This window comes from Ochrobactrum sp. AN78, from assembly GCF_029909885.1.
Lineage (GTDB): Bacteria > Pseudomonadota > Alphaproteobacteria > Rhizobiales > Rhizobiaceae > Brucella > Brucella quorumnocens.
In genome coordinates this window covers 686696-744028 of sequence record NZ_JASAMU010000001.1, presented here as the reverse complement: position 1 = coordinate 744028, position 57333 = coordinate 686696, and the positions used below count along the sequence as shown (strand labels likewise).

Below are 57333 nucleotides of genomic sequence, written 5' to 3'. Positions count from 1 at the left end.
CAAGGAAATCACGGGCAAAAGCAGGGTCGGCATAACACTCGGCCACATCGCCCGGACGGCGTGGCGAAAGCTCATATTTAATTTCACGATTTGAAACGTGTTCGAAGGCTTTTACTACATCAAGAACGCTGTAGCCCTGCCCTGTCCCCAGATTGACAGAAAAGCACTTTGGTTCATCAAGTTTCTTGAGCGCCTTGAGATGTCCGGCAGCAAGATCAACGACATGGATATAGTCACGAACCCCCGTGCCATCCGGCGTATTATAATCATTACCCCAGATGTTGAGCTTTTCGCGGCGGCCGGTTGCCACTTGTGCGATGATCGGCATCAGGTTGTTTGGAATACCCTTGGGATCTTCGCCGATCAGGCCGCTTTCATGCGCGCCGACCGGATTGAAATAACGCAGGATCGCGATCTTCCAGCTGTTATCGCTGTTATAAAGATCGCGCAGCATATCTTCGATAATAAGCTTCGTGCGCCCATATGGATTGGTCGCGGAAAGCGGCTGATCTTCGGTAATCGGCAATTTTTCTGGATCGCCATAAACCGTCGCAGACGAGCTGAAGACAAGTGTCTTGACGCCTGTGGCTTCCATAGCCTGCAACAAACGCAGCGTGCCAAGCACATTACAATCATAATAATGCAACGGCTTTTCACTCGACTCACCCACTGCTTTCAAACCGGCAAAATGGATGACAGCCGTGCATTTATGACGCGTGATGATCTGTTCCAGCAAAGTACGGTCGCGAATATCGCCCGGTTCGCGAATAGGTGCGCGACCAGTGATTTTTTCCACGCGATGGAGAGCTTCCGGATTACTGTTATCGAAATTATCGACCACCACCACATCATGGCCGGCCTCGATCAGCTGTACACATGTATGAGAACCGATATATCCGGCGCCACCAGTTACAAGAATCGTCATGCTTTAAATACCTGCTTGTTGAACATACAGCCCCAATGTGCGATCCCGAGAGCGTTTGTTGGCTGACTATGCAAAAACCGTAGCGAACTGCAACCCAAACCCTCCGATTCTTGCAGACTGCCTCAAGAATGCGACATCAATTTTAATGGAGCGAAGATGGAACCCTCCCGCAATATCAACCGTCTTCTCGAAATCATGGTTGCCCTTCGTGACCCCGAAACGGGCTGTCCCTGGGACGTAGAACAGACCTCCAGATCAATCGCGCCTTATACACTCGAGGAAGTCTATGAGGTCCTCGATGCCATCGAGCGTGACGATGTTGATGATTTTCGTGAAGAGCTCGGCGATTTGTTGCTGCAGGTGGTTTTTCATTCACGCATGGCGGAAGAACAGGGCCAGTTTGCTTTTGGTGACGTCGTTGAGGCCATCACGCACAAAATGATCCGTCGCCATCCGCATGTGTTTGGCGACGCAGAAGCCCGAAGCGCTGGCATGGCCAAAGGCTCTTGGAACCGCATCAAGGCAGAAGAAAAGGCCGAGCGCGCAGAACGCCGCGCTAAGCTCGGCTTGGAAACTATTGATAAAACACGTTATCTTGATGATATCCCGAACGCCTTCCCGGCTCTCCTACGCGCGTTAAAGCTACAGCAAAAGGCAGCCAAAGTCGGTTTCGATTGGTCGGAAGCAGCACCTATACTGGACAAGATCGCGGAAGAAACAGCCGAGCTCAAAGAAGCAATGGCGGCGCAGGACAAAGCCAATATTGCGGAAGAATATGGCGATCTGCTTTTCGCAATGGTCAATCTCGGCCGGCATTTGGAAATTGATGCCGAAACAGCGCTCATTGCAGCGAACGACAAATTCAAGCGTCGCTTTGATTTCATCGAAAAGTCGTTGAAGGAATCAGGCAGCAGCCTTGAGGCAGCACGGCTCGATGACATGGAAGCAATCTGGGTCGAGGCAAAGAAAAACGGGCTGTAACCAGCCCCGATAATTCAAATTTTGTCTTCCCACTTTGGTCGAAACATCTGATAGACGCCCTCTGTGGTCGCATAATCCATATAGCCAAGTCGGGTCACCGGCTTAGCTTTTTTAATGTCGAACAGACCATCCGTAAGCACTCGGTCGTCAATATGCACACCAACGACCTCGCCAATCACCATGTAGTTGTCGGTCGGCCTGCCCTCTTTGTCCTGCAAGCGCTTAATCTCCACGGCGACGCACTCCAGCGCAGCGTAGGCTTCTTTCACATATGGCGCCGCGATGAGTTTGCTGTGCGCAATCGTCAGCCCAGCATATTCAAATTCGCTGGTCCCGCGCGGAGCGTTGATCGATGAAGCGTTCATCTTCTCTTTGAGATGATCGCTCACCAGATTGGCCGTGAACTCGCCCGTCTCTTCAATAAACGAAACGCTGTCTTTAAAGCCGCTTGATGAAAACATTATCATCGGCGGCGTATGGCATATTGCATTGAAGAATGAATATGGAGCGAGGTTGACCGCGCCATTTTTTGACCGCGTCCCGATCCAGCCAATCGGACGCGGTGCGACAATCGCTTTGAATGGATTGTGAGGAAGATTATGACCGACTGATGGCTCATAAAACATCTGTTTTTCCATTAGTTAAGGCTGAGCTATAAAGCGAAAGATCAGGATGACCACGGCCCGCTGTAATCAGAGACAATCTTGTCCATTTCAGCTCTCGGGCGCTCGGGCATCTTGTTTTGCGCCGTACCAATATGAACGAACCCAGCAACCCGCTCTTCAGGCGAGAGACCAAGAAACGCACGAGCAGGCGCATCGTCTGAATACCAGTTGGTGATCCAGTTGGTTGCGTAGCCAAGCGCGTTCGCAGCGGTACAAAGATTCATGGCCACGGCACCGGCCGAAAGAAACTGCTCCCATACCGGGATACGTTCATGGGCAACTGGTGACGAAACAATGCCAATGACCAACGGTGCGCGAGCAAAGCGCGCACGTTCCTGATCTTTGCGGCTATCATTCAAAGGCCCCTCCCGCTCATCTGCGCGCTTGGCCAGATATTCGCCAACCTTGTGACGAGCGTCACCACGATAAAGAATAAAGCGCCACGGTGTAAGACGTCCATGATCCGGTACGCGTGCTGCCACTTTCAACAATTCGTCTAGTTCAGTCCCCTGCGGTGCTGGTTCTGAAATGGCGGAAATAGGCGTAGAGCTGCGCTGGGCCAGAAAATCAAACACCGGATGCGTCACGGAAATCCCTCATCGCTAAAATCTGCATATATGACTCCACTTAGAGCATAATCCGACAGGAATGAAACAATGATCGATAAGATTATGCTTCAACCAGAAAACTTCGGAGCGCTAATCTAATAAAATCAGATCGAACGCACTCTCAACGGAGGCGGGTTCTTCTCGCGCGACATCATAAAGGTGTAAAGCCCAAAATCTGTGACGCAGCATATCTCTCGTGTATAAATTTGCCATGATAACGGTCGATTTGGCCTTGAATTCGCCACCCGCTTGGGTTCAAAACATCATCATGTCAGATATTCTGGGTCTGTTTCAAACAAGCAGTGCAAAATCATCGCGCAGCAAGTCATTTGTGGCGGCGCTGTCGGTTGTCCTGATTGCTTCTTCTGCATTCGCTCAAGGCCCTGGCGGGCCGGGTGGCCCTGGCGGTGGCATGGGTAGCGGAATGGGTGATGGCTTTGGCGGTGGTCGGCAAGGCGGTTCTGATGGCGGATTCAAACTACCGGGTTTCCAACTAGAACCACCTGCACCGGCCCCTGCTATACCGGCTCCCTCGGGTAGCAACGGAGCAGTACAGACAAACAGCACGATTGGTCTTCCGAACTTTCCGGAACCAAAGCTCAATTTGCCAACACTCAGCCCTTATGCAAACCCGACAAGCCCCGAGAATAATCCTCTGGTCAAAACGAGTGAGCTGGACCTGAAAGCACGTCTCAATGAGGATGGCCCGGATATTTCGACCGGCCTTGTATGGCGCGTCTTTGCACCAGAGGTTGGACCGGATGGACAGTTGGCTCTCATCGCCTCGTCAAAAGGCGGCAGTACAGTGTTCAATCTGCCAGAAGGCAGTTATCTGGTGCATGCCGCTTATGGCCGTGCGGGCGCGACAAAGCGCATTACACTCACCAATGCCAGTCGTCATGAAGTGATGACGCTCGATGCGGGTGGCATGAAGCTGAGTGCTGTCCTGCCGGATGAAGGTAAGATCAAAGGCGATCTCGTTCGCTTCTCCATTTATGCCGACGAAGATAACAACGACCGTTCTCTCATTGTCCCGGATGTGAAGCCGGAAACAATCATCCGATTGAATAGCGGCACTTATCACGTGGTTTCAAACTATGGCTCCGCAAATGCTGTTATCCGCGCAGATATTCGCGTTGAAGCAGGCAAGCTGACCGAAGCAACAGTGCAGCATCGCGCGGCGGAAGTTGTCTTGAAGCTGGTGCGTGAAAAAGGCGGCGAGGCTCTTGCCGACACGTCATGGTCAATCCTGAACGCTTCTGGCGATGTTGTACGTGAAAGCGCTGGTGCTTACTCGTCGATGGTTTTGATTGAAGGCGACTATGTTGCTGTCGCCAAGAACAAAGACCGAATCTATCAGCGCGATTTCAAAGTGACATCTGGCGCAAATGGCGAAGTAGAAGTGGTCGCAAACCGTGAATCCGAAGCACCTGATGACGGTTTCTCAGGGCAAGACTGATTGAACACGCATTTTCATAAAAAAGGCCCGCTTTCGCGGGCCTTTTTATTATTTCGCATCGTTCTTCAAACGTACCAGATCAGGTGGCGTTGCTTCTTCTGACAATTGAGCAATCGCTTCGTCCAGCGTCATCGACACCTGAGCCTGCGAACCAAGACGACGCATATTGACCGTTTTTTCTTCAGCTTCTCGCATACCGCAAACGAGAATGACAGGAACCTTCTGCAGCGAATGCTCGCGGACCTTGTAGTTGATCTTCTCGTTGCGCACGTCGGTGATGACCTGCAAGCCAGCAGCCTTGAGCTTGGCCGCAACCTCAGCTGCATAACCATCAGCTTCCGAGGTAATTGTCGCAACAACAACCTGAATCGGCGCAAACCAAAGCGGCATGTGTCCAGCAAAATTCTCGATCAGAATGCCCAGGAAACGCTCCATCGAACCGCAGATTGCACGATGGATCATAACCGGTTGGGTCTTTTCAGAATTGCTGTCGATGTAGAATGCACCGAAGCGTTCCGGCAGATTGAAGTCAACCTGCGTCGTTCCGCACTGCCACTCACGACCGATGGCATCCTTCAGCGTATATTCGAACTTCGGACCGTAGAACGCACCCTCGCCCGGCAGAATACCGGTCTTGATGTCATCCGACTGTTCCTTGATCTGTTCAAGAACCGTCATCATCACGCTTTCAGCGCGATCCCACAATTCGTCCGAACCGACGCGCTTTTCAGGCCGTGTGGACAGCTTGATCGTGATCCCTTTGAAGCCGAAGTCTTTGTAGACCGACAGAATGAGATCATTGATCCGCAAGCATTCTGAAGCCATCTGTTCTTCGGTGCAGAACACATGCGCGTCGTCCTGTGTGAAGCCGCGAACACGCATAAGACCATGCAGCGCGCCCGATGGTTCGTAGCGATGCACATTGCCAAACTCTGCAAGCTTTATAGGCAGATCGCGGTAAGACTTAAGACCATGCTTAAATATCTGAACGTGACCTGGACAATTCATTGGCTTGAGCGCAAACACGCGATCATCGTCGGTATCATCACCGGCAACAGTCACCTTGAACATGTTGTCGCGATACCAGCCCCAGTGACCGGACGTTTCCCAAAGGGACTTGTCCAGTACCTGTGGCGCATTCACTTCCTGATAGCCATGGCTGTCGAGACGACGACGCATATAGCTTACCAGCGTCTGGAACATACGCCAGCCTTTGGCATGCCAGAACACAACGCCCGGACCTTCTTCCTGGAAATGGAACAGGTCCATTTCGCGGCCAAGGCGGCGGTGATCACGCTTTTCAGCTTCTTCAAGCATATGGAGATAGGCTTGAAGATCATTGTCGTTGGCAAATGCCGTACCATAGATGCGTGTCAACATCGGGTTATTGGCATCGCCGCGCCAATATGCGCCTGCAACTTTCATCAGCTTGAATGAATTGCCAATCTGGCCAGTGGACGCCATATGCGGGCCACGGCAAAGATCGAACCATTCGCCCTGATTGTAGATCTTAAGATCCTGGCCTTCAGGGATCGCATCGACGAGCTCAACCTTGTAGCTCTCGCCTTTATCGGCAAAAACCTGCTTGGCCTTCTCGCGCGACCAAACCTGCTTGGTGAACGGCTTGTTGCGCTGAATGATTTCGCGCATCTTCTTTTCGATCACTGGCAGGTCATCAGGCGTGAACGGTTCATTACGCGCGAAGTCGTAATAAAAGCCATTCTCGATGACTGGGCCGATCGTTACCTGCGTTCCCGGGAAAAGCTCCTGCACGGCTTCAGCCAAAACGTGAGCCGTGTCATGACGGATCAGTTCCAGCGAGCGCGGGTCTTCACGGGTCAGAATTTCGATGGCACCGGAAGCACCAAGCGGATCAGAAAGATCACGCACGGTACCGTCTACGGCATAAGCCACAGCCTTCTTTGCAAGTGATTTGGAGATTGATTCTGCAAGTTCGGCACCGGTTGTGGCGGCATTATATTCGCGCACCGAGCCATCGGGAAATTGCATGGAAACATTCGACATCATATTCTTCCTTATCCAGTCCCGCCAACGATTGCGGGTGGTTTACGCACGAAGCAGCACTGCACCAATATAAGTACAGAACTGCCCTTTTGCTGCTCTACATTTCGATTAAAATGCTTATGCAACTTTGAATGAAGACTGGCTATTAATCTTTTTTCGCCAGTCCGTAAAGCAAAAGCGCCGTGGCAAACTGCATCACGGCACCGTTAAAACTCCAAAAACTAAATGAACTCAGTTACGGATGGCGAGGCAGGGAACGCCCTGCTGCTTGAGCTTCGCACAGGTCTTTTCAGCGGCATCCGAATCTTTGAAGCCTGTGAAACGAACACGATAAACCTTGCGACCACGCGGAGCCGTCGAAATTTCAGCCTTCGTACCCGGAACCAAACGGCTCACAACAGGCATGTACTTGGCCTGTAACTCGTCTGCACCTTTGCGCGATGGGGTCACGCCAACCTGAACGCGCCAGGCAGATATTGCAGATTTCACCAGAAAGCCACCATCGCCCTGCTCGATTTTGGAATCGTCGATCATGTCCGCTACAGCATCGACTTTCGGCTTTTGAGGCTTAAGCGGCGAGATAACCGGCAATGGTGTCTGAACTGCCGCAACAATTTCTTCGGTCGCCGTTCCAGTGCCTTCAGTGCCAAAGCGCGTTAGTAGCTTTGCCATCCGGTCATCACGTTCCCGCGACGAACCGGCACCAAGCACAACGCCCACAAGATGCTTGTCATTGATGATTGCAGAAGAAACAAGATTGTAGCCCGAAACATCGGTATAGCCGGTCTTGATCCCATCAACGCCCTGATAACGATACATCAGGTTGTTATGGCCGTTAAACGGACGGCCCTTGTAGGTGAACGAACGCTGGGAAAACAGCGCGTATTCCTGCGGGAAATCACGACGGAGCGACATGCCAAGTACGGCCATGTCGCGGGCGGTCGTCAGCTGTGTCATCTTTGCGGTCAAGCCCGATGGGTTGGCGAAATATGTGCTTTTCATGCCAAGGTTCCGGGCTCTCTGCGTCATGAGGCGACCAAAACCTGATTCCGAACCACCCAGATATTCGCCAACAACGGTTGCGGCATCATTTGCAGAAACAATGACCATACCGTTGACGGCATCACGGACGGAAATCGTCTCGCCAGCCTTCAGATACAGCTTCATTCTAACTTTTGCAGCTGCATTCTTGGAGATGGGCATTTCATCATCCCAATGCAGTTTTCCGGTCTTGAGCGCTTCAAATGTCAGGTAAAGCGTCATCATCTTGGCCAATGATGCGGGAGCGTGTTGCTCCGTTGCATCGTCTTGTCCCAGAACGATACCGGTATCGGCATCGAAAACCACCCACGATACATTCGCCATGGCGCTAGTGGAGCATAGAATGCTGGCACCAAGCGCAACACCGGCTACTAGCAGGGAGGTGCGGGACGACGATTTCGGCATAATGACTCGCAAGAAAAGAAAACTGGATGCAAATGAAGGTCAATTGCGGCGTCAAAAAGACGCCCGATCAACCTGATTTCCTTTTCCGCATAAAACCGATTTATTATTAACGAACTCTAATCAAGCATGATTAACTTAACAGTTTTTTGTCTGCCTGATGAAAATAATGCTGTCAGTTTTTCGGTGAGGAAACCCGCCAGTAACGCCACGGCAGATACCAACGGTAATGGCCAGGCAAATCTTTTGGCACTGGATCAAAGCCATGTGTGCCCATCGGACCGCAACGCATAATACGAAACAAGCCCATCCAGCTACCGCTCCACAAACCATAACGAGCGACAGATTCGTAGGTATATTCTGAACAGGTCGGCATATGGCGGCAGGAATTGCCGATGAATGAGGACAGCGTGAGCTGATAAAGCCTGATGAAGCTTGTTCCCAGCACCCTGCCCGGTGTTTTCCGCCATGGATCGGTAAAGTTGCGGGTCTGACGATTCTTCGTTGTCGCAGCGTTATTTAGGTGATCCTTTCCGCAACTGCACATATCAGGCGGCCTGCACCTTTTCTTCGATCTGGCGAATGCAGTCGACAACCGCATCGAAAGTCAGAAGCGTCGAAGCATGGCGCGCCCTGTATTCACGCACTGGCTCGAAATATTTCAGATCCTCAAAACGGCCTTCCGGTGCAGGGCCATTTTCTTTGAGCATCTTATACATCGCGTCACGTGCAGCTCTCAGCTCTTCTGATGAGCAGCCGATGACATTTCGTGCCATAACCGACGACGATGCCTGCCCCAATGCGCAAGCTTTCACCTCATGCGCGAAATCCGTGACAACACCGTCAACCATCTTCAAATAGACAGTAACGGTCGACCCGCACAATTTTGAGTGAACAGTTGCTACCGCATCTGGGGCAGCAATTCGCCCTATGCGCTCGATATTCCCCGCAAATTCAAGGATACGTTTGTTGTAAACTTCGTCGATCATTTAGACAAACCTTCCGCCTCACCGGATAAAAACGTAAATTTGTCGCCCGGTTAACGTTTGAAGTTGCATTTTCCTGTCTATATAATAGGCAAGTCGTGACTGCGCCATGGACAGATTATCACATGGTTATGAGCAGCCGCACGATTTTCCGTCCGGCAGCTTGGTGTTGCCGGATCAATACATCGCCCGCTCGCAAAGCGCATCGTTGTATTGTCCGTTTAACTCGTCTCCTCCTCGAAGGAGACTACTGGAGAATACTGATGGACGCTCGCATCCTTAAAATCGATGACGAATCCAATCTGCCCGCAGATTTGCCAAAGCCAACGCAGGCCGAAGCAGAAGCCGCTGTACGCACACTGCTTCGCTGGGCAGGAGATAATCCTGACCGTGAAGGATTGCTCGATACACCAAAGCGCGTTGCCAAATCCTACAGTGAGTTGTTCGGCGGCTATGCCGAAAGCCCTGAAGATGTTCTTGGCACCACCTTTGAAGAAGTCTCCGGCTATAATGACATGGTGCTGGTGAAGGATATTTCCTTCTTCTCGCATTGTGAGCATCATATGGTGCCTATCATCGGTAAAGCGCATGTCGCCTATTTGCCAGATGGCAAGGTGCTTGGTCTGTCGAAGATTGCGCGCGTTGTTGATATTTTTGCGCGCCGCCTGCAAACACAGGAAAGCATCACCGCACAGATCGCAGACAGCATTCAGCGCATTCTGAAACCGCGCGGTGTTGCGGTTATGATTGATGCAGAACATATGTGCATGGCGATGCGCGGTATCCGCAAACAGGGTTCAAGCACAATCACGACGACCTTTACTGGCACTTTTAAGGAAGAAGTGAACGAACAGGTTCGTTTCATGAGCCTTATTCGCAAGTAAGACATATATTCAGGCGCAACAATGAGCATTTTTCCTGCCCAGCCCTCTGACAAGAAGGCCATTGAAGAAGGCGCGGTTTTCATGCCGCGCTTCGATGCATCAGGTCTTATCACTGCTATCGTAACAGACGCGCGTGATGGTGAGTTGCTGATGGTCGCCCATATGAACGAGGAAGCGTTGCGCCTGACGCTCGAAACCGGCATTGCTCACTACTGGTCGCGATCACGCAACACGCTTTGGAAAAAGGGCGAAACCTCCGGCAATCTGCAAAGCGTTGTCGAACTGCGCACCGATTGCGATCAGGACGCGCTTTGGCTGAAGGTCAGCGTTGCTGGAGATGGCCCCACTTGCCACACGGGCCGTCGCTCGTGCTTTTATCGTCAGGTTCAGTCTGAAGATGGCAAGGTTAGCCTTTCCCTGAATGGCTCGTGCGAGCACGAACACTAATTTTCTCTCACGATCTATGAACTCGCTCAAATCGATGTGATGGCGCGATTTTCTCTCGCGCCTTCAATTTGCAGCATTTATTGTTTCGATACAGTGTTTTGATAAATGAAAGCATTTCCAGCAAAAGTGCGTAGTGGTTTTGCGTAGGACAATGCGACAGAACAAATACTGAGAGCGTTTCTCCTTATTCAATCAAAGGTGGAAATACTCTAACCGAAACAAGAGGTGCTCAGTCGATATGCTCGCATGGGGTCAAAGGCGCAAGGCAGCCAATACGCAACCCTTGAAGCCGGAAGAAGAAATCATCGATCTGCCGCAAGTCAGGCATGAACCGCGTCGCATTGCTCTCGCATTGGGCGGCGGTGCCGCGCGCGGCTGGGCTCATATCGGTGTTCTACGCGCACTCGATGAAGCAGGAATCGAAATTGAAATGATTGCCGGCACGTCAATCGGCGCGCTTGTCGGCGGCTGCTATTTGGCGGGCAAGCTTGATCAACTCGAAGAATTCGCGCGCAGCCTGACGCGGCGGCGCATGTTCAACCTTCTCGACATCACATTTCGCGGCAGTGGTTTGTTCGGCGGCATGAAGCTCGATGGACGAATGCGCGAGCACCTCGACGGCCTGCGCCTTGAAGATCTGGATCGTCCATTCGTTGCGGTTTGTACCGAATTGCGCACTGGCCATGAAATCTGGCTCTCTACTGGCCCACTTGTCGAAGCCATGCGTGCGTCCTACGCCCTGCCCGGTGTGTTCGAACCTGTGCGCTGGCAAGAGCGTGTGCTGGTCGATGGTGCGCTGGTCAATCCAGTCCCCGTCTCGGTGTGTCGTGCCTATGAACAGCGGCTCGTGCTTGCCGTAAATCTCCACTACGACCAGTTCGGCCGCGCGGCTGTTATCAAACATGCACAGTCACGGCAGGACACGCTCAGCGAAACGATCCATGGAGAGAAGGAAAGCCGACTCGGTATTACCGGCGTGATGATGGAGGCTTTCAACATTATCCAGGACCGCATTTCTCGTGCCCGCATGGCTGGCGATCCACCCGATGTTTCGCTGATGCCAACCGTCGGACAAATCGGCCTAGCCGACTTTCACCGCGCATCGGAAGCAATCGATATTGGCTACGCGGAAACCGTTAAACGACTGGAAGACATCAAAAGGCTTCAGGGCATAAGCGGTTGATGGAACGAAAAAGATTCGTCACGATCTATGCCAAATTCACATAGATCAGCGCTTAAACTCCCAAAATAGCCAAAATCTTGACACAAAAAAGCCAGGAAAATTAAAGTTTTAAGCGCCTGAAATTGCAGTATTTCGACTTTTACCCACTCTTTTATGAAAAAGATTGGCAGATGCACAAGAACAGGCTTGTACCTTTCGGATCGATTTGCTAGATGCCTCCTCGCTGACATTGTTCAGCTCTACCACGTGCGGTCGTGGCGGAATTGGTAGACGCGCAGCGTTGAGGTCGCTGTGGGGCAACCCGTGGAAGTTCGAGTCTTCTCGACCGCACCATTCTCTCTCCTAATTTATGATGCACTTATGACGAAACTCTGCAATCTGGTTTACATCCCAGAGAATGCGGGGTCTTTTGCGTTTTAAAATCATACATTTAAGCTTGTGATAAATTTATTTCATTCAATTGTGCTGAACTGAAAGAATGGTCTTGTGCAGTCGAAAGTGATTTGCTACATCGCCACTCGCTGACATTGTTCAGCTCTACCACGTGCGGTCGTGGCGGAATTGGTAGACGCGCAGCGTTGAGGTCGCTGTGGGGCAACCCGTGGAAGTTCGAGTCTTCTCGACCGCACCATTCTCTTCCCGAGAATACTCCTATTTGTAGCGCTGTGGTTATCAATAGCTTCTCCATTTGGAGATGTTATTGTTGCTGCTCAAATGCAGTATTGCCTCCATCAGACGCTAATCAACTTCGGGAAGACAATATGAAAATCAGCGCTCGCAATCGCCTTAAAGGCACAATCGTTGATGTCACCAAGGGTGCCACCACGGCTCATATCCGAATCGACATTGGAAATGGTGTCGTCGTTACCTCGTCCATCACCAACGAAGCCGTAGATGAACTTGACCTCAAGGTTGGCAAGACGGCCTATGCAGTCGTTAAAGCATCAGACGTGATGGTCGCCACCGACGACTGACCTACTAAAAACCCCGCTTAAAGCGGGGTTTTTGTTAAATATCATTGCTATGTTCACCAAGATTGGGGGATCGCTTATCCAATTTCAGTTCAGCGTCCGAGAATCGGATTGGCGTACGCAAACCCGGCACACCATCGGGATCGATTCTCATCTGGCGCGCGATGAATTGCGGATCGGCAAACACATCTTCAACCGTGTTGATCGGCCCAGCAGGCACGCCTGCTTTGGCAAGTGCTGCCAGAATATCGTCACGTAACCATTGCTTCGTGCGCTCTTCGAGCAAATCGGTGAGCGCATCGCGATTGGCAACGCGGGACGAGTTGGTAAGAAAGCGGGAATCACTCGCCAGTTCACCTATCCCCAAAAGAGACGTCAGCTTCGCAAACTGCCCGTCATTGCCGCAGGCAATGATGAAATAACCGTCTGAGACCGGCAGCGTCTGGTAAGGCGCGATGTTCGGATGCGCATTGCCCATACGTTTGGGCGAAACCCCAGATGCCATATAATTCATCGCCTGATTGGCAAGAACTGCCGACATGCAATCAAACAACGCCATATCAATGTGCTGCCCCTTGCCCGTGCGCTCACGCATGATGAGAGCCGACTGAATACCAATGACGCTATAAAGCCCTGTGAAGATATCTGCGAAGGCCACGCCGATCTTTTGCGGCTCACGATCGGGTTCGCCGGTCAGATCCATAATGCCACCCATGCCCTGGATCATGAAATCATAACCCGCACGTTCTGCATAAGGCCCGGTGTGGCCGAAACCCGTGATAGAGCAATAGATGAGGCGCGGATTGATCGCCTTCAGGCTTTCGTAGTCGAGGCCGTATTTATCAAGTCCACCGAGCTTAAAGTTCTCAATCACCACATCCGCATCGGCAACGAGCTTGCGTACAAGCTCCCTGCCCTCATCAGTGCGAAAATCGGCAATGATCGATTGCTTGCCACGATTGCAGGCGTGGAAATAGGCTGCCGACTTTTCACCTTCCACGTCGATAAATGGCGGGCCCCATTTGCGGGTATCATCACCCTCCGGGCTTTCAACCTTGATAACATCCGCGCCAAGGTCGGACAGCGTCTGCCCGACCCATGGGCCCGCCAGAATGCGGGCCAGTTCAATGACTTTCAGACCCGCAAGCGGTGTATTCTGCATTTCTCAAAACCTCTCCGAGCGATAAACTGCGATCAGAAGAAAGCCTGAATGCCGGTCTGTGCACGTCCGAGGATCAGCGCATGAACGTCATGTGTACCCTCATAGGTATTGACGGTTTCAAGGTTCTGGGCGTGGCGCATGACGTGATACTCGATCTGAATGCCATTGCCGCCATGCATGTCGCGCGCCTGACGCGCAATATCCAGTGCCTTGCCGCAGTTGTTGCGTTTGACGATAGAAATCATCTCAGGCGCCATCTTGCCTTCGTCAAACAGACGGCCAACACGCAACGATGCCTGCAAGCCAAGGGTGATTTCGGTCTGCATGTCAGCAAGCTTCTTTTGATAAAGCTGCGTTCCAGCCAGCGGCTTGTCGAACTGTTTGCGATCAAGCCCATACTGGCGCGCGCGGAACCAACAATCTTCTGCTGCACCCAACACACCCCACGAAATGCCATAGCGAGCGCGGTTAAGACAGCCGAACGGCCCCTTAAGACCTGAAACATTCGGCAGAATTGCATCTTCAGATACTTCCACGCCATCCATGACGATTTCGCCGGTGACAGACGCACGCAGCGAAAGCTTACCGCCAATCTTTGGAGCCGAAAGTCCCTTCATGCCCTTTTCGAGCACAAAGCCGCGGATTGCATTGTCATGCGCTGTCGACTTGGCCCAGACCACAAACACATCGGCAATCGGCGAGTTGGAAATCCACATCTTGGAACCGCTGATGCGATAACCGCCATCAATCTTGTCGGCGCGCGTTTTCATGCCAGCAGGATCGGAACCCGCATCCGGTTCGGTCAGACCGAAACAGCCAATCAACTCGCCAGAAACCAGACCCGGCAGATATTTCTTGCGCTGCCCGTCAGAGCCGTAAGCGTAGATCGGATACATCACGAGCGAAGACTGCACACTCATCATGGAGCGGTAGCCAGAATCGATACGCTCAACTTCGCGCGCCACCAGACCATAAGAAACATAGCCAGCATTGGCTGCGCCATATTCTTCAGGCAGCGTTACGCCAAGAAGACCAGCCTGCCCCATCAAACGAAACAGATCGGGATCGGTCGTTTCATCAAGATAAGCTTTTTCAATGCGCGGCAGGAGAATATCGCTCGCAAAAGCCTGCGCCGAATCGCGGATCATGCGCTCATCTTCGGTCAGCTGCTCATCGAGCAGAAACGGATCTTCCCAGTTAAATACGGCACGCGACATGAATAATCTCCTCAAATTCAGTTGCCCAAATGTGGCCTGAAAAGCGGAGTCATGCAATGAACGTTTACTCATCCATCTATTCCGTTTAGTAATAGATGATGACATCACTATCGAGACGCCTGCTTCCATCAACGAGCGCGCTTGCCGCATTTGACGCGGTGGCGCGACACGAGAGCTTTTCTACCGCCGCAGAAGAGCTTTCGTTGACGCAAGGCGCGGTAAGTCGCCAGATTGCAACACTGGAAGAACAACTCGGTGCCGCCCTGTTTGACCGCACCAGCCGCCATGTTTTGCTGACCGATGCCGGACGCGCCTATCGGAATGCTATCAGTCCAGCCCTTGCTTCCATCCGCGCAGCCTCGCTACAGGTCATGTCGCAAATGCGTGGGACAACACTCAATCTGGCGTTTCTACCAACCTTTGGAACGCGGTGGCTGATCCCGCGAATACCTCGTTTTGTCGCTCACTATCCAGATATCATTCTAAATTTTGCCACGCGTATAGGTCAGTTCGACTTTGAACGAGAGGGACTTGATGCAGCAATTCATATTGGCCAACCGAACTGGCCCAATGCAGACTGCACATTTTTGATGGAGGAAACGGTTGCGCCTGTGTGCAGCCCGGCTTTTCTGAAACAGCACCCGGTTACTGCACCCAGCGACTTATTGCGACTGCCGCTTTTCAACATGGCGTCACGACCCGGCGCATGGAACCACTGGTTCAAAAGCCTCGACATTGCAGCGCCAATAGCGGGCGGAATGCGCTTCGAGCAATTCTCGAATGTTTCTCAGGCTTGTGTAGCTGGGCTTGGTATTGCGCTGATGCCGCTGTTTCTAATCAGCGCCGAAATTGAAAGCGGGCAGCTTGTTGTTGCCTACCAGCACACGGTCAAAAGCCCGAGCAGCTATTACTTTGTAACACCGCAGGCGCGCGCAAACACGCCTGCGGTCAAAGCTTTTCGAGATTGGCTTCTTACCGAAGTCAACCGGGAGTTTGATCCTCACGCCATCGAGTTGCTGACGATCTCATAGGAACGAAGACGCTTCTGATGGTCATAGATCATACCAGTTACCATCAACTCGTCAGCGCCTGTCCGTTCGGCAAATTCACGAATGCCCTTATCGACGGTTTCAGGGCCACCCACCACACGACATGACAGCATTTGGCGAACAAGCGCTTGTGCTGAAGGATCAAGCTGCTCCTGATAACCTGCGACAGGCGCAGGTAATTTACCCGGACGACCGCTGCGCAAGTTCACAAATGCCTGCAACTGCGACGTAAACAGATGATGTGCCTCTTCATCCGTATCGGCCGCAATCACGTTGAGCCCGAGCATCACGTATGGCTTCTGAAGATATTCGGATGGCTCAAAGCGTTCACGATAAAGTTCGACAGCACGTTCCATATCAGCGGGCGCGAAATGCGAAGCGAATCCATACGGCAGCCCAAGCATTGCAGCCAGTTGCGCACCAAACAAGCTGGACCCGAGAATCCAGACTGGAACATTCAACCCAGCGCCAGGTACGGCTTGCACACGCTGCGCCGGGTCGACAGGCTTGAAGTAATTAAGAAGCTCCACGACATCGCGCGGAAAATCATTGGCGCTACTTTCCAGATTGCGGCGAAGCGCGTGCGCGGTCAATTGGTCGGTACCCGGCGCACGACCGAGGCCCAGATCGATACGACCCGGAAACAATGACGCCAGTGTGCCGAATTGTTCGGCAATCACCAATGGCGAATGGTTTGGCAGCATGATGCCGCCCGCACCAACGCGGATGGTGGATGTGCCCGCTGCCACATGGCCGATAACGACCGAGGTAGCCGCACTGGCAATACCGGGCATGTTGTGATGCTCGGCCAGCCAATAGCGCGTAAAGCCCAGTTTTTCGGCCTGCTGGGCCAATTCGAGCGTGTTGCGCAGAGACTGTCCTGCATCGCTGCCTTCAGGGACGGGTGAAAGATCGAGTACGGATAAAGGTATCATGCCTGCTCATATGGTGTGGAACGGTTGGAATGCAACAGAGCGTAATCCGACCGGAGTGAAACGAGGATCGACAAGATTATGTTGGAAAGAAATCAGAGCGCCGATCTGATAAAATCAGATCGAAATACGCTCAAATCCCAACAAAAAGGGCGGCCCACATGTGGCCGCCCTTAATCTGATTATTCAATACAAGTTTCAGTGATGGACAAGTTTCAGTGATGGACAAGTTTCAGTGATGGGCTGCTGCCGCAGGCTCCTTGCCATCTTCCTGCGACGGTACGAACTCGCCTTCCACGTCCTTCTTGGCGATGAACGTATAGAACATCGGAACCACGAACAGCGTGAAGACCGTGCCGATGGTGATACCGGTGAAAATCACCAGACCCATCGAGTAACGCGCCGCTGCACCCGCACCGCTTGCAATGATCAGTGGAACAACACCCAGCGCCATTGCAGCCGTCGTCATCAGAATCGGACGCAGACGAGTTTCTGCGGAGAGAATGATGGCTTCACGACGCGAATGACCATGCAGGCGGCGTTGCTGATTGGCGAACTCCACCATCAGAATGCCGTGCTTGGTTATCAGCCCCACGAGTGTAATGAGACCGACCTGTGTGTAGATGTTCAGCGTTCCAAGGCCAAGGTTTAGCGGAACGATAGCACCGAAGATCGAAAGCGGAACCGACATCATGATGATGAACGGATCGCGGAAGCTTTCGAACTGCGCAGCCAGCACGAGATAGATAACGATAACGGCGAGGCCGAAAGCGATCAGAATCGTGTTTCCCTGCTCTACTTCGAGACGCGACTGTCCAGAATAGTCGAGGAAGAAGCCTTCAGGCATCTTTTGCTGAGCCAGATTGACGAGCGTCTGCAGGCCTTGACCCGTAGTCACGCTTGGCATTGGCAGAGCGGAAATCGTTGCAGAATTGAGCTGGTTGAACTGCTCAATAGCCGCAGGAGAAGCGTTCTGCTTGATCTGAATGACCGATGACAGAGGCACCATCGAACCCGAAACACTGCGGACGTAGAATTCGCCAAGCTTTTCCGGGTTTGAACGATAGATATCCGGCACCTGACTGATGATGTCATAGCTGTTGGAATCGCGGTCGAACTGGGCAATCTTTGCACCACCTGTCAGAAGACCAAGCGTCGAACCGATGTCGCTGACCTGAACACCAAGCGTCGCAGCACGATCGCGGTCAATCGTAATCGTCGTCTGCGGAGCATTGTAGGACATCGAGTTCTGAACGATGATGAACTGACCCGTCGCCTGTGCCTCGTTCTTGATTTCTTCAGCAAGCTCGAACACCTGATCAGAAGGACCAGTCGACTGAAGAGCAATCGAAATCGGTAGACCGCCGCCCGTACCTGGTAGGGATGGTGGCGCGAAGATGAATGCTTCAACACCAGCCACCTTATCGATGCGTGCGGTCAGATCCTGCTGGATTGCCTTTTGCGAACGCGAACGCTCAGACCAATCCTTCAACACCCAGAGCGCAATACCCGAATTCGTACCGCCATCCATACCGACGATCTGGAAGCGTGTATCCAGTTCTGGCAGATCTTTGGTCAGACCATCAATCTGCTCGGCATAGAGGTTGGTATAAGCGGACGTTGCATATTGCGGAGCCTGGAACATCGAGAACAGCGCGCCGGAATCTTCTTCAGGTGCCAGTTCGGTTGATGTGTTGACGAACAGGAAGCCTGTGAGACCAACCAGAGCAATAACGATCATCAATGTAATCGGGCGATAATTAAGCGAGCCCGATACCATGCGATGATACCACTTCTCGAATCTCGAGAAGGTGCCATCGATGAACTTCTGGAACCGCGATGCTTCGCCATGCTTAAGCATGCGCGCACACATCATCGGCGAAATCGTCAATGCCGCAACGCCTGAGATGATAACAGCGCCGGCCAGCGTGAAGGCAAACTCCCGGAACAGAGAACCGGTCAAACCGCCGGTAAACCCGAGAGGTGCGAACACTGCAGCCAGAGTGATGGTCATCGCGATAATTGAGCCGGTGATTTCCTTCATACCCTTGAAGGCCGCATCCATTGGACGCAATCCTTCCTCGATATGTCGGTGAATATTCTCCAACACCACAATCGCGTCATCGACCACCAGACCGATCGCCAGCACCATCGCGAGAAGCGACAAAAGGTTGATCGAGAAGCCGAGGATATAAAGGAAGAAGCAGACGCCGATCAGCGAAATCGGGATCGTTACGATTGGAATAAGCACTGCACGGAACGAACCGAGGAAAACGATGATGACCAGAATAACGATGGCCACGGCTTCCCCAATGGTCGTGAACACTTCCTTGATCGAAGAGCTGATCTGCTCGGTCGCGTCATAGACGAGATCAAGCTTCATGCCTTCAGGAAGCGATGCCTGGATCGACGGCAGTTCCTTGCGAACGGCGTTCGCCATATCAATTGGGTTTGCAGCAGGCGTTGGGTAAACGCCCAAGAACGTACCGGCAGAACCGTTGAACGCAACGATTGTATCTGTGCTTTTCGCAGCCAGTTCTACCTTTGCGACATCACGAAGACGAACGACCTCATCGCCGGAAGTCTTGATCGGCATAGCACCGAAGGCTTCAGGTGTCTGCAAGGTCGATTCCAGTGTGATCGAAGACGAGACATACTGGTTCTTGGTCGTACCCGGTGCCGAGAGGAAGTTCGACGCATTGATGGCGGCCAGAACTTCAGGTGCCGTGATCTCACGCGCTGCCAACTGGATTGGATCAATCCACACACGCATCGAATAGACCTGGCCACCGAGAATTTCAGCCTTTGCCACACCCTGAATGGTGGACATGCGAGGCTGAATAACGCGCTCCAGATACTCTGTGATCTGCTCGCTGGTCATGTTTGGGTTTTGCGCTGCCAGATACATGGTAGCGAAGCTCTGACCAGTTCCTTTGACGATTACCGGATCATCGGATTCAGACGGTAGGTTGCCGCGAACCTGATTAACCTTCGCAATCACTTCGGTGAGTGCGGCATCCGGGTTAGCGCCAAGCTTCATCTGGACCGTCACCGTGCTCGACGAAGGACGGCTGGAAGAAGTGACGTAGTCAATGTCTTCAGTGGTTGCCACCGATTCAGCGATTGGCGACGTGATGAAGCCCTGAATAAGCTCCGCGCTTGCGCCGGCATAAGCCGTAGTAACGGTAATAACGGTTTCGTCGACTTTCGGATATTCACGCACCGTAAGCTGCGCAATCCCCTGAAGCCCCAGAAGAATGATCATGAGAGCGACCACAGTAGCAAGTACAGGTCGCCGGATGAAGATATCGGAAAAGCTCATCTTGCTCGCCTATTACTTGTCAGCCGCAGGCAGCGGATTGACTGTGTTGTCGATCGTTACAGTAGCTCCCGGCGAAAGCCGGTTTTGACCTGCATTGATCACGATATCGCCAGCCTTCAAGCCATCCGTTATTTCTACAACGCCGCCATAACGACGACCGAGCTTGACGAAGACTTGCTGTGCGACGAGCTTTTCAGCCTGTCCTTCAGGAGCCTTTTCACCTTCCTTCGGCTGCGCTGGACGAACAACATAGGCGTAATCACCATAAAGGCTGGTCACGATTGCAGTTTGGGGAAGTGCGAGAACATTTTCTTCTTGTGGAAGTTCGATGCGGACCTGAACAAACTGCCCAGGTGTCAGGCGCGGTTCATCGTTCTGTACTTCTGCACGGACCGAAACCAGACGACTTGACGAGTCAATCTTCGGATCAATACCGACAATCGTCCCGTTGTAATTGAGTTGATCAGCGCTTGGGCCGACCTTCACAGCCTGACCAAGCTTAAGTGAGGTTAGCGACTGTTCGGGAACAGTGAAATCAATCCGCATCTTGTCAGTTTCCTGCAAGGTGCCGATTACGGTACCGGGGGTCAGATACTGCCCAAGATCGACTTTCGAAATACCAATTACGCCATCAAAGGGAGCAGTAACGGTTTTCTGGTCGAGTACAGCCTGCATTTTCGCAACAGCAGCCTGCTTGGCGCTCGCGGCTGCAGCTGTTGTATCGACGTCGGAAACAGCACCAACACCACGCGTGCGCAGAGTTTCAGCACGCTTCAGGTTTTGATCAGCAAGAACGGCTTCAGCCTTGGCTGCCACCAGATCGGCAGTCTCGATGCTGTTTTCCAGTTCAAGCAGAACGTCGCCCTGCTTCACTTCCTGGTTGGCCTTGAAGTTGATTTTATCAACGATACCGTTGACCTGGACAGTCAGGTCTACACCATTGATTGCATTGGCCGAACCAATGGCTTCGATACCGGGTGTCAATACACCGGGCTGCAAGGTAACGGTAGAAACCGTCTTGGCTGGCTGCTGCATATTAGCGAAAAAATCTTTGATCGCTTGTGTTCTGAACAGGTTAAACCCAACAAGCCCCCCCACGACGATCACGAGGAAAATTATTGCCAGAATAAGGCGTTTGATCATTGCGGATGCACTCCAGGGCGTCGTTGGCGTGCTTCCTTTATGTTCCTCACAATTTGGTCGCACGTATTTTACTTGAATATCAGATGAAAATAACTGTACCGTCTGGACGGTATTGTCAACTATCGAACTGTCAGGAGACGCTCAGAATTGCACACAAAGAATAAGGTCTCTTCGCGAGAGCGCATTTTGCGCGCAGCAGTGGAACTCGCCCAAGAGGTCGGACCAGCCCATATATCTCTCGACGCGGTAGCCGCCCGCGCAGGCCTCTCAAAAGGAGGATTGCTTTATTCGTTTCCGACAAAAGCAAAGCTGCTTGAAGGTGTGGTCGAGGAGTATATGAAGGAGCATGAACGTGCGATGGATGTTCAGGAGAACCTCCAAAGCGGCGATAAAAACCGCATTGCACGCGCCTTTTTCGACGTTTATCGCATTCAGGCCGATGACGAGCCGCCAGCCAGCGGAATTCTGGCTGCACTTGTCGAGAATCCGGATTTCATGATTCCGGTCCGACATTATCATCGATCCGTTCTGGATCGAATGTTGAAAGATGCGACAGACCCCAACCTCGTTTTGATTACCTATCTAGCTCTTTCGGGTCTGGAATGTGGCCGTTTGCTTGATTGTGATATCATCAGTGATGAAGAGCGGCATTCAGTAATCTGTCGGCTTGAGCAGATACTGGAAGCTGGCTAAAACTGTATTTTGTTGAATTCAGATATAAAGAACGCGCCCTAAAGGCGCGTTTTCTTTCGATTATAATACATGCTCAAAGGGGGGATATGTCGCCCCTCTCCCATCCAGCAGTCGTTTCTGCCGCGAAATCTTCAAAACGCCCTTCAGCAATCGCCGCGCGAATGCCCTGCATGAGATACTGGTAATAGGCCAGATTATTCCATGTCAGCAGCATTCCGCCCAATGCTTCGCCGGCCTTCACCAGATGATGCAGATAGGCGCGGCTGTAATCACGCGTCGCCGGGCAATTTGATTCTGGATCAAGCGGACGATGATCGTCGGCATGACGTGCATTGCGCAGGTTCACTTTGCCAAAGCGTGTAAATGCTAGACCATGACGACCTGCACGTGTCGGCATCACGCAATCGAACATGTCGATGCCGCGTGCAACCGATTTTAGAATGTCATCCGGCGTGCCAACGCCCATCAGATAGCGTGGCTTTTCGGCGGGCAGAATCGGACAAACCACTTCGAGCATATCGAGCATGACGCTCTGCGGTTCACCAACTGCCAGACCACCAACGGAATATCCCTTGAGGTCCATGGCCTTCAGCGCTTCGGCAGAGCGTTCACGCAGGCGCGCATTGTCACCGCCCTGCACGATGCCGAACATCGCCTTGCCAGCCTGTGTACCAAAAGCCACCTTGCAGCGTTCTGCCCAACGCAGCGACAATTCCATCGCGCGCTCCGTATTATTTTCAGGCGATGGGAGTGCCACGCACTCATCAAGCTGCATCTGAATGTCGCTATCGAGAAGCCCCTGAATTTCGATGGAGCGCTCCGGCGTCATTTCATAAGGCTTACCGTCGATATGCGAGCGGAAAGTCACACCGTTTTCATTGAGCTTACGCAGCTGCGCGAGCGACATGACCTGAAAGCCGCCGGAATCGGTCAAAATCGGGCCTTTCCAGCCGCCAAATTCGTGCAGGCCACCAAGACGCGCCACCCGTTCAGCACCGGGACGCAGCATCAGGTGATAAGTATTGCCGAGGATGATATCAGCCCCCAGCTCCTTGACCTGATCCATATACATGGCCTTGACGGTTCCGGCCGTACCAACCGGCATGAAGGCAGGCGTGCGCACCACGCCGCGCAGCATGGAGATTTCGCCCTGACGGGCTGCGCCATCACGCGCAAGCACTTTGAATTCAAAATTTTCGCTGGTCATGCCGTGTCTCTAATGAATTATGCCGGAAAAGGAAACCGTTTCACGCTTTTCGGGATGTGCCCTAAAGTCGCTCAAGAAGACTGGAATCTCCATAGGAATAGAAACGGTAGCCTGTCTCGATTGCGCGCTTATAAGCCTCATGCATCACCTCGAAACCGCTAAAGGCCGAAACAAGCATGAAGAGCGTCGAGCGCGGCAAATGGAAATTAGTCATCAGCAGATCGACCGCCCGGAACTTATAGCCCGGTGTGATGAAAATATCGGTCGGGCCCGCCCATGGGCGAATGATGCCATCTTCACCGGCAGCGCTCTCAATCAGGCGCAGCGATGTTGTGCCGACACAGATTACCCGGCCACCTCGGGCATGAACGGCATTCAGCGCATCGGAAGTTTCCTGCGAAACGTAACCAATCTCGGAATGCATCTTATGGTCCGTGGTGTCGTCGGCTTTGACCGGCAGAAACGTGCCCGCCCCCACATGCAGCGTTACGAAATGTTCTTCGATGCCACGATCGCGGATTTTCTTGAGCAGATCGGGTGTGAAATGCAGCCCGGCAGTCGGTGCTGCAACAGCCCCTTCCTCACGCGCATAAACAGTCTGATAATCGCTGCGGTCGCGCTCATCTTCAGCGCGCTTGGATGCGATATAAGGCGGCAAAGGAATGTGGCCGACCGAAGCAATGGCTTCATCCAGCATCGCGCCAGAAAGATCGAACACCAGCAGAGCTTCACCCGCGTCACCCTTCTCGGCAACGGTTGCGTCGAGTGTTCCAAGGAAGCAGCTTGAACCGGAATGGCCGAAACGGATGCGGTCGCCTTCCTTCACGCGCTTGGCAGGACGCAGGAATGCTTTCCAGCGATCAGGGCCGGTACGCATGTGAAGTGTCGCACTGACCTGCGAAATATTGCCGTCGCGCTCGCGCATACCTTCAAGCTGCGCAGGAATGACTTTTGTATCGTTGAAAACGAGCGCATCGCCCGGCTGCAACAGATCAGGCAGCTCGAATACCTGTCGATCTTCGAATGGCTGGCCGGGACGCACACGCAAAAGCTTGGCGTGGTCGCGCGGTTCGGCGGGACGCAGAGCAATGCTCTCTTCCGGCAAATCGAAATCGAAAAGATCAACGCGCATCATAAACCTCATCAGAGCATTTCTGTCGGAATGTCACGACCGGAAATGCATCAAAGCAAGAGCGGCCCCGGCAAAACCGGAGCCGCTGTATTTCTATAGAAACGACAGGATTAGATGTCTGCTGCGATGCGTGCAGTTACGATCGTGTCTGGATCCGTAACCGGTTCGCCGCGCTTGATCGTGTCAACATTGTCCATACCTTCAATGACCTGACCCCAAACAGTGTACTGACGGTCAAGCCAAGGCGCATCGGTGAAGCAGATGAAGAACTGCGAGTTGGCCGAGTTCGGGTTCTGCGAACGTGCCATCGAAGCCGTGCCACGCTTGTGCTGCGTGTTCGAGAATTCTGCCTTAAGATCAGGCTTTTCAGAGCCGCCCATCCCAGCGCGCGAACCGTTGAAATGTGCGCCACCCGTCTTGCCGAACTTCACGTCGCCAGTCTGCGCCATGAAACCATCAATCACGCGGTGGAATACAACGCCGTCGTAAGCGCCTTCGCGCGCAAGTTCCTTGATGCGTTCTACATGGCCAGGAGCCAGGTCTGGATAGAGTTCGAGAACGACATTGCCCTTGGTGGTTTCAAGAACGAGGGTGTTTTCTGGGTCTTTGTAAGCCATCGGGCCTCTCCTATTAAACGCATCCCAAAATGTTGAATGATTCTTGAGACAAGGGATGCGTATTGAATTTAAAACTTATTTCTTGTCGATCGTGGCCTTGATGATCTTGTCAGGGGTTTCAACCGAGCCATTGTCGGATTCACTTCCCTTTTTGATCTTATCAACTACGTCCATACCACTGACAACCTTGCCAACAACAGTGTACTGGCCGTTCAGGAATGCGCCATCATTGAACATGATAAAGAACTGTGAGTTTGCCGAATTCGGGTCCTGGCTACGAGCCATACCAACCGTACCGCGCACGAAAGGTTCCTTGGAAAACTCAGCCGGAATGTTTGGCAGTTCCGAACCACCTGTGCCAACGCGCGAAGCATTGAAACCCTTTTCCATGTTGCCGAACTTCACGTCGCCTGTCTGAGCCATGAAGCCTGGAATCACGCGATGAAAAGCCACGCCGTTATAAGCGCCTTCCTTCACCAGCTTTTCAATCTGCGCGACGTGCTTGGGTGCAACGCTTGGGTTCAGCTCAATAGCGACATTGCCGTCTTTGAGCTGCAAATTGAGGGTGTCAGCAGCAAAGGCTGCACCTTGAGAAAATGCAACGATGCTAGCTGCGACAAGCGCCGAACGAATAAATGGCATGATCGGAAAACTCCCTGCGATCAGGATTTGAATTTGGCTTCGAGCGCAGCGGCAACGGCTGCGGGAGCGAAAGGACGAATATCACCGCCCATAGAGGCAATCTGACGAACCAATGTGGCAGTAATCGTGCGCACGGCAGGATCGGCAGGTAGAAAAACAGTCTGAAGTTCCGGCGCCATGGTGCCGTTCATGCCGGCCATCTGCATCTCATAATCGAGATCTGTGCCATCACGTAATCCACGAACCATCAGCTGCGCACCATGTTTGCGCGCGGCATCAATCACCAGATTATCGAATGAAATCACAGAAAGCCGATTGGCATCCTTACCCAGAATAACCTCGGCGCTCGCACCGATAAGCTCGACGCGTTCCTCAAAACTGAACAATGGTTTTTTGCCCGGATGCACGCCAATGGCGACAATAACCTTGTCCGCAAGGCGCAGCGCGCCTTTCAGTACATCCATATGGCCATTGGTCACCGGGTCGAAGGAGCCAGCATAAATCGCTATCGTCATTTCTTCCAGCTAGCCTTTTCTCGTCAGATTTTCAACAACAACCACAATTGGAAAGAAATCAGAAACCAAGAAAACAGATGAATGCGATATGAACAACGATTTCACGACAAGTTCACAACCGATTTACCAAGATAGGCGCAAATTTGGTGCAACCTTTTCGCTTCTCAAGCGTATCTATAACGAAAGGATACCGCGATGATGATATTTCTTCTGGCATTATCCATGATGGTAGCGATGGCTGCATCGGCGATTGTATTGCTTCTGGAAGAGACCGAAGCGAAGCGCCAACGCGTACGTCCGACGGCATTTAGCCTCAGCACCATGCGTAAATTGAGTTCGCGTTAGTCTGTAACAATGAGTTTCTGAAGATCGCCAATATCCTCCAGTCTTGGCATCTGAAAAAGGCCGATGGAAATCCCATCGGCCTTTTTGCTTTGCTTCAAGGATTGCCCGATACTTCTCAGTACCGGGCTCCTCATTTTATTCCTCGCTTGGTGCTACTGGCGTTTCACCTTCAGGGCCAGAATCACCAGCTTCAACAACACCGTTTTCTTCGTCGCTCTCTGTTTCCGAAATGCGCTCGACCGAAACAACTTTTTCGCCATCAGCCGTGTTGAAGATCGTGACACCCTTAGTTGAACGTCCGGCAATACGAATGCCGCCGACCGGGACACGGATCAGCTGACCGCCGTCAGAGACCAGAAGAATCTGGTCGCTTGCTTCAACAGGGAACAGTGCAACGAGCTTGCCGATTTCTTCGGCTTTCGAAGTATCTGTTGCACGGATGCCCTTGCCGCCACGACCCGAAACACGGAACTCATAAGACGAAGAACGCTTGCCGTAACCATACTCACTAACAGTGAGAACGGTCTGTTCACGCGCCTTCAACTCCTGATAAAGTTCCTCGTTGAGTTCTGCTTCAACCGCGACTTCTTCTCCAACAACAACGATATCATCCGCATCGTCTGCACCCTGTGCACGGCGCTCGGCTATCGAGCGCTTGAGATATGCAGCACGCTGCGAAGCATCGGCATCGACGTGATGCAGGATCGCCATGGAGATGACCTTATCGCCATCCGCCAGATTGATACCGCGAACACCGATCGAATTGCGGCCTGCAAAGACGCGAACGTCAGTCACAGGGAAGCGAATGCACTGGCCACCGGCACAAGTCAGAAGAACGTCATCAAATTCGGTACATGTATCGACCGAAAGGATTTCATCGCCCTCTTCTTCCAGCTTCATCGCGATCTTACCGTTGCGGTTGACCTGAACGAAGTCGGAAAGCTTGTTACGGCGCACGGTTCCGCGCGTCGTCGAGAACATGACGTCGAGGTTTGCCCAGGATTCTTCATCCTCCGGCAATGGCATGATTGTTGTAATACGCTCACCCTGCTGCAATGGCAGCATATTGATGAGTGCCTTACCGCGCGATTGCGGATTACCGACCGGCAGACGCCAGACTTTTTCCTTGTAGACGATACCGCGCGAGGAGAAGAACAGCACCGGCGTATGCGTATTGGCAACGAACAGACGGGTTACAAAATCCTCGTCCTTCGTTGCCATGCCGGAGCGGCCTTTGCCGCCACGACGCTGCGCACGATAAGTCGCCAGTGGCACACGCTTGATATAACCCGCATGGCTAACCGTCACGACCATATCTTCACGGGCGATGAGGTCTTCATCGTCCATTTCCGCGCCACCGAGACCGAACTCGGTGCGGCGTGGCGTGGCGAACTCGTCGCGAACGGCAATCATCTCTTCTTTGACGATTGTCATGACGCGAATGCGTGAGCCAAGAATATCCAGATAGTCGCGGATTTCTTCGCCGATTTTGTTCAGCTCGTCCGCAACTTCGTCGCGACCAAGTGCTGTCAGGCGCTGCAGACGCAGATCAAGGATAGCACGAGCCTGCTCTTCAGAAAGGTTATAGGTGTTGTCTTCATTGATCCGGTGACGCGGATCGTCAATCAGACGGATCAGTGGTGCAACGTCAGCGGCAGGCCAGCGACGTTCCATCAACTGCTCACGCGCGGTTGCCGGGTCCGGCGCACGACGAATGAGAGCGATGATTTCGTCAATATTGGCGACAGCGATAGCCAGACCAACCAAGACATGTGCACGATCACGCGCCTTGTTGAGCAGGAATTTCGTGCGACGCGTAACCACTTCCTCGCGGAAGGCAACGAATGCACGCAGCATATCGAGAAGGTTGAGCTGTTCCGGCTTCCCACCGTTCAGCGCCACCATGTTGCAGCCAAACGAGGTCTGCAATGGCGTGTAGCGATAAAGCTGGTTCAGCACCACATCAGCAACCGCATCGCGCTTCAGTTCGACCACAACGCGATAGCCTTCGCGGTCAGATTCGTCGCGCAGGTCGGAAATGCCTTCAATACGCTTGTCGCGCACCAGTTCGGCCATTTTCTCGATCATCGAAGCCTTGTTCACCTGATAGGGAACTTCGGTGATGATGATAGCTTCGCGGTCGCCACGCATTGGTTCAATCGCTACGCGACCGCGCATGATGACCGAGCCACGACCCGTGGTGTAGGCAGAATTGATGCCAGCGCGTCCGAGAATAATACCACCGGTCGGGAAATCCGGACCAGGGATGATCTCCATCATTTCTTCCAGCTCAATGGCTGGATTTTCAATGAGCGCTACGCAGCCGTCGATGACTTCGCCAAGATTATGCGGCGGGATGTTGGTCGCCATACCGACCGCAATACCGCCAGAACCATTGACAAGCAGGTTCGGAAAGCGTGCAGGCAGAACCATCGGTTCCCGCTCGCGGCCATCATAGTTATCCTGAAAATCAACCGTATCCTTGTCGATATCCGACAGAAGGGATTCAGTGACTTTTTCCAGACGGCATTCGGTGTAACGCATTGCCGCTGGCGGATCGCCATCGATGGAACCGAAATTGCCCTGTCCATCCACAAGTGGATCACGCAAGGAGAAGTCCTGCGCCATACGCACGAGGGCGTCATAAATCGATGCGTCACCATGCGGATGGTACTTACCCATCACTTCACCGATCACACCTGCCGATTTACGGTAGGGGCGATTGTAAGCGAGGTTCATCTCGTTCATGGCATGGAGGATACGGCGATGCACAGGCTTGAGGCCGTCGCGCACGTCAGGCAGAGCGCGGCTCACGATAACGCTCATTGCGTAATCGAGATAGGAGCGCTGCATCTCCTCAATAATGGAAATCGGTTCGATACCTGTAGGGCCGCTCGGGCCGTCATTCATATCTTCGGAACCGGGTGGAGGCGTTTGATCTGACACTATTCAGATATCTTTCTCAACAGAATCGATAAAGTCACTTTATAAAGTAAAACGGTACAAAACGCCAATTTCGCGACCATTTCAACCGGCTTATTTCCATTATAAAATCAATAACTTAAAAGATATTCACATAAAGATCGCGCAATGATGTTGCCGCAAAGCGCGCTTTCCGTCGACCGAGCGTCCTTCATCAGGTACAATCTGGTTTACAATTCAGGTAAAGAATATCAACAAAAGGGGCGAGTTTAGCATGGGGTTCTACGATACGGTTTTCAGCGCCTTCGTCACCCTTCTCGTCACAATCGATCCACCCGGCCTTGCGCCGCTATTTTTAGCACTCACACCGGGCATGGACCGCAGCCATCGCGGGCAGGTCGCGCTGCGCGCATCCATCATCGGTTTCATTGTCATGGCGCTGTTTGCCATAGCTGGCGTACAGATATTGGGAATGTTCGGCATCAGCATCGGTGCTTTCCGCGTCGCAGGTGGCTTGTTGCTTTTCTGGATCGCTTTCGAAATGATTTTTGAGAAACGAACCGAGCGCAAGGAAAAGAGCGCCGAGGTAGCCATCACCAAGGATCATATCCGCAATATCGCCGCCTTCCCGCTCGCCATTCCATTGATCGCCGGCCCGGGTGCGATTTCAGCAATCGTACTGACATCGGATTCCTTTGACGGCATCGGCCCACGGGCCGCTCTGCTCGGGGTGATAGCTGTTTGTTTGTTGATTACGTATTTTGTGCTGTTGCTCGCAGAACGCGTCGACCGGTTTCTTGGCGAAACCGGTCGTTCTATCCTAACCCGTCTGCTGGGTGTCATCCTCGCAGCGCTTGCAGTTCAATTCGTCGCAGACGGCGTGAAGTCTTTAATCAACGGTTAGCGCATCGGCGCAAAAATCGGAATCAATTTTTGTAAAGCACGATGCGTAGAATCAAAGAGTTAGAGCATGCTTTGCACGTCCGAAAGGACGCACGGTGCTCTAAACAGATTTCATTGCTTTCTTGCCAATCATCGCGTGGCGAAGCTTGGACGAGAACCAGTCGATAACGGCGACCGCCACGAGGATCATCAGGATCAGGAATGAAACGTCCTGAAGATTGAGAACCTTGATCTGTTCTGCAAGGTGGGCACCAATACCACCTGCCCCGACAATACCGATGATCGTCGCGGAACGAGTGTTGGATTCAAAGAAATAAAGCACCTGACTGCCCATGAGCGGCAAAACCTGCGGCAATATACCGAAGCGATAGCCGTGCAGTCTGTTGCCCCCGGAAGATACAACGCCTTCCACTGGCTTCTTGTCCGCGCCTTCAATGGCTTCGGAAAACAGCTTCCCGAATGCACCGAAATCCGAGCAGGCAATTGCAAGAATGCCAGCGAACGGTCCAAGGCCTACCACAGATACCCATATCAATGCCCAGATCAGTGTATCGACGCCGCGAATGGTATCGAGAAAGCGACGAATGCCGAAGTGGAGAAAGATATTCGGAATAATGTTCTTCGCAGCCAGAAAACCGAATGGGAACGCAAGAAGCGCGGCCAGCAATGTGCCAAGATACGCGATCGCCAGTGTTTCCATCATGGACCACAGATAAAGGCTGAAACGACCACCGGATGACGGCGGCATCATCATCAGCGCAAAATCTCCAAGACGCCCCAGCCCATTGAGAATGCGCAGCAGCGAGAAATCGAGCCAATAGAAGGCAAACCAGACCGAAGCGATCACAGATACGGTTAAAATCGCCAGATTGCGCCATGCGCGCGCATTCCCGAACAATTCGCCATGTTCGGCCCTGAGTTCTTTTTCATGCGCGTGCGCTTCGCGGGAGAGACTTTGTGCTACATCAGTCATGGTAATCTCCCATTTAGCCTATACGGCCAAGAAGCGCGTGGCGAACCCGCTGCGTAATGAGATCGATGACGACGATGGTCACGATAATCAGAAGCAGGATGGCGCTAACGTCGCTGTAGTAAAACTGGCGGATCGATGTGAGCAGTTCCTGCCCGATGCCACCGGCCCCGACAAAGCCCATGACAGAAGCGCCGCGAACATTGATCTCGAAACGCAGCAATCCGTAGGATGCAAAATTCGCTGCCACCTGTGGCAGCACAGCAAAACGAATAACCTGCAGTCCTGACCCACCGGCAGCCCGGATACCCTCAACAGGCCGCATGTCTATATTCTCAACAACTTCCGAAAACAGCTTGCCTAATGCGCCGGTGGTGTGAAGCATAAGCGCGAGTACACCAGCCATCGGTCCAAGACCAAAGGCGATGACAAACAAAAGCGCAAATACGATTTCAGGAACGGTGCGCAGCAACTCAAGCCCACGACGAACTATAAAGCGAACAGTGGAATTTGGCGCCATATTGGATGAGGCTGCAAAGGATGCCGCAAAGGCAATCACAGCGCCAATCAATGTTGCCAGATAAGCAATCAGCAGTGTCTCAAACAACATTTTGAGCCACCCACCGATATTCCAGTACCAGGCAGCAAGATCGCCCCAGAAATTGGCAATCGTCAGTTCTGGCAGAATGCGGCCAAGATAGCTTGTAAAGCGAAAGAGGTTCTCGACCAGTGTGCCCGGCCGAACATCGGCAACAACGGAGGCAGCTATGGCGATAACGACAAGCGCAAGGAGGAGCGCGATACCGTAGAGACGCCGTTTGCCGACTTCTCTGCGATAATCGGCAAGCAAGCCTTTAGCTCCGTTGCCGTCGAGTGAGGATACCGTCATGCGAGATTCCTTTAATCAAGCATGATCTTATCCGAAAACCGGTTCCCACCTTTCGGGATCATGCTCTAAAAAATGCCCGGAACGGGGTACGTTCCGGGCATTTCAATTGTTCTACGGATTAGGACTTGCGAGCCTTGTCGTTGAACTTGAGCATCTCGATGATTGGCTCATATTCCTTGGCTTCGGTCGCTACAAATTCCTGATCCTTGCCATCGGAAAGGGCGTCAAAGCCAGCCTTGTCCTTCTTTGGCATATCGAGGAAAGCCTGCTTGATGTCGGTCTTGAGCTGGTCTGGCAGAGTGCTGAGGACAGCAAATGGGCCTTCTGGAAGGAAGTCCGACTTGAAGATGACGCGGAAATCATCCTTCGTCATTGCTTTGCCGTTTGCATCCTTGAGAACGCCGCGGCTGATCATGCGGGTAAGGTTGGAATCGTCTTCCGAATTCCAGGAGTTTGCAGCAGCGTCTGCGGTGCCCTGTGCGAGAGCAAGAACTGCATTTTCATGGCTGCCGGCAAAGAAGTTCTTACCAAAGAACGTATCGACGCTATAGCCGTCACGGTTCAAGAAGAAGCGTGGCGCGTTGTTGCCCGATGTCGAGTTTGGATCAACCAGAGCAATCGCTTTGCCCTTGAGGTCGTCCATCTTCTGGTACGGGCTGTCGGCCCGAACATAAACAACCGAGTAATAGCCGTTTACGCCAGTGTCGTGACGCTGGTTGACGAGCGGAGTGGTTTCAACGCCGGTCATGACTGCACGAGCATATGAAGCCGGGCCATAAAAAGCGATCTGGATATTGCCAGCGCGCTGGCCTTCGATAACAGCTGCATAGTCGTTAGCAACGCGCAGCGTAACCTTCGTGCCGAGTTCCTTACCGAGGTAAGCTGCCAGAGGCGCATAACGGTCGGAAGTGGTCGAAGCGTTTTCAGCTGGGATAACGCCCAGAACGATTTCTGGATAATCCTTGCTCCAGTCAGCTGCCTGAGCAGTGGAAGCCATCATTGGCAAGGTCAGCGTAGCGGTAAGCGCAGCAGCCGCCAGAAAGTTTCTACGGTTAAGCATAAGTCTCTCCTGTTAATCCCTGATTTTGGAGCGTAAATTTTCCGGAGCTATGTTGGCTCAGGCGGAAAGTTGGCGCAGAACGGCTTCTGCCGGCTGCGGAACTGGCATCGACATTGGCTCGGTCGCATCATCCTGATCGATGACGTCATCGGCTTCCATGCCGTAAAGGTCGCGTGATGCCATATCGGTCAGCATTGACGGCGTTCCTCGGAACACGATCTTGCCAGCAGACATGCCGACGAGGCGGTCGCAATAATTGCGCGCAATATCGAGTGAGTGCAGATTGCAGAGAACCGTAATTCCATATTCGCGATTGATACGACGCAATGCATCCATGACGCTGCGCGTATTACGCGGGTCGAGCGAAGCGATTGGTTCATCTGCTAGGATAATACGTGGTTGCTGAACAAGAGCGCGGGCAATCGCCACACGCTGTTGCTGGCCACCGGAAAGCTCATCGGCGCGATGCGCTGCCAGATGGGCGATATCAAACTGCTGCAAAGCGGAAAGGGCAATCAGACGCTCTTCATCGCTCCAGATACGCAAGAGCGACTTAGGGGTGGAAACATAGTTCAAACGGCCCATAAGCACGTTGGTCAGAACATCAAGTCGATCAACCAGATTGAAATGCTGGAAGATCATCGCACATTGCGCACGCCAGGCGCGCAGCCCAGAACCTTTAAGCCCTGTAACGTCGCGGCCGTCCCAGTGAATTGTTCCCTCTGAAGGCTCAACGAGGCGATTGATCATACGCAGCAGCGTCGACTTGCCCGCGCCCGAACGCCCGATAATTCCAACAAACGAGCCCGGCTCGATCTCGAGGTCAACACCCGAAACCGCCACCTTATCATTATAACGGCGCGTTACGTTTTTTAGTTGAAGCATGAATTCGTCTCCATTCATGCTCACTATTGATCCGTTCAATGACACTGCAATGAACGGACCATGACGTTTGTGTAAACTTACATTCCGCTTTAAGTTTTTAATTTAGGCAATTGTTTTAATGCTAATTTTATCCAGATGGCGCAGGAAGGCATCTGTGGAAGCAGCGACTTCACCCGAATTGTCTATTATGACAACATCGTCAGCACCGTCATCAAAGCTCACTTCGCGCGCAAGTCGCAGAGCGATTTCTTCTCTACTTTCACGACCGCGCGATGCGAGCCGTTCGGCGAGCACCTCCGGGCGTGCCGAAATGATGACAACTGAACGCTCGGAATAAAGCCTGCGGATATCACCGAGCACCCGACGCGAGACATTGGCAATCACAACAGTTCCGTCTGCGATTTTCTCATCGAGCGATTTGGGCAATCCGTAGCTCAGCCCATGCGCCTGCCAGTGCAGGGCAAAAGAACCCTCGCCTGCAGCCTTCGCAAAAGCCGCTTCGTCAAGGCTATCGTGATCTTCCGTGCCCGGCATTTGCGGGCGCGTAATAATGCGACGGACAAAATGAAAACGCATGTCGCTCGCGAGAGCCACACGCGCCGCATCCATAATCGTGTCTTTGCCGGCCCCACTGGGACCGACAACGGCGACGAAACATCCAATTGGCTTATTGTCTGCTGGCATCACAACACACGCTCACCTTCGCGCCAGACTGTACGTACAACTGGAATAGCACCCTTGGTGCGAGTGCGAACCAGATCCGCACGCTTACCGATAGCGATTTCGCCGCGATCATCCATTGCCATGGCATCAGCCGGATTCTTGGTCACGAGACGAATTGCATCGGGCAAAGCAATCGGGCGTTCACCGGAAGCAAGGCCGAATGCCGACTGGATAAGGCTGAACGGAATATAGTCCGAAGACAGAATATCGAGGCTGCCATTATCAACGAGATCGCGAGCAGCAATATTACCAGAATGAGAGCCGCCGCGAACGATGTTTGGCGCGCCCATCAGGATCGACAATCCTGCACCTTTGGAAGCATGAGCTGCTTCCATCGTGGTTGGAAATTCAGCGATCCGCACACCATGATCAAGCGATTCATCGACGTGATTGCTCGTCGCATCGTCATGGCTCGCCAAAACGATCCCGCGATGCGCCGATAAATCAGCAATCGCGCGGCGATGTTTTGCAGAATAGGCATCTGAATCTGCCATGCGCTTCTCACAATGCACCCGGAACTCCTCATCCGTGAGCTTCATCTTGCGCATGTAATAGGTGCGATAGGTCTCAAGATCAACGAATTGCCGTTGTCCAGGCGCATGATCCATAAGCGAAGCGAGCTTGACCCGGTCGTCATTTTCAAAAAGTGCAAAGCTTTCGAGGCAATCCGCCGATGAAACTTCACAACGTAGATGCAGGAAGTGATCAGCGCGCAGCCTGTTCTCGCGCACGCCGCTTTCAATAGCATCTGCAAGCATACGCATATCCTTGCCAGCAAAATCGCGGTCATAGTCTGAGCCGACACGCATGGCATCGAACACAGTTGTAATACCGGAAGCTGCGACCTGCGCGTCATGCGCCTGAACTGCAGCGTCGACATTCCAGCGGACTTTAGGGCGTGGTGCGTAATGGCTTTCGAGCTGGTCGGTGTGCAACTCGATCAGACCGGGAATGACATAATCGCCATCCATGTCATCACCACCATTGGTGTTGCCCTGATCAATCGCTGCAATTTTGCCATCGCGGATCAGAATCGATCCAGAGACAATTTCGTCAGCAAGCACGATGCGAGCATTTTTAAGAACGATTTCGTTAGCCATTGGATAGCTCTTTCATAACCGCATTTGTATTGGCGGCCGTTTCGTATTTCGAGAGGAAAGCTTCGATGTCGAGCGTGCGGAAATCATCGAGTCCATCACGCAGACGCTCGTGATCCCAATCCCACCAAGCCAGTCGATCCAAACGATTGCCGGTAGCGGTATCGAACCGTTCGCGGATAAGACGTGCAGGGACGCCGCCGACGATCGTATAAGGAGCCACGTTCCTGCTGACGACTGCTCCGGCTCCAATAACCGCGCCATTGCCAACCGTCACTCCCGGCAGAATGGTCGAACCGTGGCCAAGCCATGTGTCGTGACCAATCTTCACAGAATTGCCGCGTCGCCACTCGAAAAACTCGGTTTCATCCTTTTCACCCGGCCAGTAATCACCTGCACGATAGGTGAAATGATGCAGTGTCGGACGCCATGTCGGATGATTGGTCGCATTGATGCGCACATGGCTGGCAATATTGGAAAACTTGCCAATCTCTGCACACCAGATTTCGCAGTCGATACCGAGATAGGAATAGTCATCAAGCACAGTTTCCGAAACCCGGCTACGCGCGCCGACTTCCGTGTAACGGCCAAACTTGCTGCCGTTAACTTCGGCAGTATCGTGAATCAAAGGTTCTACCGAGAGCTTAGTCATGCCGCGGCCCTCGGAGAGAAAGCGGTAACATCGATAATCCGATCGGCAACCTGTTCACGCACATCTTCGTCATGGAAGATGCCAAGCATTGCGACGCCCTGAGCTTTCTTGGCCTTAATAAGATCAACAACGACTGCGCGGTTCTTGGCATCAAGTGAAGCCGTTGGCTCATCAAGCAGCAACACCGGATGATCCGTGATGAAACCGCGCGCAATATTCACGCGCTGCTGCTCACCACCGGAGAAGGTTGCAGGCGGCAATGCCCAGAGCCGTTCCGGCAGGTTGAGCTGCGCGAGCAATTCGCTTGCACGATTGCGAGCAGCATCGCGATCAACACCACGCGCCACCAATGGCTCCGCAACGACGTCGATTGCCGCCACGCGAGGCAACGTGCGCAAGAACTGGCTGACATATCCAATCGTATCACGCCGAACGGCCAGCACTTCGCGCGGATCGGCAGCCGCCAGATCCACCATGCGATCTTCGTGACGAATAAGGATCGAGCCAGCATTCACTGCGTAATTGCCATAGACCATCTTGAGGATGGAGCTTTTACCCGCACCGGATGGTCCGCCAAGCACAGCGCATTCGCCCGCTTCCAGATTGAAGTCCACGTTACTTACGACTGGCAACTGAATGCCACCCTGCAAATGCATCGTGAACGTCTTCGCCAGACCCGACACGGCCAGCGGAGAGATTGTTCTAACTTGTGTCATTTCTCACCTCACGCATGAAGTTTCGCTAATTTACGAACAACACGCTGCAAACATCTGTTTTAATTTACTAAACCTGCAAAATAGACGACACGAGCAGCTGCGTGTAAGGCGCTTGCGGGTCATCCAGAACGCGGTCGGTCAGGCCCTGTTCGACAATATGGCCGTCTTTCATGACCATGATGCGATGGGACAGAAGACGCGCTACTGCGAGATCGTGGGTCACGATGACAACCGAAAGGCCGAGATCGCTCACCAAACCGCGCAGCAGATCGAGAAGACGCGCTTGCACAGACACATCGAGACCGCCGGTCGGTTCATCCATGAAAACAAGACGGGGTGCCGTCACCAGATTGCGTGCAATCTGTAATCGCTGACGCATACCGCCAGAGAAAGCGCGGGGCTGGTCGTCGATGCGGTCAGCAGCGATTTCGACACGTCCGAGCCATTCAGTTGCCGTGTTGCGAATATTGCCATAGTGGCGTTCGCCAACAGCCATCAGCCGTTCACCGACATTGGCACCCGCCGAAACGGTCATACGCAGACCATCGGAAGGGTTCTGATGCACGAAGCCCCAGTCGGTACGCATCAGGAAGCGGCGTTCAGCCTCCCCGATCTTGTAAAGATCGCGGAACTCGCCATCGCGCATCCTATATTCCACGCTGCCCGATGTCGGTTCCAGACGGGTCGCCAGACAGTTGAGCAAAGTCGTCTTGCCCGAACCGGATTCACCGACAATGGCCAATACTTCGCCCGGCCACAGCGAGAAATCGATATCTGCGCAACCACGGCGGCTGCCATAAAACTTCGAGAGATTGCTGACTTTCAGCAGAGGTTCGACGCTCATTCCGCGGCCTCCTTATTCGCTGCCAGATGACCAAAGTGGCCATTCGCCTGACGATCTTCACAATAATCGGTGTCGGAGCAGACAAACATCGAGCCGCCACGGTCATCGAGCACGACTTCGTCGAGATAAACGCCGCGTGCGCCACACAATGCGCAAGGCTCTTTGAATTTCTGCACTTCGAATGGATGATCCTCGAAATCGAGGCTCACGACATCCGTATAAGGAGGCACGGCATAGATGCGCTTTTCACGACCGGCACCAAAAAGCTGCAGAGCTGGCGACATATGCATCTTCGGATTGTCGAACTTCGGTGTTGGCGACGGTGCCATGACATAGCGCCCTTCGATCATCACCGGATAATCATAGGTCTTGGCGATATGGCCGTGGCGCGCGATATCCTCGTAAAGCTTCACATGCATGAGGCCGTATTCGGCAAGCGCGTGCATCTTGCGCGTTTCAGTTTCACGCGGCTCCAGAAAACGCAGCGGCTCAGGAATTGGAACCTGATATACAATCACCTGTCCCTCACTCATCGGATATTCCGGAATGCGGTGACGCGTCTGGATGATCGTCGCCTCACCCGTATGAGTGGTCACGGCAACATCCGCAGTCTTCTGGAAGAATGCACGGATGGAGACGGCATTGGTCGTATCATCAGCACCCTGATCGATCACCTTCAGCACATCATTCTGACCGAGGATTGCGGCAGTTACCTGCACACCGCCTGTGCCCCAACCATAAGGCATCGGCATTTCGCGGCTTGCGAACGGCACCTGATAGCCCGGAATAGCGATGGCTTTCAGGATAGCACGGCGGATCATCCGCTTCGTCTGCTCGTCCAGATAGGCGAAATTGTAATTGGCTAGATCGCTCATTCTGCTGCTTCCTTGCCTGTGCCGATATTGGCTGCTGCTTCGGTTGCCAAAACTTCAGTCTCGTTGTTCGCTTGTTCATATTCCGCACGCATACGGCGGATGAGATCGAGCTCGGCCTGAAAATCCACGTAATGTGGCAATTTCAGATGCTCGACAAAGCCGGTCGATTGCACATTGTCAGAATGGGAAATGACGAATTCTTCGTCCTGCGCGGGGGCTGTCACATCTGCATCGAATTCGCGAACGCGAAGCGCGCGGTCACAAAGCGACATCGACATGGCTTTGCGTTCACTCTGCCCGAACACCAGACCATAGCCGCGCGTGAACTGTGGTGCCTGCTTGGACGAGCCTTTGAACTGGCTCACCATCTGGCATTCGGTCAGCTGAACACGGCCAAGCGAAACGGCAAAGCCGAGCTCGGGCACATCGAACTCAACCTCCACCTCACCAATGCGGATCTCACCGACAAATGGATGCGTGTTGCCATAACCGCGTTGCGTGGAATACCCCAGCGCCAGCAGGAAGCCTTCATCACCACGCGCCAAAGCCTGCAAGCGCAGATCGCGCGGCATCGGAAACGTCCACGGTTCGCGGGTAAGATCGCCCGGCTCATGCCCATCCGGCATTGCACCATCTTCTTCGATCATCCCGTTGACACCGAGAATATCGGTCACGCGTGGCGTTTCTTCAGGCTCAGTCGCACGCACTTCCGGCTCAGGAACGCTGACATCACCCGCCAGTTCCGGATCAAGCAGACGATGCGTATAATCGAATGTCGGTCCCAATAGCTGGCCGCCGGGCAGATCCTTATAGGTGGCCGAAATTCGGCGTTCGATCAACATATTCGCCGTTTCCAGCGGAAGCGAATAGCCAAAACGCGGCAATGTCGTGCGGTAGGCACGCACCAGAAAGATCGCTTCAATCAGGTCGCCACGCGACTGGCGCACGGCAAGTGCCGCAAGTTCGCGATCATAAAGCGAGCCTTCGGCCATCACACGATCAACGGCGAGGCCAAGCTGTTCGACAATCTGATCAAGACGCAATGCCGGAACCGAGCGGTCGCCACGACGACGATCATCAAGCAGACGGTGGGCATTGCGAATAGCGGTTTCACCGCCCTTTACAGCAACATACATGAGTTAACCCTCCAGAGACTCGACACGGGTTGTACGGGGAAGCGCTGCGGCTTTACCGTCAGCGACGAGCACCAGATCGATACCCAGCGGGAACAACGCGCCATTTTCACGCCATTGCGCAGCAAAATCCTGCGGCAAACCATCAACGTTCAGCACAGTCTCATCCTTGATGCCGGGGCCTTTGAGGCAGAAACCCTGCCCGCTCGTCAGAGACGAAACTGCTAGAACAACAGTCGTCGAACGATCCGGAAATTCAGGGTCTCCCTGCGCGAAGGAAGAAAGTACCGGTAGCGATTGCGCATCCGTTACAAGTGCGAACTGCGCTTTCGATTGATCCCCAACGATTGGCGCACCAGTATGGAATGTCAGCCATGCCGTTGCGTCCTTGTTGGCTGCAATTTTAGCATCGACCCAGACGCTTGCGTCGTGATCAAGCAATGTTGCAGCAATCACACCAAGCTCAGGCGTTAGCGGCTGTGGTGGCGTCGCAGCTTGAACCAACGAATAAATGCGGCCGGGATTTGCAATAGCGTGCATCACAGCATGAAACGCCGATTGCGCCTCATTAACCGGATCAGCCAGACCGCCTTCGAAAGCAGAAGAAGAGTGGAGCATCAGTTATCCCCCCGAACCATAGTGAAGAAGTCGACCTTGGTGGCAGCGGCCTCGGCGCGCAGCTTGGTATCCGCATCATCAATGCGGCTGCGCAACACGCTCAGCACCTTGGCCTCAACAGTGTCGCGCTGGTCTTCATCGAGCCAAAGCGCATCGAACAGAGCGGCGAGTTTCGCCTTTTCCTGATCGCGTCCGAGTGCATAAGAATGCCCGACTAAGCCATCGGACAGACGAACGGTCGCTCTGGTGACGGTCGCTTCACCGACATTAAAAGGCGCACCACCGCCGCCGATGCGACCGCGCAGCATAACAAGTCCAGTTTCAGGACCACGCAGAACCTCGAATTCTGGCTTATTCGGCCAATTCTGCCAAAATGATTTCAGTTCTTCACCGCTGGCGCGTGCAAGAATTGCCAAGCTGGCCTGACGTGCAATCTGCGTCGCATCCGGCGCCGTTCTGTTTCCAGTCGTGGAGCCCGCTCCACTTTCACCCGTGCTATGCTGCGTCGTCTGCATGAGCTTATCCGCCCTACCCTAATCTCGTTGACTTTATCGCTCTAATTGTCTATTTATCTAGACAACTATACAATAACACCATTCATATACCCTGCCAATGACAGGACGATGACAAAGCATGGCAAAGACGAAACGAATTGAACGAAACAGCGGCGTGGCCATCTGGCGCCAGATCGCGGACGAGATACGCGGCGACATCATGGCCGGGAAACTTGCAACAGGTGCACGGATGCCCGCCGAGATGGAGTTGGCAGATCGATTTGGTGTCAATCGCCATACAGTGCGCAGCGCAATTGCGGCACTGACGCAGGAAGGTGTGCTACGCGCGGAACAAGGCCGCGGTACTTTTGTGGCCAATGCGAAACGGCTTACCTATCAGATTGGCCGCCGCACCCGCATTTCACAAGCGCTGGCACCACAAGTCAGCGAGACCAAAGGCATCCTGCTGAGTTCCCATGTAGAAACAGCGGCTGCCGACATCATTCAAGCGCTGGAAATAGAAACTGGTTCCGAAACACTGAAGCTTGAAACCATGCACAGTGCGGATGGCCATCCGATTTCCATAGCAACCCATTGGGTGGATGCAAATGCCTTTCCGACTTTCACTGAAGATTATACGGCCAGCGGCTCAATCACGTCCGCATTCAAAGCGGCAGGCGTCAGCGATTATTTCAGAAAATCCACCGTGGTATCGGCACGCCATGCCGATCCAGACGACCTCAAACATCTTAAACTATCCCCGGGCGCTATCGTTCTGACGGCACGCGCAATCAATATAGATACTGCGGGAAAGCCAATTCAATATTCACTAACGCGCTTTTCAGCAGATCGAATGGAGTTCGTTATCGAAAGCGATCCGCTGGATTAATAATTTAAAACAAGGACTTATAAAGATATTGTAATGACTCAATATAATTAAAAAAGCGGGCGCTTATAGCGCCCGCTTTTTTTACATCAAAATGGAATTTCGTCGTCCAGATCGCGGGAGAAACCACCGCCACCGCCGCCACCCTGATTGGATGGGCCGGACGAACCGAAGTCACCACCACCGGAATAGTCCGACACCTGGTTGCGATTGCCACCGCCGCCGCCACCAAACGAGCGGCCCTGATCGCCACCTTCGCCACGGCTATCGAGCATCTGAAGTTCACCACGGAACTTCTGCAGCACGATTTCGGTGCTGTAACGGTCATTGCCGTTCTGATCCTGCCACTTACGTGTCTGGAGCGCACCTTCGATGTAAACCTTGGAACCCTTCTTCAGATACTGCTCAGCCACTTTGGCGAGGTTCTCATTGAAGATGACAACGCTGTGCCACTCGGTGCGATCCTTGCGCTCGCCGCTCTGACGGTCGCGCCAGCTTTCCGAGGTTGCGATGCGCAGATTAGCAATCTGATCACCAGAATTGAGGCGACGGATTTCTGGATCAGCACCAAGGTTGCCGACCAGAATGACTTTGTTGACGCTACCAGCCATCGAAAACTTACTCCGGATCTCTCGCATACACACGTTGAGCGGACTTTTGCCCTGCAAAACGGTGCCTGCTCCTAAAGAATGGCCAACCACCTGAATGTATTGACCTGAAATTCAGCTACCACCTTACAGCAGCAGCCACTGCTGCGCTCATCTCTGCGCTGCGAATTCAACCAATGTCCACAGAAGTTATGTTCTTGTTTTGTTCAAATTACAAGTACGCAGATAGATTTCCATGCATTTTTCACATGCTTGAGGTCCAAATGGTAAACTCTCAAATGATCTTACAAGGAAAAGCCCTGCCGCTCACTGTTTCTTTGGCGCGCAGGGCTTGGGGTTGAGCAAAGCTCTTATATCGACAGTACTTCGCCGATAAATCTAATCGGAAATCTGAAATATGAGACCAGATCGCCGCGCATTTTTCAAAATTTCTGCAATCACTCATTTCAATCAAAAAAGCGTCATTCCTTGCAAATGAAGCAATTATGACCGCAAGCGATTGTGCTTTCATCGATGTGAAAGCTATGCAACGTAGTCAGGTGGACTCATGCTCCTTTACCTCCCGGTTCGCTTACTCAACTGGCGGGACCTCTTGCCGATATCGTTTCATCCCTTTCCGATATCTCTCCGCAACCAGTGAGCACAGGTAGTCTGCTCCTGTCAGGAGTGACAGTCAACGCTCTTGCGTTCACATTTCGTATCGCCTATCAGAAGGCTGGTTGTTCGATCTTTGTTCTGGTGCTAAATGTGCGAAGAACGATTGAACAGCCCCCTTTCCCTGGAAGGGGTTCATCCCCATATTATGGAGCGGCGCGACGCAGAGTTCGGCGCCCGAACACTCCATGACATGACCAAACAGGCAGGACGCGGAATGAGCGATCAGAAATTCATTTCCATACGTGGTGCGCGTGAACACAATCTGAAAAATGTCGATCTTGATCTGCCACGCGACAAGCTGATCGTGATGACGGGCCTTTCAGGCTCGGGAAAGTCCTCACTCGCTTTCGATACGATCTATGCGGAAGGTCAGCGACGTTATGTCGAAAGCCTTTCGGCCTATGCGCGTCAGTTTCTGGAGATGATGCAGAAACCCGATGTGGACCAGATTGATGGTCTGTCTCCTGCCATTTCTATTGAACAGAAGACAACGAGCCGCAATCCGCGTTCGACAGTCGGCACAGTCACCGAAATTTATGACTATATGCGCCTGCTGTTTGCGCGTGTGGGTATTCCTTATTCGCCTGCAACCGGCTTACCTATTGAAAGCCAGACGGTCAGCCAGATGGTTGACCGCATCCTGATGCTTGAGGAAGGCACCCGTCTTTTCATTCTGGCCCCCATCGTGCGTGGTCGTAAGGGCGAATATAAAAAGGAACTGGCGGAGCTGCAGAAGAAGGGCTTCCAACGCGTCAAGGTGGACGGCACTTTCTACGAAATCGCTGACGTCCCCGCACTCGATAAGAAGTACAAGCATGATATCGATGTGGTCGTAGATCGCGTTGTTGTGCGCTCCGATCTTTCGACCCGCCTCGCCGACAGTCTGGAAACCTCTCTCAAACTGGCAGAAGGTCTGGCTATAGCGGAATTTGCAGACAAGCCCTTGCTGGCCGAAGATACGTCGGCCGGTGGTGGTGCGAATAAATCTGCCAATGAAACGCATGAACGCGTTATGTTTTCGGAAAAGTTTGCCTGCCCGGTTTCAGGTTTTACGATTCCTGAAATCGAGCCACGTCTTTTCTCTTTCAACAATCCGTTTGGTGCCTGCCCCACCTGTGATGGCCTTGGTACGCAGCAAGCCATCGACCCAAATCTGATCATACCCGATCATTCAGTCTCTCTGAAAGATGGTGCCGTTGCACCATGGGCACGTTCTTCGTCACCTTATTACAACCAGACGCTTGAAGCGCTCGGCAAGGCCTATGGGTTCAAGGTTGGTGCTCGTTGGTCAGACCTCCCAGATGAAGCGCAGAACGCGATACTTCATGGCACGAAGGGACGAGAAATCACCTTCAACTATGATGACGGTTTGCGCTCCTATCAGACGACAAAGGCTTTTGAAGGTGTCATTCCCAATCTGGAACGCCGCTGGAAAGAAACCGATTCAGCCTGGTCGCGTGAGGAAATCGAACGCTTCATGTCCTCGACGCCCTGCCCGGCTTGTAACGGCTACCGTTTGAAGCCTGAAGCTCTCGCCGTAAAGATCGGCATGAAGCACATCGGCGAAATTACCAGCATGTCGATCCGCAATGCAGACGCATGGTTTCGCGATATCGACGGCAGCTTCAACGATAAGCAGCGCGAAATTGCTGCGCGTATCCTCAAGGAGATCCGCGAACGTCTGGAGTTCCTGAACGATGTCGGCCTTGATTATCTGACGCTTGCGCGGAACTCCGGTACACTGTCAGGTGGTGAAAGTCAGCGTATCCGCTTGGCTTCACAAATCGGTTCTGGGCTTACGGGCGTGCTGTATGTTCTGGATGAACCTTCCATTGGCCTGCATCAACGCGATAATGCGCGTCTTCTCGATACGTTGCGTCATCTGCGCGACCTCGGTAATACGGTTATCGTGGTTGAACATGACGAGGATGCCATCCTTACGGCTGACTATGTCGTCGATATCGGACCCGCTGCAGGCATTCACGGTGGCAAGATCATTGCGCAAGGTTCGCCCGACGATGTTATGTCCCACCCCGACTCGCTCACCGGCAAATATTTGTCGGGCGCTCTGGAAGTCGCTGTTCCCGCAGAACGTCGCGAAATTTCGAAGGCCAAGCGCATCAAGATCGTCGGCGCACGCGGCAATAACCTGAAAAATGTCTCCGCAGATATCCCACTGGGAACGTTTACGGCAGTCACGGGTGTTTCAGGCGGCGGCAAGTCCACCTTCCTGATCGAGACCTTGTTCAAGGCCGCATCGCGCCGTATCATGGGTTCTCGTGAACATCCTGCAGAACATGATCGTATTGAGGGACTGGAGTTCCTCGACAAGGTCATCGATATCGACCAGTCGCCGATTGGCCGCACACCGCGCTCCAATCCTGCCACCTATACGGGTGCATTCACACCGATGCGTGACTGGTTTGCAGGCTTGCCTGAAGCAAAAGCGCGCGGATATCAGCCGGGTCGTTTCTCGTTCAACGTCAAGGGCGGACGCTGCGAAGCATGTCAGGGTGATGGCGTCATCAAGATCGAAATGCACTTCCTGCCCGACGTCTACGTCACTTGTGACGTCTGCCACGGCAAACGCTACAATCGTGAAACGCTTGAAGTACACTTCAAAGGCAAATCAATTGCCGACGTGCTCGATATGACGGTTGAAGAAGGTGCTGAGTTCTTCTCGGCTGTTCCTGCGGTTCGCGACAAGCTCGAAACACTCGTCAAGGTCGGCCTCGGCTATATCAAGGTTGGTCAGCAGGCGACGACACTTTCCGGTGGTGAAGCGCAGCGTGTGAAGCTCGCCAAGGAACTGTCACGCCGCGCTACCGGACGCACCCTCTACATTCTTGATGAGCCAACCACCGGCCTGCACTTCCATGATGTCGCGAAGCTTCTCGAAGTGCTGCACGAGTTGGTCGAACAGGGCAACACGGTCGTGGTCATTGAACACAATCTCGAAGTCATCAAGACTGCTGACTGGGTGATCGATCTCGGTCCAGAAGGTGGTGATGGTGGCGGTGAGATCGTAGCCGTGGGGCGTCCAGAAGACGTCGCAAAGGAGAAACGCTCCTATACAGGGCAGTTCCTCAAAGAGCTGCTTGAACGCCGCCCTAGGCGCAAGGCTGAAGCTGCTGAATGAGTATAGAAAAGCCGGGTTTCACACCCGGCTTTTTCATTACTCGATAAGCCCGACAATCGGGCCATATCCACCATGCCATGAGATGTCGTTTCGCCCCATGGCCGGATTATAAATTCCAGCGCCGCCACCGCCGTCAAGAAACAAGGCGTTGGGACATTTAAGCCCATTACGGAACAGCATGGCGAAATCGTAGAAATTCACCGCATCTTCGCTGATGGCAAAGCGGATGGAATCATCGCTGCAGACACCAACGCCACTTCTACGGGTCCGGTCGGTCGATCCTTTAATCAGAATCGGATTGAGCTTGTTCTGAATGACCAGCATAGGCCCGGACTGCGTGGCAAAATGCGCCTGCGGTTTGCGCTTCAAAAACCTGTCGGTTGAAACAATACCGGCGCCGTCATCTCCGAAATAGAAAATGCCATTGGGTTTCTTGTAAAAGTTTGGAATCGGGCCAGAGGAACGCGTGGGCGCATTGGTGTCGGCCACAACCAACTCCTGCCCATTCTCGACGTATAGTCCCATAGGCGTAAAATCGACCTGATACATTCCTGCATTCAAGGCAAATGATAACGTCTTGCCGTCTTGCGTTACAGCGTCTGCCACTTTCGAGAAACTGCGATATGGCTCGCCGTCAGAGTCCTTCCAGAAGAGACGCAGATTTTCTTCGGCCTTCACTGTGCAGATTATGAATTTTGTGTCCTGAAAGACCTGCTCGTCGCAGGTTTCCGCCAGCGCCGATTGCATACCCAAAAGCAAGCCTGCAAAGCCAATAGCCGGGAGTGCCATACTCATTTTACGAAAGCGCATCGCGAAACCTCCCCCAATCAAAACCATAGACCGTTGAAATGAAAAAAGCCCGGGTAAACCGGGCCTTCTCGCAAAACTGTTCGCGATCATATCGCGTCAGTTCATAAGATTAGCCGTTAACGGCGTCCTTCAGGCCCTTGCCAGCCGAGAACTTCGGCACGTTACGGGCAGGAATAGCAACTTCCTTGCCGGTCGAAGGATTGCGGCCAGTGGAAGCTGCACGATGCGAAACGGAGAAAACGCCGAAGCCTGGCAGGCGAACTTCTTCACCAGCCTTGAGTGCACCGGTGACAGCTGCGAGTACAGCGTCAACAGCAGTTCCTGCGTCGGCCTTTGTCAAACCGCCCTTTTCCGCTACAGCGGCGACCAATTCGTTCTTGTTCATAGGCATTTCCTTTCTTTATCTACCGGAACGATTAACGCGACCGGATTGCGTGCAGTTTATTCAAATCGGTTGACAAACCAAGCCTGTCAACATGAAAAAAGCCCAGAAACCCGGGGTTAAACACAGAAATGCCGGGCATTTAGCCCGGCATTGTTATCTTATTAGCCACTAGCAATGATCAATGAGCTGTCGAAACGCCTGCTTCATCGTCCGCTGGGGCCGCCGCAACAGGAGTCGCTGGCTCTGTCCATTCGATTGGTTCCGGCTTGCGAAGCAGTGCATGCTCAAGAACTTCACCGACGCGCGACACAGGAACAATCTCAAGATTATTCTTCACATTGTCCGGAATATCCGCCAAATCCTTGGCGTTTTCTTCAGGGATCAGAACTTTCTTGATGCCACCACGCAATGCGGCAAGCAGCTTTTCCTTGAGACCGCCGATTGGCAGCACACGGCCACGAAGGGTCACTTCACCCGTCATTGCAATGTCTTTGCGAACCGGAATACCGGTCAGAACTGAGACAATTGCTGTAACCATGGCAATACCAGCCGACGGGCCATCCTTTGGCGTCGCGCCTTCCGGCACGTGCACGTGGATGTCACGCTTGTCGAACAGCGGAGGCTCGATGCCGAAATCAACCGCACGCGAACGGACATAAGATGCCGCCGCAGAAATCGATTCCTTCATCACGTCGCGGAGGTTACCAGTGACGGTCATACGACCCTTACCGGGCATCATGACGCCTTCAATGGTTAACAGCTCGCCGCCAACTTCAGTCCAGGCGAGACCTGTAACAACACCGACCTGATCTTCGCCATCGATCTGACCGTAACGGAAGCGCTCGACACCGAGATAATCGGAGAGGTTCTTGTCGGTGATCTTCACCGACTTCTTCTTCGACTTCAGAATCTCGGTCACGGCCTTACGCGCCAGAGTCATCATCTCACGTTCAAGGCTACGCACACCGGCTTCACGTGTGTAAAGACGGATAACATTGCGCAGCGCATCGTCCGTGACCGAAAACTCCTTCGGCTGCAAAGCATGATCCTTGATCGCCTTTGGCAGCAGGTGCCGCTTGGCAATCTCAAGCTTTTCATCCTCGGTGTAACCAGCGATACGAATGACTTCCATACGATCCAAGAGTGGACCAGGAATATTCAGCGTATTGGCCGTTGTCACGAACATGACGTTCGACAGATCGTACTCAACCTCAAGATAATGATCCATGAAGGTCGAGTTCTGTTCTGGGTCCAGTACCTCGAGCATTGCCGATGACGGATCGCCACGGAAGTCCTGGCCCATCTTGTCGATTTCATCGAGCAGGAAGAGCGGGTTGGACTTCTTCGCCTTCTTCATCGACTGGATGACCTTACCGGGCATCGAACCGATATAAGTGCGTCGGTGACCACGAATTTCAGCTTCGTCGCGCACACCGCCAAGCGACATACGGACGTATTCACGGCCGGTAGCTTTGGCAATCGAGCGAGCAAGCGAGGTCTTACCAACGCCGGGAGGTCCAACGAGGCAAAGGATCGGACCCTTGATCTTGGTCGAACGAGCTTGCACTGCGAGATACTCGACAATGCGCTCCTTGACCTTCTCAAGACCAAAGTGATCGTCACCCAGCACTTCTTCGGCGAAGTTCAGGTCCTGCTTGATCTTCGACTTCTTGCCCCAAGGAATAGACAGAAGCCAGTCGAGATAGTTGCGCACGACTGTAGCTTCTGCAGACATCGGGCTCATGCTGCGTAGCTTCTTCAGCTCAGCCTGTGCCTTTTCGCGTGCTTCCTTGGAAAGCTTGGTCTTGTTGATGCGTTCTTCGAGCTCGGCCGCTTCATCGCGACCGTCCTCGCCATCACCAAGCTCCTTCTGGATCGCCTTCATCTGCTCGTTGAGGTAATATTCGCGCTGCGTCTTTTCCATCTGGCGCTTGACGCGGCCACGGATGCGCTTCTCAACCTGAAGAACCGAAATCTCGGCTTCCATAAACGAAAGCGCCTTCTCCAGGCGCTCACGCACCGAAAGAATCGACAGCATTTCCTGCTTTTCAGGAATCTTGATCGCGAGATGCGAAGCAACCGTATCGGCAAGTTTGGAATAATCGTCGATCTGGCTGGCAGCGCCAACCACTTCAGGCGAAATCTTCTTGTTCAGCTTGACGTAGTTTTCAAAGTCCGAGACCACCGAACGAGACAAGGCCTCAACTTCGACGGCATCTTCTTCGGGCTCTGGGAGAGCCGCGGCATAGGCCTCGTGATAATCTTCACGATCGGTAAATTTGGAAACCTTGGCGCGTGCAGTGCCTTCGACGAGAACCTTGACGGTACCGTCTGGCAGCTTGAGAAGCTGCAGCACATTGGCAATCGTGCCGATCTCGTAGATTGCATCCGGTGCCGGATCGTCGTCGGCTGCATTCTTCTGCGTTGCGAGCAGAATCTGCTTGTCCACGCCCATCACTTCTTCAAGGGCACGGATCGATTTTTCACGTCCGACAAACAGCGGAACGATCATATGGGGGAAGACTACGATATCGCGCAACGGCAGAACGGCATACAGCCCGTCTTCGCCATTCGCTGGGGTCTTCTGTTCAATACCCGTCATTATTCAGTCCTTTCTCAGGTCATTCGACCCGATTGCCACAAGCTGTGGCCCCTTTCATTACGAGGCAGTCCACAACCAGTGCGTCGGTCCATAATTGGAGTGTCGAACTCCTAAATTCAAGCTGCTTACAGGGCAGCATTCATAGAATCGTCATCTATCCTGCGCCGTCACAGAAATTTGTACAATAACAAGCTCCCGTTGTATCCAGCATCAGCCAAGACATAGACAAGAAAAAGGCCGCTTGCGCGGCCTTTTTCGAAAAATCAAGCAATCCGTCAGGCAGACGCATTGCCCTTCTCTTCCTGACGCTCTGCGTAGATGTAGAGCGGACGCGCACTACCATCCACCACATCACCGGAAATGACGACTTCCTGCACACCTTCCAGCGTTGGCAACTCGAACATGGTGTCGAGTAGGATCTTTTCCATGATGGAGCGCAGACCACGTGCACCCGTCTTGCGTTCCACAGCCTTGTTGGCGATGGCTCGCAGTGCGTCTTCGTGGAAGCTCAGTTCGACATTTTCCATGTCAAACAAGCGCTGATACTGCTTCACAAGCGCGTTCTTTGGCTCCGTCAGAATTTGTACCAGCGCGTCAACATCGAGATCTTCGAGTGTTGCAATCACTGGCAGACGACCAACGAATTCCGGAATAAGACCGAATTTCAGAAGATCTTCTGGTTCCAATTCCCTGAACACATCGCCGATACGACGGTCTTCGGCTGACTTAACATTTGCACTGAAGCCAATCGACGTCTTTTCACCGCGAGCCGAGATGATCTTGTCGAGACCAGCAAAAGCACCGCCGCAGATGAACAGGATGTTCGTCGTATCCACCTGCAGGAACTCCTGCTGTGGATGCTTGCGACCACCCTGAGGAGGCACGGAAGCGACAGTGCCTTCCATGATCTTCAGAAGCGCCTGCTGAACACCTTCGCCCGACACGTCACGCGTGATCGAAGGGTTGTCCGACTTGCGGCTGATTTTGTCGACTTCGTCGATATAAACGATGCCGCGCTGCGCGCGTTCAACGTTGTAATCTGCCGACTGAAGAAGCTTCAGAATGATGTTTTCGACGTCTTCACCAACATAGCCGGCTTCGGTCAATGTCGTTGCATCGGCCATAGTGAACGGCACATCAATAATACGAGCGAGCGTCTGAGCAAGATAGGTCTTGCCGCAACCTGTCGGACCGACCAACAGAATGTTGGACTTCGCAAGTTCGATATCGCTGCTCTTCGACTGATGCGCGAGACGCTTATAGTGATTGTGCACGGCAACCGAGAGAACGCGCTTCGCATCCTTCTGGCCAATGACATAATCGTCAAGAACGTCCATAATTTCCTGCGGCGTAGGCACACCTTCGCGTGACTTCACCATCGAGGTTTTGTTTTCCTCGCGGATGATATCCATGCAAAGTTCGACGCACTCGTCGCAGATAAATACGGTCGGACCTGCAATCAGCTTACGCACTTCATGCTGGCTTTTGCCACAGAACGAGCAATAAAGCGTATTCTTTGAATCGCCGCCGCTGTTGCTGACTTTGCTCATTGCAGTTTCCTTTCAATAAACCGAAATGAACGACAACCTCATCGCGTGTTCATTTCGATCGTTTTTTCCGGTTCGGATCCATTTGGGAAGCAAAACACACTTCCTTGGCGGTCCATCAGCAGCTTCAACGCGCTGCTTCTAGTCTCGGGATTCCAGTCACCGCAGGCTTCCCGACCGAAGAAGCCTTAAGTGATGACTTTTGCAGAACCTAAAGCGGGGAACAATTGAAAAATCAGGTTCCCCGACGAGATTCCGCATAATCTGAACAATTTTAGCGCCCTGAACCCCAACAGATGCTTAACGCGACACGTTAACTTTCACGTACGACCAAGAAATAAGCCGCTTTTGTGGCAGAGGACGCTAAAATTACAGTAAGCCGGGTAAACCGGCTCCTGTTCACTTCGATTCTTCAGCACCAGTTTCGCGTGATTCGATCACTTTATCGATCAAACCGAACTCCAGCGCTTCCTGCGCAGTCATGAAGTGATCACGATCAAGTGTACGCTCAATCGTCTCGTAATCACGACCGGTGTGCTTGACGTAAATCTCGTTGAGGCGGCGCTTCATCTTGATGATGTCCTGCGCATGTCGCTCGATATCCGACGCCTGCCCCTGGAAACCACCAGACGGCTGATGCACCATGATACGAGCATTTGGCAGCGCAAAACGCTGACCGGTTGCACCGGCGGTCAGCAGCAGCGAGCCCATCGACGCAGCCTGACCCATGCAAAGCGTGGAAACGGGCGGCTTGATGAATTGCATCGTGTCATAGATCGCCATACCGGAGGTCACAACGCCGCCGGGCGAGTTAATATACATGTTGATCTCTTTCTTCGGATTTTCCGATTCAAGAAAGAGAAGCTGCGCGCAAATCAGCATCGACATGCCGTCTTCGACAGGACCGTTGACGAAGATGATGCGCTCTTTCAGCAAGCGCGAGAAGATATCATAGGCCCGCTCACCACGGTTGGTCTGCTCAACCACCATCGGCACGAGGTTCATGACGGTTTCAATGGGATCTCTCATTATGGGCCTCTGGATATTTATGGCGAATAGGACGAATTTGAATCGTATGGATTACCCATACATAGGGCTTTGCAGCCCTGTTCCGCAAGATGCCGATCAATCCCAGTCGGAATCATCAATGACAGGCTTAATGCCACGTTTCTCATCGAGCATTTTACGTGATGTCTCAGTCAGACGTGCACGGATACGGACCGACCCATCCTCGAGATCTTCGCGTTTTACATCGCTGCCGTGCTGGTAAATCCAGTCAAGGATATGCATCTCAAACGGAGACAACACGACATCGACCGAACCCAGCGCCCCTGCAATGCGGGTCTCGATAAGCGAAAGCAACCTGTCAACACCCTCACCCGTCCAGGCTGAAAGCGGAATCGGACGCCCCTCATCGCTGCCAGCCGCCGCAAGACGAGATGCTGCCTCGCGCCCTGATTCATCCAGATTATCGATCTTGTTCCATATCTGGATCACGCGTTTGTGGTCATGAGGCTCGACACCAAGACCGGCGAGAATACTCTCGACGTCCTCTGCTTGTGCAGCATTATCCGGATCGGAAATATCGCGCACATGCAAGATCAGGTCAGCCTCGACGACTTCTTCAAGCGTCGCACGAAACGCCGCGACCAGATGGTGCGGAAGGTTCGAGATGAAACCCACGGTATCGGACAAGATAACCGTTTCGCCGTGCGGAAGGCGGATACGACGAAGCGTCGGGTCCAGCGTCGCAAACAGCATATCCTCGGCGAGAACGTCGGCACCAGTCATGCGGTTGAACAATGTCGACTTACCCGCGTTCGTATAACCAACGAGCGCCACGACCGGATGCGGCACCTTACGGCGCTTCTGGCGGTGGAGTGTACGCGTGCGAACAACGGTTTCAAGCTCACGTTTTATGCGCAGAATCTTGTCCTGCAACATGCGCCTATCGGCTTCGATCTGCGTTTCACCCGGACCACCCAGGAACCCGCCGCCACCGCGCTGACGCTCAAGGTGGGTCCAGCTTCTGACAAGACGGCCTTTCTGATAATTCAGATGCGCAAGTTCGACCTGCAGCGCACCTTCCTTGGTGCGTGCTCTCTCACCGAAAATTTCGAGAATGAGACCCGTACGATCGATGACCTTGACGTTCCACTCTTTCTCCAGATTGCGTTGCTGAACCGGCGTCAGCGAATGATCGACGATAACAAGCCCGATTGACTTGTCTTCGAGAATTTCAGCAATCGCCTCTACCTTACCTGTTCCCAGCAAGGTTGCGGGACGCGGTGTGTTCACCACTACATTTTCGGCGTGAGCAATTTCAAGATTGATCGCACGTGCAAGACCAACGGCTTCCTCCAGCCGCGCTTCATTAGAACGCTGAAACTGGGGCCTTTCGCCTTCTTCACTTGCAGTGCTTGTATTGTGCCGTTCTGGCAATATAGGAACGATAACCGCTGCTCTGGTAGGTTCTGGTTCAGACAGACCAAATCCCTTTTTTTCATCTGCAGGCGATACGTTCTTATCTTTGAATTTCGACAAATAAATTTACTCCGGGATACGGAAACGAACTACCTACGCAGATAGGTCTCCGCACAAGCGGTTTCAAATAGAAGACGCCCCGGCTAATCAAATCACAATCCGAAAGCCATTTCTGGCCGGATTAGAATCGAAAAAACTGGAGCGGAGTGACAGCTTTGCGAAATCACCACGCTCCAGCGAAAAACTGGCCAGATAAACTGGTAAGCGTCAGACTTCCTCGCCCTCGAACATCTGCACAGGCTGGCTTGGCATGATGGTCGAAATTGCATGCTTATAAACAAGCTGCGAATGGCCATCGCGACGCAGCAATACGCAGAAATTGTCAAAAGACGTCACGATACCCGTGAGTTTCACACCATTGATAAGAAAGATGGTCAGTGAAATTTTCTGCTTGCGTACAGAGTTGAGAAAAAGGTCTTGAAGATTTTGCGATCGTTCAGCCATTGTTTTTATTCCTTTAATCGATCAGCAGTCAGCTCGCCAAATGCCAGACGAACACGCGCACACACATAAATCAAGCTCCCGGATTGCGCAAAACCGGTCGCTGATCGCAATTGCTGTGGAAAGACAACTGCTTCGCTCTTTAGCTTCGGTTAACAGGATGGGAATCTTTGCGCAACCGGCAATTTCAAATGCGGGTAAGCAAATCTTACAGGCTTCGCAAATCTGGCATAATTTTCAATGAGCTGAAAGGAAAAGGCCATCGGACAGTTTATTGAGCTGTCGTGAGAACCTCTTGGCGCGGCGCATCCAGCAATGGTTTCACGCGGTCGATTGCCCACATATAAAAGCTTCCAGGCTGGAGAGAAACGACTTCCTTGTGTTTCTTATGAATATGAAAGCCGATAAAGTCTGGATGCTTTATTGGCTCCAAGCCATAAGCAGGATCATAGATGCGGGTAGCTTCCTTCCCGACCCAGTAATAAAAGTTCTCCTGCGGCGCCGCGTTTTTGAAAATACCGTATTTTCTGGCGAGACGTGAAATGCCGTCATTGCCAAAGATAGTAATACCAATAGATGCTGGCGTGACTTCTTTACCAGTCATTCGATAGTAGAAGGGCCGCAGCTTACCGCGCCTCAGGCCAAGCCAGCGCGGCAATGCATAGGTTGCCGCAACATATGCTTCAAATTCGCGAATAATCGGATGATTGTGTGGCAGATAAAGCGCCGACACTCCGACACGGAAACGATTTTCCCGTGCTACGTAGGGCTTCGATGGATCGGGATGAAACTGTTTGAGCAGATAGACGTCTGTATCAAGCCAAACGCCCTGTTTGTGCTTCATCAGCATGATACGGAAAATATCGCTGAACTGAACAATTGTGATCTGGTCACGAAAATGCGGATAACCCGGGTCCAGCCTTTTAAACACCAGCTCAGGAAGTATCTTGTTGGCGTCATGCAATTCCACACCTGGAGGAACATTTTCAATCGGTGCGTATGAAAAAAGCTTCACACGCTGGCCAGTCATCACCATGGAGGCCAGACACATACGATCAACTTCACGTAACCGCGGTCCGTACCAGAACGTGCAGATATCCATAAAAGCCCCGAGGAAAATGCCGACGCGTTAAATAAACGCCGGGTAATCAGAAAAATTCAAGGCTAACACGGAACATTTGTTCCACATGCTTGATTGCGTCCGCAGTAGCGAAAATCACCACACGATCTTTCGGTTTGATGCGGACATTACCATTGGGCTGAATGACCTGCCCGTCGCGATAAATCGCGCCGATTCGCAAACCTTCCGGCAGATCAAGGTCACGCAGAGGTGCACCAACCAATGAGGAGGTCTCAAGCGCTTCTGCCTCAATAATTTCAGCCATGTCACGATAGACACTATAGACCGCTCGGATACGTCCGCGACGCACGTGCTGGAGTATCTTCGATACGGTCACTGCCTTTGGGTTAATATAGGCATCGATTCCCACCATGTGGGTGAAGTCCTGATATGCGACCGTGTTGATCAGCGCCATGTTCGCCTTGCATCCGAGTCGCTTCGCCATGATGCTTGAGAGAATGTTGACCTGATCCTGGTTGGTCAGTGCAACAAACAGATCGGCATCCTCAATATCGGCTTCCTGCAAAAGCGCCTGATCAAGCGCACTGCCATGCAGAACCATTGTCCGATTCAACTGATCTGCTATCGCAAAAGCGCGCTCATGCTCACTTTCGATCATCTTGATCCGCGTTTGCCATTTGCGCTCTTCAATCGCCTTGGCAACATAGAGGCCGATATTGCCGCCGCCAGCAATGACAATACGATGTGCTTCCGGCTTCTCATGTCCAAACAATGACAGCGTTCTGCGCACCTGTTCACGCGTTGTCACCACATAGGCGAGATCACCGGCATGAAGCTGATCTGTCGAGCGCGGAATAAAGAGACTGCCATTGCGCACAACGCCAACGACCGTAGCAGCAAGATCCGGAAACAGGTCCGACAGTTGCTTAAGCGGTGTATTGATGACGGGGCATTCTTCAAGGCACTCGATTGCAAGACCGATGATCTTATCGTCTGCAAATCGCAGGACGTCAGTCGCCCCCTGCAACGCGATGCGCCGCAAGACAACTTCACCAACTTCCAGTTCCGGTGAAATAATGACGTCGATGGGCAGGTTTTCACGCAGGAACAGGTCCTGATACTCGGCCTTGAGATAGGACTGCGCGCGAATACGTGCAATCTTGGTCGGCACGTTGAAAACCGAATGCGCCACCTGACAAGCCACCATATTGACTTCGTCAGATAGTGTGACAGCGATAATCATGTCAGCCTCGTTGGCACCGGCGGCGGCCAACACGTCAGGCTGCGACCCATGGCCAA

General features: G+C 52.8%; 53 protein-coding genes, 2 tRNA genes and 1 pseudogene (2 of these 56 only partly in view). 14 read left to right on the top strand and 42 right to left on the bottom strand.

Annotated elements, in window-relative coordinates:
- Positions 1–925, bottom strand: the 5' portion of a protein-coding gene (gene galE / locus QBD00_RS03585; RefSeq protein ID WP_095446676.1) for a UDP-glucose 4-epimerase GalE. Its footprint begins 89 nt before the window's first position; the window shows 925 of its 1014 coding nt (coding positions 1–925); it begins with the start codon at positions 923–925; its stop codon lies off the left edge, out of view.
- Positions 926–1081: 156 nt separating this feature from the next.
- Here galE and mazG point away from each other — a divergent pair, with 156 nt between their 5' ends.
- Entirely contained in the window at positions 1082–1906 is an 825-nt protein-coding gene (gene mazG / locus QBD00_RS03580; protein WP_095446677.1) for a nucleoside triphosphate pyrophosphohydrolase, read from the top strand.
- A gap of 14 nt (positions 1907–1920) precedes the next feature.
- Here the strand turns inward: mazG and QBD00_RS03575 are convergent, their stop codons facing one another.
- Positions 1921–2532 (bottom strand): flavin reductase family protein, encoded by a 612-nt coding sequence (locus QBD00_RS03575; RefSeq protein WP_318578647.1) that lies wholly within the window; start codon positions 2530–2532, stop codon positions 1921–1923.
- 41 nt (positions 2533–2573) lie between these two features.
- Complete coding sequence (locus tag QBD00_RS03570; protein WP_318578646.1) at positions 2574–3158, bottom strand: nitroreductase; 585 nt, start codon at positions 3156–3158, stop codon at positions 2574–2576.
- 541 nt (positions 3159–3699) lie between these two features.
- On the opposite strand from QBD00_RS03570, the gene QBD00_RS03565 reads away from it, so the two are divergent.
- On the top strand, positions 3700–4638 hold the full coding sequence (locus tag QBD00_RS03565) for a hypothetical protein (protein WP_412534979.1): 939 nt from the start codon (positions 3700–3702) through the stop codon (positions 4636–4638).
- 48 nt (positions 4639–4686) lie between these two features.
- Here the strand turns inward: QBD00_RS03565 and thrS are convergent, their stop codons facing one another.
- The 4 genes from thrS to QBD00_RS03545 all read right to left on the bottom strand — a co-directional run bounded on the left by thrS (position 4687) and on the right by QBD00_RS03545 (position 9095).
- Positions 4687–6666: a threonine--tRNA ligase gene (gene thrS, locus QBD00_RS03560; RefSeq protein ID WP_264231045.1), complete on the bottom strand. Its 1980-nt coding sequence runs from the start codon at positions 6664–6666 to the stop codon at positions 4687–4689.
- 228 nt (positions 6667–6894) lie between these two features.
- A complete protein-coding gene (locus tag QBD00_RS03555; protein WP_095446681.1) occupies positions 6895–8109 on the bottom strand; it encodes a D-alanyl-D-alanine carboxypeptidase in 1215 nt (404 codons plus the stop codon).
- 172 nt (positions 8110–8281) lie between these two features.
- Complete coding sequence (gene yidD / locus QBD00_RS03550; protein ID WP_151093740.1) at positions 8282–8653, bottom strand: membrane protein insertion efficiency factor YidD; 372 nt, start codon at positions 8651–8653, stop codon at positions 8282–8284.
- Position 8654: 1 nt separating this feature from the next.
- Positions 8655–9095, bottom strand: coding sequence for an iron-sulfur cluster assembly scaffold protein (locus tag QBD00_RS03545; RefSeq protein WP_151093738.1), 441 nt, complete (start codon positions 9093–9095; stop codon positions 8655–8657).
- A gap of 260 nt (positions 9096–9355) precedes the next feature.
- Between QBD00_RS03545 and folE the strand changes: the two genes are divergently transcribed.
- From folE to QBD00_RS03515, 6 genes are all read left to right on the top strand, one after another.
- Positions 9356–9976: a GTP cyclohydrolase I FolE gene (gene folE, locus QBD00_RS03540; protein WP_095446684.1), complete on the top strand. Its 621-nt coding sequence runs from the start codon at positions 9356–9358 to the stop codon at positions 9974–9976.
- A gap of 21 nt (positions 9977–9997) precedes the next feature.
- Positions 9998–10423, top strand: coding sequence for a phosphoribosyl-AMP cyclohydrolase (gene hisI, locus QBD00_RS03535; protein WP_318578645.1), 426 nt, complete (start codon positions 9998–10000; stop codon positions 10421–10423).
- Between the two features lie 238 nt (positions 10424–10661).
- Positions 10662–11606 carry a patatin-like phospholipase family protein gene (locus tag QBD00_RS03530; RefSeq protein ID WP_151093732.1) on the top strand — a complete coding sequence of 315 codons (945 nt, stop codon included), beginning with the start codon at positions 10662–10664 and terminating at the stop codon, positions 11604–11606.
- A gap of 248 nt (positions 11607–11854) precedes the next feature.
- Positions 11855–11939 (top strand) — tRNA-Leu (locus tag QBD00_RS03525).
- Positions 11940–12152: 213 nt separating this feature from the next.
- Positions 12153–12237: transfer RNA gene (locus QBD00_RS03520), tRNA-Leu, on the top strand.
- Between the two features lie 130 nt (positions 12238–12367).
- A complete protein-coding gene (locus QBD00_RS03515; protein ID WP_064320641.1) occupies positions 12368–12580 on the top strand; it encodes a TOBE domain-containing protein in 213 nt (70 codons plus the stop codon).
- A 34-nt stretch (positions 12581–12614) separates the two neighbouring features.
- Here QBD00_RS03515 and QBD00_RS03510 read toward each other — a convergent pair whose 3' ends face one another.
- Positions 12615–13739, bottom strand: coding sequence for a CaiB/BaiF CoA transferase family protein (locus tag QBD00_RS03510; protein WP_191793033.1), 1125 nt, complete (start codon positions 13737–13739; stop codon positions 12615–12617).
- Positions 13740–13771: 32 nt separating this feature from the next.
- A complete protein-coding gene (locus tag QBD00_RS03505) occupies positions 13772–14956 on the bottom strand; it encodes an acyl-CoA dehydrogenase (protein WP_318578644.1) in 1185 nt (394 codons plus the stop codon).
- Between the two features lie 98 nt (positions 14957–15054).
- On the opposite strand from QBD00_RS03505, the gene QBD00_RS03500 reads away from it, so the two are divergent.
- Positions 15055–15987, top strand: coding sequence for a LysR family transcriptional regulator (locus QBD00_RS03500; protein ID WP_095446690.1), 933 nt, complete (start codon positions 15055–15057; stop codon positions 15985–15987).
- On the opposite strand, the gene QBD00_RS03495 is transcribed toward QBD00_RS03500, so the two are convergent.
- From QBD00_RS03495 to QBD00_RS03485, 3 genes are all read right to left on the bottom strand, one after another.
- Entirely contained in the window at positions 15957–16940 is a 984-nt protein-coding gene (locus tag QBD00_RS03495) for an LLM class flavin-dependent oxidoreductase (RefSeq protein WP_151093725.1), read from the bottom strand. The genes QBD00_RS03500 and QBD00_RS03495 overlap by 31 nt on opposite strands.
- Before the next feature lie 229 nt (positions 16941–17169).
- Entirely contained in the window at positions 17170–20259 is a 3090-nt protein-coding gene (locus QBD00_RS03490; RefSeq protein ID WP_095446692.1) for an efflux RND transporter permease subunit, read from the bottom strand.
- Between the two features lie 12 nt (positions 20260–20271).
- A complete protein-coding gene (locus QBD00_RS03485) occupies positions 20272–21402 on the bottom strand; it encodes an efflux RND transporter periplasmic adaptor subunit (protein WP_318578643.1) in 1131 nt (376 codons plus the stop codon).
- Between the two features lie 147 nt (positions 21403–21549).
- Here QBD00_RS03485 and QBD00_RS03480 point away from each other — a divergent pair, with 147 nt between their 5' ends.
- Positions 21550–22095, top strand: a complete 546-nt coding sequence (locus QBD00_RS03480; protein WP_095446694.1) for a TetR/AcrR family transcriptional regulator — start codon at positions 21550–21552, stop codon at positions 22093–22095.
- A 73-nt stretch (positions 22096–22168) separates the two neighbouring features.
- On the opposite strand, the gene tgt is transcribed toward QBD00_RS03480, so the two are convergent.
- From tgt to coaD, 5 genes are all read right to left on the bottom strand, one after another.
- Positions 22169–23302, bottom strand: coding sequence for a tRNA guanosine(34) transglycosylase Tgt (gene tgt / locus QBD00_RS03475; RefSeq protein WP_318578642.1), 1134 nt, complete (start codon positions 23300–23302; stop codon positions 22169–22171).
- A 61-nt stretch (positions 23303–23363) separates the two neighbouring features.
- Positions 23364–24434 (bottom strand): tRNA preQ1(34) S-adenosylmethionine ribosyltransferase-isomerase QueA, encoded by a 1071-nt coding sequence (queA, locus tag QBD00_RS03470; protein WP_318578641.1) that lies wholly within the window; start codon positions 24432–24434, stop codon positions 23364–23366.
- 110 nt (positions 24435–24544) lie between these two features.
- Positions 24545–25051 (bottom strand): peptidylprolyl isomerase, encoded by a 507-nt coding sequence (locus QBD00_RS03465; RefSeq protein ID WP_095446697.1) that lies wholly within the window; start codon positions 25049–25051, stop codon positions 24545–24547.
- Positions 25052–25126: 75 nt separating this feature from the next.
- The gene (locus QBD00_RS03460; RefSeq protein WP_095446698.1) at positions 25127–25693 is read right to left on the bottom strand and encodes a peptidylprolyl isomerase; all 567 of its coding nucleotides are present in this window, start codon (positions 25691–25693) and stop codon (positions 25127–25129) included.
- A gap of 20 nt (positions 25694–25713) precedes the next feature.
- Positions 25714–26208 carry a pantetheine-phosphate adenylyltransferase gene (gene coaD / locus QBD00_RS03455; RefSeq protein WP_095446699.1) on the bottom strand — a complete coding sequence of 165 codons (495 nt, stop codon included), beginning with the start codon at positions 26206–26208 and terminating at the stop codon, positions 25714–25716.
- Positions 26209–26403: 195 nt separating this feature from the next.
- On the opposite strand from coaD, the gene QBD00_RS03450 reads away from it, so the two are divergent.
- Complete coding sequence (locus tag QBD00_RS03450) at positions 26404–26553, top strand: hypothetical protein (RefSeq protein ID WP_166673844.1); 150 nt, start codon at positions 26404–26406, stop codon at positions 26551–26553.
- A 135-nt stretch (positions 26554–26688) separates the two neighbouring features.
- Here the strand turns inward: QBD00_RS03450 and gyrA are convergent, their stop codons facing one another.
- On the bottom strand, positions 26689–29463 hold the full coding sequence (gene gyrA / locus QBD00_RS03445; protein WP_095447907.1) for a DNA gyrase subunit A: 2775 nt from the start codon (positions 29461–29463) through the stop codon (positions 26689–26691).
- A 286-nt stretch (positions 29464–29749) separates the two neighbouring features.
- On the opposite strand from gyrA, the gene QBD00_RS03440 reads away from it, so the two are divergent.
- Complete coding sequence (locus QBD00_RS03440; RefSeq protein ID WP_095446700.1) at positions 29750–30379, top strand: MarC family protein; 630 nt, start codon at positions 29750–29752, stop codon at positions 30377–30379.
- Between the two features lie 99 nt (positions 30380–30478).
- Here the strand turns inward: QBD00_RS03440 and phnE (QBD00_RS03435) are convergent, their stop codons facing one another.
- From phnE (QBD00_RS03435) to phnG, 13 genes are all read right to left on the bottom strand, one after another.
- Positions 30479–31351, bottom strand: coding sequence for a phosphonate ABC transporter, permease protein PhnE (phnE, locus tag QBD00_RS03435; RefSeq protein WP_318578640.1), 873 nt, complete (start codon positions 31349–31351; stop codon positions 30479–30481).
- Positions 31352–31364: 13 nt separating this feature from the next.
- The gene (gene phnE, locus QBD00_RS03430) at positions 31365–32237 is read right to left on the bottom strand and encodes a phosphonate ABC transporter, permease protein PhnE (protein ID WP_151093710.1); all 873 of its coding nucleotides are present in this window, start codon (positions 32235–32237) and stop codon (positions 31365–31367) included.
- Between the two features lie 118 nt (positions 32238–32355).
- Positions 32356–33297 (bottom strand): phosphonate ABC transporter substrate-binding protein, encoded by a 942-nt coding sequence (phnD, locus tag QBD00_RS03425; protein ID WP_191793030.1) that lies wholly within the window; start codon positions 33295–33297, stop codon positions 32356–32358.
- A 57-nt stretch (positions 33298–33354) separates the two neighbouring features.
- A complete protein-coding gene (phnC, locus tag QBD00_RS03420) occupies positions 33355–34182 on the bottom strand; it encodes a phosphonate ABC transporter ATP-binding protein (protein WP_095446704.1) in 828 nt (275 codons plus the stop codon).
- Between the two features lie 102 nt (positions 34183–34284).
- On the bottom strand, positions 34285–34866 hold the full coding sequence (phnN, locus tag QBD00_RS03415; protein WP_318578639.1) for a phosphonate metabolism protein/1,5-bisphosphokinase (PRPP-forming) PhnN: 582 nt from the start codon (positions 34864–34866) through the stop codon (positions 34285–34287).
- The gene (locus tag QBD00_RS03410) at positions 34866–36005 is read right to left on the bottom strand and encodes an alpha-D-ribose 1-methylphosphonate 5-triphosphate diphosphatase (RefSeq protein ID WP_095446706.1); all 1140 of its coding nucleotides are present in this window, start codon (positions 36003–36005) and stop codon (positions 34866–34868) included. Before QBD00_RS03410 ends, phnN begins: the two co-directional genes overlap by 1 nt.
- Positions 35998–36654 carry a DapH/DapD/GlmU-related protein gene (locus tag QBD00_RS03405; RefSeq protein ID WP_318578638.1) on the bottom strand — a complete coding sequence of 219 codons (657 nt, stop codon included), beginning with the start codon at positions 36652–36654 and terminating at the stop codon, positions 35998–36000. The genes QBD00_RS03410 and QBD00_RS03405 overlap by 8 nt, the downstream gene beginning before the upstream one ends.
- Positions 36651–37370 carry a phosphonate C-P lyase system protein PhnL gene (gene phnL / locus QBD00_RS03400; RefSeq protein ID WP_318578637.1) on the bottom strand — a complete coding sequence of 240 codons (720 nt, stop codon included), beginning with the start codon at positions 37368–37370 and terminating at the stop codon, positions 36651–36653. Before phnL ends, QBD00_RS03405 begins: the two co-directional genes overlap by 4 nt.
- Before the next feature lie 67 nt (positions 37371–37437).
- Positions 37438–38214, bottom strand: coding sequence for a phosphonate C-P lyase system protein PhnK (phnK, locus tag QBD00_RS03395; protein WP_007875095.1), 777 nt, complete (start codon positions 38212–38214; stop codon positions 37438–37440).
- On the bottom strand, positions 38211–39089 hold the full coding sequence (locus tag QBD00_RS03390) for an alpha-D-ribose 1-methylphosphonate 5-phosphate C-P-lyase PhnJ (protein ID WP_095446709.1): 879 nt from the start codon (positions 39087–39089) through the stop codon (positions 38211–38213). Before QBD00_RS03390 ends, phnK begins: the two co-directional genes overlap by 4 nt.
- Positions 39086–40225 (bottom strand): carbon-phosphorus lyase complex subunit PhnI, encoded by a 1140-nt coding sequence (locus QBD00_RS03385; RefSeq protein ID WP_318578636.1) that lies wholly within the window; start codon positions 40223–40225, stop codon positions 39086–39088. Before QBD00_RS03385 ends, QBD00_RS03390 begins: the two co-directional genes overlap by 4 nt.
- A 3-nt stretch (positions 40226–40228) precedes the next feature.
- Positions 40229–40840, bottom strand: coding sequence for a phosphonate C-P lyase system protein PhnH (gene phnH / locus QBD00_RS03380; RefSeq protein ID WP_318578635.1), 612 nt, complete (start codon positions 40838–40840; stop codon positions 40229–40231).
- Positions 40840–41355 (bottom strand): phosphonate C-P lyase system protein PhnG, encoded by a 516-nt coding sequence (phnG, locus tag QBD00_RS03375; protein ID WP_318578634.1) that lies wholly within the window; start codon positions 41353–41355, stop codon positions 40840–40842. Before phnG ends, phnH begins: the two co-directional genes overlap by 1 nt.
- Positions 41356–41473: 118 nt before the next feature.
- On the opposite strand from phnG, the gene phnF reads away from it, so the two are divergent.
- Complete coding sequence (gene phnF / locus QBD00_RS03370; RefSeq protein WP_095446713.1) at positions 41474–42223, top strand: phosphonate metabolism transcriptional regulator PhnF; 750 nt, start codon at positions 41474–41476, stop codon at positions 42221–42223.
- Positions 42224–42309: 86 nt separating this feature from the next.
- On the opposite strand, the gene ssb is transcribed toward phnF, so the two are convergent.
- Positions 42310–42831, bottom strand: a complete 522-nt coding sequence (ssb, locus tag QBD00_RS03365) for a single-stranded DNA-binding protein (protein WP_095446714.1) — start codon at positions 42829–42831, stop codon at positions 42310–42312.
- Positions 42832–43699: 868 nt separating this feature from the next.
- Here ssb and uvrA point away from each other — a divergent pair.
- Complete coding sequence (gene uvrA, locus QBD00_RS03360; protein WP_095447908.1) at positions 43700–46624, top strand: excinuclease ABC subunit UvrA; 2925 nt, start codon at positions 43700–43702, stop codon at positions 46622–46624.
- A gap of 36 nt (positions 46625–46660) precedes the next feature.
- Here uvrA and QBD00_RS03355 read toward each other — a convergent pair whose 3' ends face one another.
- The 10 genes and pseudogenes from QBD00_RS03355 to trkA form a co-directional block, all read right to left on the bottom strand.
- Positions 46661–47434 (bottom strand): phosphodiester glycosidase family protein, encoded by a 774-nt coding sequence (locus tag QBD00_RS03355; protein WP_412534977.1) that lies wholly within the window; start codon positions 47432–47434, stop codon positions 46661–46663.
- A gap of 109 nt (positions 47435–47543) precedes the next feature.
- Positions 47544–47819, bottom strand: a complete 276-nt coding sequence (locus QBD00_RS03350; RefSeq protein WP_006470422.1) for an HU family DNA-binding protein — start codon at positions 47817–47819, stop codon at positions 47544–47546.
- Between the two features lie 178 nt (positions 47820–47997).
- Positions 47998–50421 carry an endopeptidase La gene (gene lon, locus QBD00_RS03345; RefSeq protein ID WP_095446717.1) on the bottom strand — a complete coding sequence of 808 codons (2424 nt, stop codon included), beginning with the start codon at positions 50419–50421 and terminating at the stop codon, positions 47998–48000.
- 275 nt (positions 50422–50696) lie between these two features.
- On the bottom strand, positions 50697–51971 hold the full coding sequence (gene clpX, locus QBD00_RS03340; RefSeq protein ID WP_094577336.1) for an ATP-dependent Clp protease ATP-binding subunit ClpX: 1275 nt from the start codon (positions 51969–51971) through the stop codon (positions 50697–50699).
- A 396-nt stretch (positions 51972–52367) separates the two neighbouring features.
- On the bottom strand, positions 52368–52997 hold the full coding sequence (clpP, locus tag QBD00_RS03335; protein WP_024897130.1) for an ATP-dependent Clp endopeptidase proteolytic subunit ClpP: 630 nt from the start codon (positions 52995–52997) through the stop codon (positions 52368–52370).
- 96 nt (positions 52998–53093) lie between these two features.
- Positions 53094–54512 (bottom strand): GTPase HflX, encoded by a 1419-nt coding sequence (gene hflX / locus QBD00_RS03330; RefSeq protein WP_095446718.1) that lies wholly within the window; start codon positions 54510–54512, stop codon positions 53094–53096.
- 207 nt (positions 54513–54719) lie between these two features.
- Positions 54720–54956 (bottom strand): RNA chaperone Hfq, encoded by a 237-nt coding sequence (hfq, locus tag QBD00_RS03325; RefSeq protein WP_007875113.1) that lies wholly within the window; start codon positions 54954–54956, stop codon positions 54720–54722.
- A gap of 5 nt (positions 54957–54961) precedes the next feature.
- Positions 54962–55178, bottom strand: a pseudogene (locus QBD00_RS03320) (hypothetical protein).
- Between the two features lie 46 nt (positions 55179–55224).
- Positions 55225–56055, bottom strand: a complete 831-nt coding sequence (locus QBD00_RS03315; protein ID WP_318578633.1) for a capsular polysaccharide synthesis protein — start codon at positions 56053–56055, stop codon at positions 55225–55227.
- A 46-nt stretch (positions 56056–56101) separates the two neighbouring features.
- Positions 56102–57333: the 3' portion of a Trk system potassium transporter TrkA gene (gene trkA / locus QBD00_RS03310; RefSeq protein WP_095446719.1), read on the bottom strand. 145 nt of this gene lie beyond the right edge of the window; the window shows 1232 of its 1377 coding nt (coding positions 146–1377); its start codon lies beyond the right edge, outside the window — the gene reads right to left on this strand; its stop codon occupies positions 56102–56104.

What these genes read in the sequence shown, in the direction of transcription:
- mazG (WP_095446677.1), top strand. Translation starts at nt 1,082, where the DNA reads ATGGAACCCTCCCGCAATATCAACCGTCTTCTCGAAATCATGGTTGCC.
- QBD00_RS03575 (WP_318578647.1), bottom strand. Translation starts at nt 2,532, where the DNA reads ATGTTTTATGAGCCATCAGTCGGTCATAATCTTCCTCACAATCCATTC.
- thrS (WP_264231045.1), bottom strand. Translation starts at nt 6,666, where the DNA reads ATGATGTCGAATGTTTCCATGCAATTTCCCGATGGCTCGGTGCGCGAA.
- QBD00_RS03555 (WP_095446681.1), bottom strand. Translation starts at nt 8,109, where the DNA reads ATGCCGAAATCGTCGTCCCGCACCTCCCTGCTAGTAGCCGGTGTTGCG.
- yidD (WP_151093740.1), bottom strand. Translation starts at nt 8,653, where the DNA reads ATGTGCAGTTGCGGAAAGGATCACCTAAATAACGCTGCGACAACGAAG.
- QBD00_RS03545 (WP_151093738.1), bottom strand. Translation starts at nt 9,095, where the DNA reads ATGATCGACGAAGTTTACAACAAACGTATCCTTGAATTTGCGGGGAAT.
- folE (WP_095446684.1), top strand. Translation starts at nt 9,356, where the DNA reads ATGGACGCTCGCATCCTTAAAATCGATGACGAATCCAATCTGCCCGCA.
- hisI (WP_318578645.1), top strand. Translation starts at nt 9,998, where the DNA reads ATGAGCATTTTTCCTGCCCAGCCCTCTGACAAGAAGGCCATTGAAGAA.
- QBD00_RS03530 (WP_151093732.1), top strand. Translation starts at nt 10,662, where the DNA reads ATGCTCGCATGGGGTCAAAGGCGCAAGGCAGCCAATACGCAACCCTTG.
- QBD00_RS03515 (WP_064320641.1), top strand. Translation starts at nt 12,368, where the DNA reads ATGAAAATCAGCGCTCGCAATCGCCTTAAAGGCACAATCGTTGATGTC.
- QBD00_RS03510 (WP_191793033.1), bottom strand. Translation starts at nt 13,739, where the DNA reads ATGCAGAATACACCGCTTGCGGGTCTGAAAGTCATTGAACTGGCCCGC.
- QBD00_RS03505 (WP_318578644.1), bottom strand. Translation starts at nt 14,956, where the DNA reads ATGTCGCGTGCCGTATTTAACTGGGAAGATCCGTTTCTGCTCGATGAG.
- QBD00_RS03500 (WP_095446690.1), top strand. Translation starts at nt 15,055, where the DNA reads ATGACATCACTATCGAGACGCCTGCTTCCATCAACGAGCGCGCTTGCC.
- QBD00_RS03495 (WP_151093725.1), bottom strand. Translation starts at nt 16,940, where the DNA reads ATGATACCTTTATCCGTACTCGATCTTTCACCCGTCCCTGAAGGCAGC.
- QBD00_RS03490 (WP_095446692.1), bottom strand. Translation starts at nt 20,259, where the DNA reads ATGAGCTTTTCCGATATCTTCATCCGGCGACCTGTACTTGCTACTGTG.
- QBD00_RS03485 (WP_318578643.1), bottom strand. Translation starts at nt 21,402, where the DNA reads ATGATCAAACGCCTTATTCTGGCAATAATTTTCCTCGTGATCGTCGTG.
- tgt (WP_318578642.1), bottom strand. Translation starts at nt 23,302, where the DNA reads ATGACCAGCGAAAATTTTGAATTCAAAGTGCTTGCGCGTGATGGCGCA.
- queA (WP_318578641.1), bottom strand. Translation starts at nt 24,434, where the DNA reads ATGCGCGTTGATCTTTTCGATTTCGATTTGCCGGAAGAGAGCATTGCT.
- QBD00_RS03465 (WP_095446697.1), bottom strand. Translation starts at nt 25,051, where the DNA reads ATGGCTTACAAAGACCCAGAAAACACCCTCGTTCTTGAAACCACCAAG.
- QBD00_RS03460 (WP_095446698.1), bottom strand. Translation starts at nt 25,693, where the DNA reads ATGCCATTTATTCGTTCGGCGCTTGTCGCAGCTAGCATCGTTGCATTT.
- coaD (WP_095446699.1), bottom strand. Translation starts at nt 26,208, where the DNA reads ATGACGATAGCGATTTATGCTGGCTCCTTCGACCCGGTGACCAATGGC.
- QBD00_RS03450 (WP_166673844.1), top strand. Translation starts at nt 26,404, where the DNA reads ATGATGATATTTCTTCTGGCATTATCCATGATGGTAGCGATGGCTGCA.
- gyrA (WP_095447907.1), bottom strand. Translation starts at nt 29,463, where the DNA reads ATGAATGACGGCCCGAGCGGCCCTACAGGTATCGAACCGATTTCCATT.
- QBD00_RS03440 (WP_095446700.1), top strand. Translation starts at nt 29,750, where the DNA reads ATGGGGTTCTACGATACGGTTTTCAGCGCCTTCGTCACCCTTCTCGTC.
- phnE (WP_318578640.1), bottom strand. Translation starts at nt 31,351, where the DNA reads ATGACTGATGTAGCACAAAGTCTCTCCCGCGAAGCGCACGCGCATGAA.
- phnE (WP_151093710.1), bottom strand. Translation starts at nt 32,237, where the DNA reads ATGACGGTATCCTCACTCGACGGCAACGGAGCTAAAGGCTTGCTTGCC.
- phnD (WP_191793030.1), bottom strand. Translation starts at nt 33,297, where the DNA reads ATGCTTAACCGTAGAAACTTTCTGGCGGCTGCTGCGCTTACCGCTACG.
- phnC (WP_095446704.1), bottom strand. Translation starts at nt 34,182, where the DNA reads ATGCTTCAACTAAAAAACGTAACGCGCCGTTATAATGATAAGGTGGCG.
- phnN (WP_318578639.1), bottom strand. Translation starts at nt 34,866, where the DNA reads ATGCCAGCAGACAATAAGCCAATTGGATGTTTCGTCGCCGTTGTCGGT.
- QBD00_RS03410 (WP_095446706.1), bottom strand. Translation starts at nt 36,005, where the DNA reads ATGGCTAACGAAATCGTTCTTAAAAATGCTCGCATCGTGCTTGCTGAC.
- QBD00_RS03405 (WP_318578638.1), bottom strand. Translation starts at nt 36,654, where the DNA reads ATGACTAAGCTCTCGGTAGAACCTTTGATTCACGATACTGCCGAAGTT.
- phnL (WP_318578637.1), bottom strand. Translation starts at nt 37,370, where the DNA reads ATGACACAAGTTAGAACAATCTCTCCGCTGGCCGTGTCGGGTCTGGCG.
- phnK (WP_007875095.1), bottom strand. Translation starts at nt 38,214, where the DNA reads ATGAGCGTCGAACCTCTGCTGAAAGTCAGCAATCTCTCGAAGTTTTAT.
- QBD00_RS03390 (WP_095446709.1), bottom strand. Translation starts at nt 39,089, where the DNA reads ATGAGCGATCTAGCCAATTACAATTTCGCCTATCTGGACGAGCAGACG.
- QBD00_RS03385 (WP_318578636.1), bottom strand. Translation starts at nt 40,225, where the DNA reads ATGTATGTTGCTGTAAAGGGCGGTGAAACCGCTATTCGCAATGCCCAC.
- phnH (WP_318578635.1), bottom strand. Translation starts at nt 40,840, where the DNA reads ATGCTCCACTCTTCTTCTGCTTTCGAAGGCGGTCTGGCTGATCCGGTT.
- phnG (WP_318578634.1), bottom strand. Translation starts at nt 41,355, where the DNA reads ATGCAGACGACGCAGCATAGCACGGGTGAAAGTGGAGCGGGCTCCACG.
- phnF (WP_095446713.1), top strand. Translation starts at nt 41,474, where the DNA reads ATGGCAAAGACGAAACGAATTGAACGAAACAGCGGCGTGGCCATCTGG.
- ssb (WP_095446714.1), bottom strand. Translation starts at nt 42,831, where the DNA reads ATGGCTGGTAGCGTCAACAAAGTCATTCTGGTCGGCAACCTTGGTGCT.
- uvrA (WP_095447908.1), top strand. Translation starts at nt 43,700, where the DNA reads ATGAGCGATCAGAAATTCATTTCCATACGTGGTGCGCGTGAACACAAT.
- QBD00_RS03355 (WP_412534977.1), bottom strand. Translation starts at nt 47,434, where the DNA reads ATGCGCTTTCGTAAAATGAGTATGGCACTCCCGGCTATTGGCTTTGCA.
- QBD00_RS03350 (WP_006470422.1), bottom strand. Translation starts at nt 47,819, where the DNA reads ATGAACAAGAACGAATTGGTCGCCGCTGTAGCGGAAAAGGGCGGTTTG.
- lon (WP_095446717.1), bottom strand. Translation starts at nt 50,421, where the DNA reads ATGACGGGTATTGAACAGAAGACCCCAGCGAATGGCGAAGACGGGCTG.
- clpX (WP_094577336.1), bottom strand. Translation starts at nt 51,971, where the DNA reads ATGAGCAAAGTCAGCAACAGCGGCGGCGATTCAAAGAATACGCTTTAT.
- clpP (WP_024897130.1), bottom strand. Translation starts at nt 52,997, where the DNA reads ATGAGAGATCCCATTGAAACCGTCATGAACCTCGTGCCGATGGTGGTT.
- hfq (WP_007875113.1), bottom strand. Translation starts at nt 54,956, where the DNA reads ATGGCTGAACGATCGCAAAATCTTCAAGACCTTTTTCTCAACTCTGTA.
- QBD00_RS03315 (WP_318578633.1), bottom strand. Translation starts at nt 56,055, where the DNA reads ATGGATATCTGCACGTTCTGGTACGGACCGCGGTTACGTGAAGTTGAT.